We start from the raw sequence: 57,671 nt of genomic DNA on the forward strand, positions 1-57,671 counted from the left end.
AAAGTCCTCGCTGAAGCGCGAGGCAATGTCGGCCGCTTCATGCGCTGCCCATACCACGCCTGGACGTTCAAGACTGACGGCGAGCTGCTGAGCATTCCGGTAAAAAAGGAATACGACGACTGCGACCTCAGCAGTTGTTCCGCGCACAAAGGCATGCGCCCGGTGAACGCGGTGCACAACTATCGCGGCTTCGTGTTTGTCCGTTTGACAGAAGAAGGCATCGGCTTCGAGGCGTTTTTCGGCGAGTCGCTGTCGACACTCGACAACATGGTCATGCGCTCACCGCAGGGCCAGTTGAAAGTGATCGGCCAGCCACTGCTGCACCGGCATCGCTGCAACTGGAAAATGGTCGTCGACAACCAGACCGACACCTGCCACCCGATGATCGCCCACGAGTCTTCGGCCGGCGAAGCCATACGCCTGTGGCAGGAAACCGGCAATCAGGGCAAGCCACCGATGGCGGTCGAACTGTTCTCGCCGTTCATGGCCTCCTACGAGTTTTTCGCCGGCATGGGTATTCGGGTCTGGCCCAATGGCCACGGGCACACAGGGGTCAGCAATTCGATCCACAAGGCGTACACCGACATCCCCGGTTACTGGGAATTGATGGTCGAAAGCTACGGTGAAGAACAGGCCCGGGCGATCCTCGACGACACCCGCCACAACACCGTGTATTTCCCCAACCTGATGGTCAAGGGACCGATCCAGACCTTGCGTGTGATCAAACCGGTCAGCGCCCGCGAAACCATCGTCGAGTCGTGGATCTTCGAACTGCAAGGCGCGCCCGTGCAGTTGCTGGAAAGAACCGTGCAGTACAACAACCTGATCAACTCGCCGTGCTCGATGGTCGCCCACGACGACGTGGAAATGTACGAACGGGCCATGGAAGGCCTGGGCAGCGACGCCAACGAATGGGTCAACGTCGCCCGCTTGTTCAGCCCGAACGAATCTTATGCGCAGAGCCAAGTGGTGTCCGGCACCAGCGAAATGGCCATGCGTAATTTCTATAACAGTTGGCAGCACTTGATGCGGGACGACCATGCAACACGATCAATCTAATCACCATGCCATCGAGCAACTGATCGAAACCGAACTGAACTTGCTCGACCAGCAGGATTTCGACGCCTGGCAACAGCTGCTCAGCGATGACTACCACTACTGGATCCCGATGACCCGTGAGCAGGTCAGCCCGTTGCACGAATCATCGCTGGTGTACGAAGACCGTTTTCTGACCACGCTGCGGATCAACCGACTGGCCAATGCACGCAACTTTTCCCAGCAACCGAAGAGTCGCAGCCTGCACATCGCCCAGCGCCCGCGCATCAGCCTCGACGCAGCCTCGTTCAGCGCCTTCGCCAGCTCCAACATGCTTTATTGCGAAGCCCGCGGCGACAACGAATGGCACTACCCGGTGACCGTCGAACATCAACTGATCAACATCGATGGCACGTGGAAGATTCACGGCAAGAAGATCCTGTTGCTCAACCCCGCACGCGCCCTTGAAAGCCTGCAGCTCATTATCTGATCGATCGAGAAGTCCCCCTGTGAAAGCTATTTCCCATGATGTCAGTCAGGCGTCCGCGTGCCTGTCTTTTCCCTACGTCGATCTACTGTATGACTATGGCCAGTTTCTGCGCAGTGCCGAGGAAGCCATTGGTTACCTGCCGGCGGAAACTGCCGAGAAACACATCGGCATCGTCGGCGCCGGCCTCAGCGGGCTGGTCGCCGCTTACGAATTGCTGCGCGCCGGTGCGCGTCGCGTGACGTTGTTTGAAGCCGAACCTGAGCATGTCGGCGGGCGCCTGCTGACGCAGTGCTTTGACGAGGAACAGCCACAATTCATCGCGGAAATGGGCGCCATGCGCTTTCCGCCGAGTGAGGTCGGTCTGTTTCATTACCTCAACCGATTCGGCATCCAGACCACCGAAGCGTTTCCCGACCCGGGTGTTGTCGACACTGAAATCCACTACCGGGGCGAGGCCCATCACTGGGCGGCGATGCAACCACCGCCGGCATTGTTCAGCACCGTGCACCAGGGCTGGATCGCGTTTCTCAGCGAAGGTGTCACCCTTGATGACGGTACGTGCCTGGCACCGCCGCTGCTGATCACCGAATTGCTCAAGCAGCACAATTACTGCGAAGTACAGCCCGAGTGGCAACGCTATCTGGACTGCTTCGGTGACAGCTCCTTTTACTCGGCGATGGTGCGCATCTTCACCGGCAAAAAGCCGCCGGGCGGCAAGCCGTGGCGCAAGCCCGAAGACTTCCATCTGTTCGGCTCGCTGGGCATTGGCTCGGGCGGTTTCCAGTCGGTGTACCGCGCCTCGTTCACCGAGATCCTGCGTCTGGTGGTGAATGCGCTGGAGGTCAATCAGCGTCTGGTACCCAACGGCATTTCCTCGCTGGCCGAGCGGATTGCCGACACCGAATTCAACGGTATTCAGGTGCGCGACATGATCTGCCGCACACGCATCGAATCGATCAACAAGGGTGCGCACGGCGAAATTCTGCTGGCCGGCAGCAATGGCGAAACCTACGCCTGCGACCGCGTCATCACCACCACCACGACCCGCGCCCTGCAAGTGAACCTCAAGCTCACGCAGAACCAGGCCTTCGTCAATCGCGACGTCGCGCGGGCGATCAACGAAACGCATATGGTCGGCTCATCCAAGCTGTTCATCCTGACCAAGGACAAGTTCTGGCTCAAACATGGCTTGGCCCAGAACATCCAGACCGACACCCTGGTCAAGGGCGTGTATTGCCTCGACTACGCGCCTCACGATCCGGATTCCTGGGGCGTGGTGCTGATCAGTTACACCTGGGAAGACGACTCGCACAAGATGGTTTCGATGACCGACAAAGTGCAGCGTTGCCTGCGTCTGGTCGATGAACTGGCGATGAGCGCACCGGAATTTGCCAGCCATCTGCTCCCGCTGGACGGTGACTATCAGCGTTACGTTCTGGAATACGACTGGCTGACCGACAAGCACGCACTCGGCGCTTTCAAGCTGAATTTCCCCGGCGACGACATTTACTCCGAGCGCCTGTTTTATCAGTTCCGCACCGCACTCGATCCGAAACAGGACACCGGTTTGTATCTGGCCGGTTGCGGCGCCTCGTTCACCGGCGGCTGGGCCGAGGGCGCGATCCAGACCGCGCTGAATGGCGCGTGCGCGGTGATCAGCAGCCTGGGCGGCGACCTGATTGCCGGCAACCCGCTCGACGACTTGCACTCGCAGTACCGCTACTGCTGACCCAGTCCCTATCCACGCCGAGAACAATCCATGTACAGCCAGCTTTCAATTGAACAGCTCGTCAACGGTTTTCGCAGTGGCCAACACTGCCCGGACACCTGGCAGCACGCCTTGCGCGAGCGTCATGTGCAGATGCAACACCTGAACAGTTTCATCACCTTCGACCCGTCAGCGTTCAAGGCAAATGCCGCCGGGCCCGACAGCGCACTGTATGGACTGCCGGTGTCGTTCAAGGACAACATCAACGTCAGCGGCCTGCCGACCACCGCCGGCACGCCCGGGCTGGCCGACTATGTGCCGCAGAACGATGCCGACATCGTTCAGCGCTTTCGGCAATTGGGCGCGCAGGTTGTGGGCAAGAACAACATGCACGAATTGTCGTTCGGCGTGACCTCGGCCAACCACTCTCATGGCGCCGTGATCAACCCCGCCAACGAGCGCCACAGTGCCGGCGGCAGCAGCGGCGGTTGCGCGGCGGCAGTCGCCGCTGGGCTGGTGCCCTGCGCGGTCGGCACCGACACCGGCGGTTCGGTACGGATACCGGCGGCGTTCTGCGGCATCGTCGGGTTTCGTCCGACTACGGGCGTGTACCCCGCCGATGGCATCGTCCCGGTGTCACAAACCAAAGACACCCCGGGCCTGCTGACCCGCACGGTGGAAGATTGCCAGTTCGTTCACGCGCAACTGAGCGGCAGCCTGCATCAGGCTGAAACCCGACCGTTGCGCATTGGCATTCCCGAGCGTTTTCTCTGGACCGACCTCGCTGACAACGTGCAACGCGCTTGCCGCGCGGCCATCGATACCTTGGCCGAGCGCGGCGTGATCATCGTGCCGGTCGACGATGCCGTGATTGGCGAGATCAACGAGAGCATTCAGTTTCCCCTGCCGATCTATGAGTTCTTCATCGACTTTCCACGCTTCCTGATGAAAGCAGGGCGCGGCGAACAGTTCCTCGACATCCTCGCGCAGATTCGCGATCCGGCGATCAAGAAAATCCTCACCGCCCAACTGGAAAGCCCGGCGATTTCCTACACCGACTACGTGCAGGCGCTGATGAGCAAGCTGCGTCTGGAGAAGGAGTACCGCGCCCTGTTCAGCCGCCATCAACTGGATCTGCTGGCTTACCCGACCGTCACTTGCAGCGCGCCATTGCTCAGCGATTGTTCGGATGAAAGCAACTTTGAAACTTTCGTGCGCAATACCGATCCGGCGAGCAACCTGGCGGCGCCGAGCATCAGCGTTCCGGTGGCGGCGGCGGGTGAGCTGCCAGTGGGCCTGTCGTTTGATGCGCTGCCGGGGCAGGACAGCTTTTTGCTGGCGAATGTTCAACGGTTAGCTCGTTTGCTCAACATCGCCTAAACCACGATCCCTGTGGGAGCGAGCCTGCTCGCGAAGGCGTCGTGTCAGTCGACATCAACTTCGTCTGCCAGACCGCATTCGCGAGCAGGCTCGCTCCCACAGGGGGACCTTGCGTCGATGCACCTATAACAATTCAAATTGCGGGCCTTGCCATGCGCGTCACCTCAATATCCTCCGTTCCCGCTGTCGAACGCTCGCCGTCGATCCTTGGCGGCGCCATGATCATCGGCGGCACCATCGTCGGTGCCGGCATGTTCTCGCTGCCGGTGATCATGTCCGGCCTTTGGTTCTACGGCTCGGTCGCCGTGCTGCTGTTTGCCTGGTTCTGCACCTTGCACTCAGGCCTGATGATTCTCGAAGCTAACCTCAACTACCGCGAAGGCGCGAGTTTCTCCACGATCACCGGCGATCTGCTCGGCCGTAGCTGGAGCCGTTTGAACGGCTTGAGCATTGTGTTTGTCCTCTACACCCTGACGTACGCCTACATTTCCGCCAGCGGCTCAGTGATTCACCACACCGCGCAATCCTTCGGGCTTGAATTGTCATCGCGCGCGGGCGGTTTGGGGTTCACGCTGCTGGTGGCGTTCATTGTCTGGCTGAGTACCACGGCGGTGAGTCGCATGACTACGCTGGTGTTCGGCGCAAAAATCCTCGCATTCTTTCTGACCTTCGGCGGTTTGCTGGGCCATGTGCAAAGCACCACGCTGCTTGATCTGAACAGCGGCGACAGCCACTACTGGCCCTATTTGCTGGTGACCCTGCCCTTCTGCCTGACTTCGTTCGGTTTTCACGGCAACGTGCCGAGCCTGATGAAGCACTACGGCAAGGATCCACAGCGGATTCGCGCCTGTCTGGTCGGCGGCACCTTGATCGCACTGGCGCTGTATCTGGTGTGGATGCTGTGCAGCATGGGCAACATTCCCCGCGACGCGTTCAGGGACATTGCGCAGCGCGGCGGCAACATCGATGTGCTGATCAGCGCCCTGGGGGCACGGCTCAACAGCGCCAACGTCGATCTGCTGCTGACGTTTTTCTCCAATTTCGCCGTGGCCTGTTCGTTTCTCGGGGTAACCCTGGGTTTGTTCGATTACCTGGCCGATGTGCTCAAGTTCGACGACAGCCCCGTCGGTCGCCTGCAGACGGCGGCCGTGACGTTCGGGCCACCGATGCTCGGTGGTTTTCTCTGGCCGGAAGGCTTTCTGCATGCCATCGGTTTCGCCGGGTTGGCGGCAACGTTGTGGGCGGTGATCACCCCGGCGCTGCTGGCACGCGCGTCGCGCAAGCGCTTTGGCAGCCCGCGCTATCGCGTGTGGGGCGGCACGCCGATGATCGTTCTGGTGCTGTTTTTCGGGGCGATCTGTGCGACGTCCCATGTACTGTTCGTGTTTGATTGTCTGCCGGTATGGCGCTGAGGCGTCGCGTTCGGTTTTCCGAACGCGACTTCACGGTCGATTCGGTTAACCGGATCAGCCAAGCTGAAAAATACTGCCACAAAACTTTAATAACGTTATAAATCATCAGGTTAGCTATCTGCGACTGGTCTGGCACGACTCATGCTCTACACTCTCTCGACGAATGCCTGTTGCGCCAACACTTCAGGAGCCGTCAGGCATTCGAAGCACAAAAGGGCCGACAAACTGGCTCCATAAAAAAAACAATGTCGAGGAAAATTTGATGCGCATCGTTCCCCACATCCTGGGCGCAGCCATTGCGGCCGCTCTGATCAGCACGCCAGTTTTCGCCGCCGAACTCACCGGCACCCTGAAGAAAATCAACGATTCGGGCACCATCACGCTCGCTCACCGCGACAGCTCCATTCCGTTTTCCTACATCGCGGACGCTTCCGGCAAACCCGTGGGCTACTCCCACGACATTCAAGTGGCCATCGTCGAGGCCCTGAAAAAAGACCTGAACAAGCCAGACCTGCAGGTCAAATACAACCTGGTGACCTCGCAAACCCGTATCCCGCTGATCCAGAACGGCACCGCGGATATCGAGTGCGGCTCCACCACCAACAACGCCGAGCGCGCTCAACAAGTCGACTTCACCGTCAACATCTTCGAAATCGGCACCCGACTGCTGGTCAAGAAAGACAAGGATGGCAAGCCGTCCTACGCTGACTTCGCCGACCTGAAAGGCAAAAACGTCGTGACCACCGCCGGCACCACGTCCGAGCGCATCATCAAAGCGATGAACGCCGACAAGCAGATGGGCATGAACATCATCTCCGCCAAAGACCACGGCGAATCCTTCAACATGCTGGAAAGCGGCCGCGCCGTGGCCTTCATGATGGACGACGCGCTGCTGGCCGGCGAAGAAGCCAAGGCCAAGAAACCGGCTGACTGGATCATCACCGGTACTCCACAGTCCTTCGAAGCCTACGCGTGCATGGTTCGTAAAGACGACCCGGCCTTCAAGAAGGCTGTCGATGACGCCATCGTCGCCCTGTACAAGTCTGGCGAGATCAACAAGATCTACAGCAAGTGGTTCGAAAGCCCGGTCCCACCAAAAGGCCTGAACCTGAACTTCCCGATGAGCGACAAGGTTAAAGATCTGATCGCCAACCCGAGCGACAAGCCGGCGCCTGACGTAAAAATCTGATTCCTGACTAACCTTATTGCCTGAGGGGGCCACTCTCCCTCAGGCGTCTGTTACTACCTGCGGGCTTTACTGTGGAACACTCGACCTGGCGGTTTTCGAGCCGATCGCGTGTGCCTGACGTTCAACGTCAGGCGGGAAAGGATCTTCCCCAAGCGGGTGCTTGTACATCGATCGATCTCGAGGGGAGACCCTAATGAATTACAACTGGGACTGGGGCGTGTTCTTCAAGTCCACCGGCGTCGGCAGCGAGACTTATCTCGACTGGTACGTCACCGGTTTGGGCTGGACCATTGCCATCGCCATCGTGGCGTGGATCATCGCCTTGCTGCTGGGCTCCATTCTGGGGGTCATGCGCACGGTGCCGAACCGCATCGTATCGGGCATCGCCACCTGCTACGTGGAACTGTTTCGCAACGTGCCACTGCTGGTTCAGCTGTTCATCTGGTACTTCCTGGTACCCGACCTGCTGCCGCAAAACCTGCAGGACTGGTACAAACAGGACCTCAACCCGACCACCTCGGCTTACCTGAGCGTTGTCGTGTGCCTGGGCCTGTTCACCGCTGCCCGCGTTTGCGAACAAGTGCGCACCGGCATCCAGGCGCTGCCACGCGGCCAGGAATCCGCCGCCCGCGCCATGGGCTTCAAGCTGCCGCAGATCTACTGGAACGTGCTGCTGCCCCAGGCTTACCGCATCATCATTCCGCCGCTCACCTCGGAATTCCTCAACGTCTTCAAGAACTCCTGCGTGGCGTCCCTGCTCGGCCTGATGGAACTGCTGGCGCAAACCAAACAGACCGCCGAATTCTCGGCCAACCTGTTTGAAGCCTTCACCCTGGCCACGCTGATTTACTTCACCCTGAACATGAGCCTGATGTTGCTGATGCGCATGGTCGAGAAGAAAGTCGCGGTGCCCGGCCTGATCTCCGTGGGGGGTAAATAATGGACTTCGATTTCAGCGGCATCATCCCCGCCATCCCGGGCCTGTGGAACGGCATGGTCATGACCTTGCAGTTGATGGTCATGGGCGTGGTCGGCGGCATCGTGCTGGGGACGATCCTCGCGCTGATGCGCTTGTCATCCAGCAAACTGCTGTCGCGCGTTGCTGGCGCTTATGTGAACTACTTTCGTTCGATCCCGCTGCTGTTGGTGATCACCTGGTTCTACCTGGCGGTACCGTTCGTGCTGCGCTGGATCACTGGCGAAGACACGCCGATTGGCGCGTTCACTTCCTGCGTCGTGGCGTTCATGATGTTCGAAGCCGCGTACTTCTGCGAAATTGTCCGGGCCGGTGTGCAGTCGATCCCCAAAGGTCAGATGGCCGCCGCGCAGGCGATGGGCATGACCTATGGCCAGACCATGCGTCTGATCATCCTGCCCCAGGCGTTCCGCAAGATGACCCCGTTGTTGCTGCAACAGTCGATCATCCTGTTTCAGGACACCTCGCTGGTCTACACCGTGGGCCTGGTGGACTTCCTTAACTCCGCCCGCTCCAGCGGCGACATCATCGGTCGTTCCAACGAGTTTCTGATCTTCGCCGGTGTCGTCTACTTCATCATCAGCTTTTCCGCCTCGCTGCTGGTCAAGCGTCTGCAAAAAAGGTTTGCCGTATGATCTCTATCAAGAACATCAACAAGTGGTATGGCGACTTCCAGGTGCTGACTGATTGCAGCACCGAGGTCAAAAAAGGCGAAGTGATCGTGGTCTGCGGCCCGTCGGGGTCCGGCAAGTCGACCCTGATCAAATGCGTCAACGCGCTGGAGCCGTTCCAGAAAGGCGACATCGTCGTCGACGGCACCTCGATTGCCGACTCGAAGACCAACCTGCCGAAACTGCGTTCGCGCGTCGGCATGGTGTTCCAGCATTTCGAACTGTTCCCGCACCTGACCATCACCGAAAACCTGACCATCGCGCAGATCAAGGTGTTGGGCCGCAGCAAGGAAGAGGCGACAAAAAAAGGTCTGCAACTGCTCGAGCGCGTCGGTCTGTCGGCACATGCCCACAAGCATCCGGGACAACTGTCCGGCGGTCAGCAACAGCGTGTGGCGATTGCCCGTGCGCTGGCGATGGACCCGATCGTCATGCTGTTCGACGAACCGACCTCGGCGCTCGACCCGGAAATGGTCAACGAAGTGCTCGACGTGATGGTGCAACTGGCCCACGAAGGCATGACGATGATGTGCGTGACCCACGAAATGGGCTTTGCGCGCAAAGTGGCCGACCGAGTGATCTTCATGGACGCCGGCAAGATCATCGAAGACTGCCCGAAAGAGGAATTTTTCGGCGACATCAGCGCCCGTTCCGAACGTGCGCAGCACTTCCTCGAGAAAATCCTGCAGCACTAAAAGCAACACCGCCTCCCCCTGTAGGAGCTGCCGCAGGCTGCGATCTCTTGACTTTGTTTTTAAAGATCAAAAGATCGCAGCCTGCGGCAGCTCCTACAGGGGATTGGTGAAGTCTGTTGTGGTGGTTGACCCAAGGCAACTGTGATGAAATGCGACCCCAATCTCTATCGCGCCGCGCCGCCATCACTTGCCGTGAAACCCCGTCTGATTCGTCATTTGTTCCTGCCGCCGCTGATCATCGCCCTGATGATCGGCCTGGGTTTCATCGGCTTCTGGACCAGTGAACATTTCGGCATTCGCAGCCTCGGCGAAAATGGCCAGCGCCAGCTGGAACTGCACGCCCGTGCGGTCGAGAGCGAGATCAGTAAATACACCTACCTGCCCAGCCTGCTGGAACTCGAAACGAGTGTGTCGCAACTGCTCGCCGAGCCGACCCCGGAGCACCGGCAAAAGGTCAACGATTACCTCGAAGGCCTGAACCGACGCAGCCGCAGTCGGGCCATCTACGTCATGGACACCACCGGCCGTGTCATGGCCACCAGCAACTGGCGCGATGTCGACAGTTACCTCGGTGAAGACCTGTCCTTTCGTGCCTACTTCCAGAGAGCCATCCGTGGCGAACCCGGACGTTTCTACGGTATCGGCAGCACCAACGGCGAACCGGGTTACTACCTCGCCCACGGCCTCGAAGAACACGGCAAGATCATCGGCGTCGCCGTGGTCAAGGTGCGCCTTGAAGCCATGGAAGAACGCTGGCAACGCGCACGTCTGGAAGCCTTTGTCAGCGATGAAAACGGCATCATCATTCTCTCCAGTGATCCGGCCCGACGCCTCAAGTCAGTGATCCCGCTCACTGACGAAATCAAAGAGAAACTCGCCCGCAGCCTGCAGTACTACTGGTTCCCGCTCAACGAACTGCAACCGCTGGCCCGTGAAACCCTGTCCGAAGGCGTGGAAAAACTCACCTTTCCCGCCAACAGCGAAGTGCGCTCCGACGATGACGACATCAGCTATCTCGCGCAGACCCGGCCACTGACCGACACGCCGTGGAATTTCACCCTGCTCACACCGTTGCAGGACCTGCGCCGTGAAGCAATCAATCAAGGGATTCTGGTCGCGGTCGCCTTCGCGTTGGTCGCCTTCTTGCTGATCGCCTGGAACGAACGGCGCAAGGTCATCGCCACCCGCCTCGCCGCCCGCGAAGCCTTGCAGGAAGCCAACAATCAGCTTGAGCGTCGGATTACCGAACGCACCACCGACCTGCGCGCCAGCAACGAGCGTCTGAAGAGCCAGATCCGCGAACGCCGTCAGGCCGAAGAGACCCTGCGCCGTGCGCAGGATGAGCTGGTGCAGGCCGGAAAACTCGCTGCCATTGGCCAGATGTCGACCAGCATCGCCCACGAATTGAACCAGCCGCTGGCAGCGATGCGTACGCTGTCGGGCAACACCGTGCGCTTCCTCGAACGGGGTCAACTGGATGTCGCCAGCACCAATCTGAAAACCATCAACGAGCTGATCGACCGCATGGGCCGGATCACCGCCAGCCTGCGTTCGTTCGCCCGCCGCGGTGACAACCAAGGCCAGGCCAGCCTCGGCAAAGCCGTGGAGGCAGCGCTGCAATTGCTCGGTGCGCGCGTGGAGAATTCAACGCTGGACATACACCGGCAGTTCATCGATGTGCAGGTGCAGATCGACCAGACCCGCCTTGAACAGATTCTGGTCAACCTGATCGGCAATGCCCTCGACGCCATGCAGGCGCAACCACAGCCCGAACTGTGGCTGGAGGGTGAAGAGTTCAACGGTAAATATCGCCTGCGCGTGCGCGATAACGGCCACGGCGTCGACGCCGAAGCGCGCAAGCATCTGTTCGAACCGTTCTTCACCACCAAACCCGGCGAACAAGGCCTGGGTCTGGGACTGACGCTTTCCGCCAGCCTCGCGGCTGCCACCGGTGGTCACCTGGGTGTCGAACACCCGGCCAGCGGTGGCGCCACCTTCGTCCTCAGTTTACCGTTGGTAAGCCCAACTCCTGCCGAGCCAATATGAACCCCGAACTCAGTGTACTGATCGTCGAAGACGACCCCCATGTGCTGCTCGGTTGCCAGCAGGCGCTGACCCTGGAAGACATTCCCTGCGTGGGCGTCGGCAGTGCCGAGGAAGCGCTGGAGCGGGTCGGCGACAACTTTGCCGGCATCGTCATCAGCGACATTCGCCTGCCGGGCATCGATGGTCTGGAACTGCTGACCCGCCTCAAACAACGCGATCGCAGCCTGCCGGTGGTGTTGATCACCGGCCACGGCGATATTTCCATGGCCGTCGGCGCGATGCAGAAAGGCGCCTACGACTTCATGGAAAAACCGTTCTCGCCGGAACGTCTGGTGGATGTCGCGCGTCGGGCGCTGGAGCAACGCAGCCTCGCCCGCGAAGTGTCGTCGCTGCGCCGCCAACTGGCCGAACGAGATTCCCTCGAAGGACGGATCATCGGTCGCTCGCCGGCGATGCAGAACCTGCGAGAACTGATCGCCAACGTCGCCGATACCTCGGCCAACGTGTTGATCGAAGGCGAGACCGGCACCGGTAAAGAACTGGTCGCCCGTTGCCTGCACGACTTCAGTCGTCGTCACAGCAAGCAATTCGTCGCACTGAACTGCGGCGGCCTGCCGGAAAACCTCTTCGAAAGCGAAATCTTCGGTCACGAGGCGAACGCCTTCACCGGCGCTGGCAAACGGCGCATCGGCAAGATCGAACACGCGGATGGCGGCACGCTGTTCCTCGACGAAGTGGAAAGCATGCCCCTGCCCTTGCAGATCAAACTGCTGCGCGTGCTGCAGGAGCGGACCCTCGAACGCCTCGGTTCAAACCAGAGCGTGGCGGTCGATTGCCGGGTGATTGCGGCGACCAAGTCCGACCTCGATGAATCGAGCAAAGCCGGGGAATTTCGCAGCGACTTGTACTACCGCCTCAACGTGGTGACGCTGGAGCTGCCGCCATTGCGCGAGCGTCGCGAAGACATCCTGCAACTGTTCGAACACTTCACCCAACAGTCGGCCCTGCGCTTTGATCGCGCATTGCCGGAGCTGGATAACCAGACCCTGTCGAACCTGATGAGCCATGACTGGCCAGGCAACGTGCGTGAACTGCGCAACGTCGCCGAGCGCTTCGCCCTCGGCTTGCCGGCGTTCAAGAAGTCTGGCGCCAACAGTGGCGGACAAGGGCTGGCGTTTGCCGAAGCGGTGGAAGCGTTCGAGCGCAACCTGCTCAGCGATGCCCTGCAACGCAGCGGCGGCAACCTGACTCAGGCCAGTCTTGAGCTGGGCATGGCCAAGACCACGCTGTTCGATAAAGTGAAAAAATACGGCCTGAGCCATTAAGCGAGAACGACGTGGACCTGTTTTTCAAAGCCCTGTTGGGCGCCGCGGTGGTGCTGATCATCGCGGCGCTGTCGAAGACCAAAAACTACTACATCGCCGGGCTGGTGCCGCTGTTTCCGACGTTTGCGCTGATCGCGCATTACATCGTCGGCAAGGGGCGTTCGATTGAGGATCTGAAGACCACGATCGTGTTCGGGATGTGGTCGATCATTCCGTATTTTGTGTATCTGGCGACGTTGTATGTGATGGTGGACCGGATGCGACTGGAGGCGTCGCTGGCCGTCGCGGCAGTAGCATGGTTGATGGCCGCCACTGTGTTGGTGACTGTTTGGGTACGCCTGCACAGCTGACCCTCACCCCAGCCCTCTCCCGTAGGGAGAGGGGGCCGACCGAGGCGTCTTGCGTCTGACATCGACCTGAAAGATCCAGTCGACCATGGATTCGGTACATCACGTTCACGTCGGCGTATCACTCCAGCATCCCCCAATCAGTCCCCTCTCCCTCCGGGAGAGGGCTAGGGTGAGGGGCTTTTAGCTTTTCAGTTGACGGCACCACCCCGGGTGTCAGCCATAATCTGCCGAATCGCCCCGACAAACGTCTCCACCGGCTGCCCACCGGTGACCGCATACTGCCCGTTGAACACCACCGTCGGCACCGAACTCACCCCGCGTTGCAGCCACAGCTGTTCTTCTTCACGCACCTCATCGGCAAATTCGTCAGACGCCAGAATGGCCTCGGCCCGCTGACGATCCAGCCCGACACTTGCAGCAATCTGCACAAGCTGGCGATGATCCGACGGATTGCCGCCCTCACCGAAATAAGCCTTGAACAGCGCCTCTTTCAAAGCCAACTGCTCCCCTTCAAGCCCGGCCCAATACAACAAGCGGTGCGCATCGAAAGTGTTGTAGATACGGCTGTTGCCATCAGTGCGAAAGGCGAACCCGAGTTCAGCGCCACGGGCACGAATGGCTTCACGATTTTTCTGCGATTGCTCGGGAGTAGAGCCGTATTTTTCGTGGATGTGCTCGGCAATGTTCTGCCCTTCGGCACCCATTTTCGGATTCAGCTCGAACGGCTGGAAACGGATCTCGGCCTGCACTTCGTTGCGCAGGATTTCCAGCGCTTCAAGCAAGCCATACAAACCGACGACGCACCAGGGGCAGGAGACGTCGCTGACAAAGTCGATTTTCAGGGCGGAACTCATCACACACCTCGCGGGGGAATCGTGCGGGAAAGTTTGCACGATACACCTGCTCCGGATTATGTGGCGACCGTGATGTCCCCATCGCTGGCACGCCAGCTCCCACAGGTTCGGTGTGATCCTTGTGGGAGCTGGCTTGCCAGCGATGGGGACACAGCAGATTTCCCGGTTACAGCAGATTCGCGCCCACCACCGGCTCAATCTGCGCCCAGTGCGAAGTGTCTTCACGATGCGCCTGCAGATACGGCAGCACCGCCGCCAGCAACGGCTCCTTGAACGCCTCCTGAAACCGATGCGCCAGCCCCGGAATCAGCTTCAACTGACTGCCGCGAATGTGCGCCGCCAGATGCACGCCGTGCATCACCGGCAACAACGGGTCCGCCGTGCCATGCACCACCAGCGTCGGCACGCGCAATTGGTTGAGCAACGCCACCCGGCTCGGCTCGGCAAGAATCGCCATGATCTGCCGCTTCACGCCTTCGGGGTTGAACGCACGGTCGTAAGACAGCGCCGCCTGATGCAACAAGGCCTGGCGATCATCCGTCACCGCCGGGCTACCCAGTGCCGCCAGCAGATCAGCCTGTTGCTCCAGCGCCACCTGACGATTCGGTGCACCGCGTCGCGACAGCAACTGCACCAGCGCCGCACTCGGTGCCGGCAATCCTTCGGCGCCCGAAGTGGTCATGATCAACGTCAGACTCTCGACCCGCTGCGGCGCCATCGCGGCCATGTGCTGGGCGATCATCCCGCCCATACTCGCGCCCAGCACATGGAATTGCTCGACGTGCAACGCGTTCATCAAACCCAGCGCGTCATCAGCCATGTCGGTCAAGCTATACGGCGCCGCCACCGGCAGGCCGAGCTTGTAGCGCAACACTTCGAAGGTCAGGTTGGCTTCGGCCGGCGCCTGACGCCAGGTCGACAAGCCGACATCGCGGTTGTCATAGCGAATCACCCGAAAGCCCTGCTGACACAGCGCGACTACCACTTCATCCGGCCAGTGGATCAACTGTCCACCCAGGCCCATGACCAGCAGCAACGCCGGATCAGACGCACGGCCAATGCTCTGGTAAGCCAGGCTCACCTGCTGCAGATCGACGTGTTCAGTTGGCACATTCACATCGCAACGCGCTGCCGCCCATGCCGACGACCCGAAAAAAATCGCGGCCAACAAAGCCGCGACAGATAGAAAACCCTTAGCCATGAAAAACACCGAAACGCAGAACCCCAGTAGAGCGCGAGTCTGATGAAGTTTGTACAAGCGCGCTGCCACAGTTCCATGACAGTTTGATGAAGAGTGCCGAGCGGTCATGGTCGTTGGCTGCAAACAATATCTATGTACCGCCATCGCCTTGCGTGATTTGTCTTCAATGACGCGCTCAGGGACGGATTCCCCGCCCCGTCATGCGAGCCATGCCACCATGCCCGATCGCCTTGTTCTGGATGAACTCCCCGCACCCTCACCGTTGCCCGAGACCGTCGAGCACCTGCCGGAAACGATTGATGACAGCCTGTTGCAGCAGGCCAGCCACCGCTGGCGCGGCAGCCACGAGGGTTTACGCGAATTGTTTGCCGCCAGCCCGGCCCTGCGCGACAGCATTAATGAGTTGCTGCGACAACAACTGCAACTGGACGGTGAAACAAGCGGATTGCGTTTTGCTGCCACCGATGACGAACCGGCACACACCGTCAGCCTTACCGATGCCTGTGCCTTTGTCGCTCAACAGCCGACGCTGGAAAGCGATCTGGATCAACACTGTGATCTCAGCGGAATCAGCTCAGATCATGCGCTGTACGCTTTAAAGCCTGTGCAACTCCTTGAAAAGCTCAAATCGCTCGATCCGCGCAAAAGCCACGAGATTTGCTGGGCACAGTTCTGGGATGCGCGGGCGCCGCGCACGCCTGTGTCGCGACGTACCCGCGCCACGCAACTTTACCGCGCGCACTTCGAAGCCACCGCACACACGGCCCTCGCCAACCGGGTCATCACCGCCGCGCAACTCAAAACGCTGCAACAAATCATCGACTCAGGGCCGGACGCGCTGACAGTCGAGGGCCAAGCCATCCACACGGAAAAACTGGCACTGGTGCTGAGCAACGACAGCAAAGTCAAACTCCCCGGTGCTTGGGTCGTCAGCGTCGGCGATCTGGCCTCGGCGGCGCCACTGCTCTATCTGCCGTGCAACGCCACCTCGATCCAGGCCTTCAACACTCGCGCAGAAATGCAAACCTGGCTGGCCCGGCAGATACAGATCCCCACCGGACTGCCCAAGGAGATCCTGCGCGTTGACTACAGCGCAGCGCTCGACCCGATGGTCACCGGGGCCAGCGATCTGTTCGCCGACCGCCACCACGCGCAACTCGACGCCTTGAGCAATACCAACAAAGGCAAAACCGGGATCAGGGCGCACGGCGCGCGATCACTGGTACATGTCGATCTGATCGACCATCAGCGCAGCAGCGCGATCATCGTGGCCGCCCCGCCAAAACCGCTCACCGCCACCAGTGATATCGAAACGGTGGAGAAACCGCTGTTCGGCAGCCTGTCGGCCGGCATTCCACTGGCGCTACGACAAGCGACGCTCAAACGTCAACGCGATGCGCTCGAACGTTTGCAGGACAACGACGGTGACGGCTCTGGATATCGAGCGTGCAAGGAAGCGCTCAAAGCGCTGGAGGCAGCCGAACAAGCCGGCGAGACCGCCGCCACATCGCTGCTTTACCGCGACAGCGTGCTCGACGTGAGCACCTTCAACTCAGCGTTTTCGGCCCTTCGTAAGGCGCACCACGACGGCTTGTCTGCCGAAGGCAAGCTGCAAGCAACCTTGGGCCAACTCGACAGTGCCGAACACGATCTGCTCAAAGCCGTATTGGACACTCCCATTGCGGCTGACCGCGACACCCACATCACGGCGGCCAGCCTGACGTTGGTACTGACCGAGACCAAGGACGGCATCACTACGACGCAGAGCGAACCCCTCAAGGGCGCGCTGGTCATCGGAAGGCAAGCCGCCCTCTCGGACAGCACATCGACTTCCTGCCTGATGCTCTACTGGCCGGGCGCCGGCGGTGGCCTGCAGCGCTTTGCCGATCAGCGGACCATGGAGCGCGAGGTGTTCAGGATTCTGCACCAGGACAGCGATCTGACCCTGCAATTGAGCCCCCTTGCCACAGACCCGTTGCATCACTGCCTCAATGAGCTGATTGCCGACTTCGACGCGAAAGCCACAGGTCTGCGCGGTAAATCCGAACAGGCTGACGCGCTGGAAATTCTGCGCCAAAGCTGCCTCGCCAATCTGCAGGTGCCAGTACACGCCGCCAGAAGCCTGGCCTTCGCTCACCTGCTGGAGCAGGAACGCAGCGGCACCCTCGCCGGCCATCTGCCGGGCTGGCTGATCAAACTGAAGGAAAACGAGCGTAGCGGGCTGAAACAGAACATCGAGGCGTATATCGCGGCAATGCGCGAAAGCCACGCGCTCATGACCCTCGCGCTGGAACCCCGTGACGACTTCACCCGCCGCCACCTGCACGCCCGACTGCGCAAGGACTTTTCCCTTGAAGGCCACTTCTCCATCCAGGTCGAACTGCCCGACTCGACCAAGACCGAACAGGTACCCGTGTCGGGGCCTGGTGGAATCAGCAAGACCACGACCATTGTGCCGAGCAAAAACCGCAGCAAAATGTCGCTGGAGGACCTGGCCCAGCTCAATATCGACAACGTCCATTCAGTGCTCAATGACTCACTCTCGCAGCGTCTGATTTTCCTGAGGCTGGAGGTCACCGCGACGCTGAAAAAGGATCGCACTCGCCTGCTCAACGGCATCAACCTGACCTACCTGCGCAAAGTCCTGCCGGAACTCGACCTGCCCAAAGCCTATGAACAGAAAATCCACGATGCCTTCAGGGGCGCCACCAGCGAGTCGGAATTCGTCAAACAACACCGCCGGGAAAGCCTGATCGAGCCTTGGCGCCTGATGCTGAAAATCCAAAGCGAAAATGCGCGCCTGCAAAAACACCTCAGCCCTGATGAAGCCGCGCTGCTGAACATCGCCATCGATGCCAACACCACCGAGGCGTGGCAAGCCAACGGCAAGCACCTGGTTCTGTTGCCGGTGTCGCTGAAAGTCGGCGGCAAGGACACCCCCGGCGAAGGCCCGGTAACGCTGTCCGGCGTCAGCCTGATCGAAGAGCAGATCAGCGGCGTCACCCTGTTGTACCTGCCAGACAGCCACGACGGGCAGTTTTTCCGCCGTTACGACACGCTCGAAGCGGCGCGCAAAGGGCTGTTCACGTTGTGCGGGAGTGACAAGTGGATCGAGTACCTGGCGAACAGGGCTTTGCAGGGCAATGTCCGGGCCCATATCAACCGTATCGGTCAGGCCGTGGAAAAAAACTTCGATGCCATCATCGAAGTCGGGGTGAGCTGGCCCGCGACTACTTCGTTCGCCGCGCACCTGCTCGACGCACACATGGGACGCTTGATCGAAGCCCATCGCGGTACCTCGCGCTCCAACGATGAGCTGTTCTTCGAGCGCTACACCCTGAAAGGCCCGCGCGCCTTCAACTACATAAAAATGGCCTTGGGCATGGTGCCCTTCGTCGGCAGTGTGCTGGCGCTTTATCAGGCCTGGACGGCTGCGAATCAGGCCGTCGTCGCGTTCTTGCGTGGCGACGTGGCTGACGGTCTGGCGGAAATCGAGTCCATGCTGCTGTCGTTGATCGACGCCCTCATGGATCTGCTTCCGGGCGAAGCGGTGGCCTCGACCCTCTCACGGACGACACGTGCATTGACACAGGCCCGGCAGCTCCACGCGGTGCTCGGCAATGTGGCGGCGCTGCACGGCAAGTCGCAGCGTCAAGCCAGGCATGTGCTGACGCGCTTCAAGGATTACGAATATGAGAAGCCGATTTCTCTGACTGGCACAGAACCGGCCAGCCACGGCCTCTACCGCGGGATCTACCGGCATGCCGACGGCGACTTCATTGAGCGTCAGGGCCGCCTCTACCAAGTGGAACTGAGTCGGGATTCGCGCAGCTGGCGCCTGTCCGGCAACTCGCGAAAAACCTACAAGCAACCGATCGCCCTCGATGAAAGCGGGCACTGGGACACCTGGTTCGGCGTTTACGGGACCGCCCTGGAAGGCGGCGTGGTGGGTGGCGGCAATGTCGGCGGGCGCCTGGTCGAAACATTCGACCCTTACTGGCCGCCGGTGATTCGGCAACGCTTGCCGCGCTGGCTGGTGGATCGAAACTTCCGCCGTCACCATCAACTGACCGCCGCCGCTGATGACCTGGCCGATCGATTGCAGCGCAGGGGGAGAAAAAGCGACGAGGTGCTCAATGCCTACCGCGAAGCCCCGGAAGTGGAGCGCATGGCGATGTGGCCAACTGTCGAAGCCGCTTGTGTTGGCGATATCCAGGTGGCCAAACAGCGGTATGAGGTGTTGACCGATTTGACTGCGCTGACTCAGGGCAGAAAACGCAAGGCTGTCGCCCAAATGCAAAGCAAGACTGCATGGCTGTTGACTGACCGTTATCGGCGCCGCGCCATCCACCTGTCGCATAACATTCACGGCATGACACGCGCCATCAAACGATTGAAGCAGCTACATAATTCGCTGCCAGGCGATGCAGTAGTCGAGCGTTTGAAACACATTGAAGAGATACGCGCCTTTCGTGTCGAGATCGTCAACAAGCTCGAACAGTTGGCGGAACTCAAAGACCAGGTCAATCACTGGTATGAACGCATGCATGTCAAAGACCGGCCGAAAATTTCGGCATTGGTCAATAACACCAACACCCGCCACAGTGATGCTCTCTTGCTGTACCTGAAAACTTCCCAACGCATGGAAATCGTCAAAAAAATCGGCAGCCCTGACGATGCGTCGTGGCGCTATTTTGTAAAAGTGGCAGACCCCCTTCGCAATAAAATCGATGAGCGCCTGTACCGCCAGTACGACCTGCCAAACATTCAGAGCACGACCGCCGAACGTCATCGCATTCTTCAGGAAAGCATCGACGCCTGCGTCGAGTTTCGTCGCGAGATGGCCGTCTGGACCGCCAGCTATCCGCAATTCTTTCATCTGGACGTCGTCGAGCCCTTGCTGGAAGGCATTGATCGCTTGGCTGATCGGGCGCGTGCAGCGTTCAACAAGCCCCCCGAGCCCAGGGTCGCCGGGCAACCTCTGCAGCGCGTGTTCATCACTGATGACAACCAATTGCATCATGGTGTGGAGCAATGGGACAACGTCACCAATTCCCGTCGATATAAAAGCACCGGGGCGGGGGGCTATGAGGAAATCTATGAACAGGGCGCCGATGGCAAATTACGTCTGATCAACCCGCAACCCGCATCTGCCCGGCCGCCTGCGGGGTTGAATCTGACCACCCTGGTCAACGAGGCACAGCAACGTCTGGATGACGTGGCAACTTACCGTGCGAAAGTTCAGAGAAACGCCAACAAGGGCATGCTCCCCATCGACCTGGAACACATGATGAAAAGTCGGGCGGGGGAACTCACCACTCGCGCCGACGATATCGCTGCCAAGTCTGCCCAACACTCGATCATCCAGCGATTGCGCGATCAGGCGAGCGAACTGATCATCGAAGGTCGTGCCATCCGTACCCAACGCTCATTGACCAGCCGAAAGCCTACCGACGGCATGCTCGATGACCTCATCGGTCAGCATGCGGTCCAGATCCGCAAACCCCTTCCTGTGCAGCGCCTGGCTGACTACGAAGGCAAACCCAACTACCTGCAGGAATATGAGGTCTGGGATATCACCCTGGAGCCTGCGCAATTGCTCTGGTACGTGCATTTCCATTACCGCTCTGCCAGCCGCCCCCTGCGCAAATTCGAAAGAGCCCATTTGAAACTGCCAGAGAATCGCCTGTTGACTCACGCTGACGACCCGACCCTGCTCGATTCCAGAATCACCGAACAGTCGATTGTTCTGAAGCATTTCGAAGAACTCTGAAGAGAAGGCGTGCCAGTCGCCTGGAGAACTGCAGAGCCACCCTCCGGCAGTTCTCCAGGAAAACCAGGCAGCGTTATCGACAGCCCGGCAAACATGAGACAGACTCAACGTTTCCGTATTGATCACAAGTTTTCCTCATGGAGCCATCGGTGCTTGAAATCCGCCACCTGAAAACCCTGCATGCCCTGCGCGAAGCCGATAGCCTCGTCGATGCCGCCGACCGTTTGCACCTGACACAGTCAGCGCTGTCCCACCAGTTCAAGGAGCTGGAAGAACGGCTGGGCATGGCGCTTTTTGTGCGCAAGACCAAGCCAGTGCGATTCACCAGCGCCGGTTTGCGCCTGTTGCAACTGGCGGATGCGACCCTGCCGCTGCTGCGCGCCGCCGAACGGGATATCGGCCGTCTGGCCGGTGGCACCGCCGGGCGTTTGCACATGGCCATCGAATGCCACAGCTGCTTTCAGTGGCTGATGCCGACCATCGACCAATTCCGCGATGCCTGGCCGGAAGTCGAACTCGACCTTGCTTCGGGTTTCGCCTTCGCACCATTGCCAGCGCTGGCGCGGGGTGATCTGGATCTGGTGGTGACCTCCGATCCACTGGAGATCGCCGGCATCACCTATGTCCCCCTGTTCACTTACGAAGCCATGCTCGCGGTGGCCAATCAGCACGCGCTGGCGAGCAAGCCGTACATCGTCCCCGAGGACCTGCTGACGGAAACCCTGATCACTTATCCGGTGGAGCGCGATCGCCTCGATATCTTCACGCGTTTTCTGGAACCGGCCGACATCGAGCCGGCGCAAGTGCGCACCTCAGAGCTGACAGTGATGATGATGCAACTGGTTGCCAGCGGCCGTGGCGTCTGCGGCATGCCGCACTGGGCATTGCATGAATACAGCTCACGCGGTTACGTGAAGGGTAAACGGCTGGGGGAAAAAGGCTTGTTCGCGACGTTGTACGCGGCGATCCGCACCGACATGCTCGATGCACCGTACATGCGCGATTTTCTGCTGACGGCGAAAGACACGTCGTTCTCGACCCTGGACGGTGTCAGCGCCGTTCGCTGAACCCTGTGGGAGCGAGCTTGCTCGCGAATGCAATGGGTCAGTTGCCAACGTTGCTGACTGACACACCGCATTCGCGAGCAAGCTCGCTCCCACAAGGGCGGGGTGATATCAGATCTCGCGCCACATGTGGATCTTGTCGAAATAGTCTTCGCCCACTCGCACCGCCAGCGGTTCGAGGCCGTACTGGATGAAGCCGCAGCGCTGGTAGAGGTTGAACGCGGCTTTATTACCGGCGGTGACGGTCAATTGGATGAGTTTCAGGAAGGGATGGCTTTGCGCTTCGGCGATGGCCGCCTGTACCAGTTCAAAACCCAAACCGTGCTGACGAAAATCCGCCGACACATACATGCCAAATAACGTGGCTTTGTGTCGGGCCTTCTCGCGCGGCTCCAACGCCAGGCCCACGATCCCGGCCAACGTGCCGGCTTCGAACGCGCCGAGAACGACGTCGAGCTTGTTGGTCAGGCGCCCTTCCCACCAGCTCAACGGCATCACCGCACGCTCACGTACGCTGGAAGTGAACGCCTGCGGATGACGGTCGTAGGCTTCGAGCATCAGCTCGCGGTAAGCCAGGGCGTGGCTGGCGTCCAGCCGTTCGATCCACATGCTCAAGCCGTCCTGCGTTGTTCAAGCATCAATCGCACCGCGAGAGCACCCAAGACGAATCCCATGAAGTAACGCTGCAGCACCAGCCATGTCGGGTTACGCACAAACCACGAAGCAATGCCCGCCGCGAACAGTGCGATCAGCAAATTGACGCAAAAACTGACGCTGATCTGGGTCAGGCCAAGAATGATGCTTTGGGTGAACACAGAGCCGTGTTCTGGCGTGATGAATTGCGGAAACACCGAGAGGTAGAACACGGCAATTTTCGGGTTCAGCGCGCTGGTGAGAAAGCCCATGGTGATCAGCTTGCGCGACGAATCCGCCGGCAATTGCTGCGCTTCGAACGGCGAGCGCGCACCGGGTTTCAGCGCTTGCCAGGCCAGCCACAGCAAGTAGAGCGCGCCGGCCCATTTCAGCACTTCGTAAGCCATCGGCACGGCAAGAAACACAGCGGTCAGACCGGCCGCCGCCGCGAACAGATGCACAAAGAACCCCGCCACCACGCCAAGCAACGACGTCACCCCGGCCTTGCGTCCCTGACAGATCGAACGCGAGATCAGGTAGATCATGTTCGGCCCCGGCGTCAGCACCATCAGCAAGGCAGCAGCGGCGAAAATCAGCAGGTCTTGCAGCGGGATCATGGCAAAGTCCTTTGCGAGAATGATCAGGCGATGGCCGTCAATGATTGGCGATAAAACGGCAGGATCAGGTCGCGTGTCAATGGCGCCAGCTCGACTGCTGGATCAGTGGTCGGATCGACCCAGATCACCTCTTCGATTTCCGCCGCCGGAGTGACTTCACCATCGATCGTCAGTTGAAAGATTTCGGCTCGTACAACAAATCCAGGCTCGTTGGCCGCGGGGGCGGAAAACTGCCCCAGAAATGCAGCCTGCGTCAGGTCGATTTGCAAGCCCAACTCCTCTTCCAGCTCACGCGCCAGCGCGTGCACCGGCAACTCATGCGCTTCGATCTTGCCGCCCGGCTGCATGAACGCCGTGGTCCCGCGTTTGCGCACCAGCAAAGTCTGCCCTTGAGGGTTAAGCAACAGCGCAGCGGCAATATCAATAGTGGAAGAAGTCGACATACGAAAAATCCTTGGCGCAAAAGCGCCAAGGATCACATGTCGGTCAACGGTGTGCCAAGCCGCAAGGCTCACGTCGCTTCCTGGAAATCCATCTCCGGCGGCTGCCGGCGGAAACCACCGGTGAGCACCGCCAGATACACCACGCCGATCGCCAGCCAGCTCAGGCCCAGATAAACCGCCAAGTGATCGAGGCTGACCATCAGCCACAAATCCGCGACCAGCCCAATGAACGGGAAGAGCAAAAACAGCACCAGCTCACGCGGGCCTTTTTTCTCGCCGCCGATCCAGTAATGGAAGATCACCGAGAGGTTGACCAGGCTGAACGCCAGAAACGCGCCGAAGTTGATGAACGAAGTCGAGGTGGTCACGTCGAGCTTCAGCGCCAACAACGCCACCACGGCGCAGAGCAGGATGCTGTTGACCGGCGTACCGAAGCGCACGTGCAGCGTACCGAAGAACGACTTCGGCAGGACGCCGTCGCGGCCCATGGCAAACAGCAACCGCGAGCCGCTGGCCTGCGCCGACAGCCCCGAGGCGAATTGGCCGACAATCAAGCCAATCAGAAAGATCGAGACGAACAGATCGCCACCGATGTTGCGCGCGATTTCATAGGCCGCCGAATCGACGCTGTCGAACTGGAACGACGGATGCGCAATCTGCACGAAGTATGAAACGCCGACGAAGATCAGCCCGCCGATCAAGGTGATCAGCATGATCGCGCGTGGGATGGTGCGGCGTGGGTCGTGGGTTTCTTCGGTCAAGGTGCTGACCGCATCGAAACCGAGGAACGAATAGCAGGCAATCGCCGCGCCGCTCATGATCAGCGGCATGTGCATGTCGCCGTTGAAGAACGGTTTGATCGACCACAACGGTGTAGTCGCATCGCCACCGATGTAGTGCACGCACAGCGCGACGAAAGCGATCAGCACAAGGAATTGCACCAGCATCAGCAAGGCGTTGATGCCGTTGGCCAGTTTCAGGCCAATGATATTGATTGCGCTGGTGATGCCGATGAACGCCAGCACCCAGATCCATTGCGGGATCGACGGGAACGCCGATGCCAGATACGCCGCACCGATCAGCCAGATCGCCATGGGCAGAAACAGGTAATCGAGCAACACCGCCCAACCGGCGATGAAGCCGAGTTTCGGGCTGATCGCCTTGCGCACATAACTGTAGGCGGAACCGGCGACGGGGAATGCGGCGGCCATGCGCCCGTAGCTCATGGCGGTGAAGAACATCGCCACCAGCGCCGCCAGATACGCGGCGGGCACCATGCCGGCGGTGGATTGGGCGAGGATGCCGAAGGTGCCGAGGACAATGATCGGCGTCATGTAGGCGATGCCGAACAGCACCACCGACCCTAATGAAAGGGTGCGTTGCAAACGAGCCATGGGCGACTTACTCCGAATGTTATTGGATTTATGGCAGAGCCGGGTTCGGCGAATGTTTTCGGGTGTGGCTTTGTTGTTCTGGTGTTGTTTGAGTTTTTTGTTCGGCTTGAAATCTTTTCCCCCTCACCCCAGCCCTCTCCCCCAAGGGGGCGAGGGGAAAGGGAGCCGATCTCCGTGGGTTTCAAATGCTGAGTTCGACTCGAATTTGCAGGTTCAAACCCGGAATACGACTCGGTATTTCAGGTCGGCGTACCTCGAACAATCAACTCGGTCAGTCCCCTCTCCCCCCGGGAGAGGGCTAGGGTGAGGGCAGCGATCAACGGCGTGGAATCAACAACTCACGAACACCATCGCCGCGCTCCACCACCTCCCCCGGCAACTTCAAGCGCTGATCATCCAGATAGCGGTAATCCCTGCGCGCAATCTCCAGTTGAGCGAAATCCAGCTCGACGCTGAACGTCCCTGCTTCACGCCCCGCTTCGAACAGCAACGTCCCCAGCGGATCGACCAGCGCGCTGCCACCGGCAAACATCAAACCGTCATCCCCCGCTTCCACACGATTGACCATCAGCGCAAACGCTTGATTCTCCTGCGCGCGGGCCATGATCGCGGTGCGGTGAGTCGGCGCGTACGGGTCCATGTTGCCGTTGGTCACGATCAGCAGCTCGGCACCCAGTTGCGCCAAGGCACGTGCCGACTCCGGAAACTCGATGTCGTAGCAAATCAGCAAGCCAACGCGCACACCGTTCCACTCACAGGTGGCGTAGCGGTCGCCGGCCTCGAACACGCCGCGATCCGACGCCCACAGGTGGGTCTTGCGGTATTTCAGGGCAATACCTTCAGGGGTGATCAACAACGTGGTGTTGTAGAAGCGACCGTTGTCGTTCTCGGCCATGCCGATCACCACCGCGATGCTGCGTTCGCGCGCGGCCGCCAGCACGGCGCTGACAGTCGGACCGTCGAGCGATTCGGCGGTTTGCGCCACGGTTTCGGCCGTAGGGAAACCCATCAGGTGGGTTTCCGGGAACACGATCAAATGCGTGTCGGCCGCGCACGCGGCAATCGCGGCCAAGGCGCGTTCGAGGTTGTAAGCCGTGGCATTGTCACGGCCCGCCAGTTGGGCGAGTTCGACTTTCATGGGCGTTCCTTGTGATGAGCGTCGGGCGCTGAAAGATTGCCCGGTGGCTGTCTGTGGGCCAGTATGCGCAGCAAGCAGCCGGCCAGGGAATTACGCGGCCGGGGTAACCCGATAGGGGTAGATCGATGGCACTATCGTTTGACGACATCACTTGGCACCGCGCCGTCGGGCAACTCATCGATGCGCTCGACAAGCCGAACTTCTGGGCACAACTGGTGCGTCTGCTCGACCAGTACGTGCCGTTTGATAGCTGGGTGGCACTGCTGTTCAGCGCCGATCAACACCCACAGGTCTTCGCCGAATGCCCCGGCGAAGACGGCAGCCCCGATCAGTTGTTTCAGGATTATCTGCGCGGCTTGTATCTGCTCGACCCGTTCTACATCGCCTGCCGCGAGCAATCGCGCACCGGCCTGTATCGCCTGTCAGAGGTGGCGCCCGAGCATTTCGAACTGACCGAGTATTACCAGCGATACTTTCGTCTGAATGTCGTGGCCGACGAAATCCAGTTCAATTGTCAGCTCGAAGGCGATCGCACGTTATGTCTGTCGCTGGGCAGTGAAAAACGTTTCACTGGCGAACATATCGCCTTGCTGTCATTGATCCAGCCTTGGGTGCTGGGCCTGCTGCGCCAACGGCTTCCGTATGAAATCAACGAAACCGTGGCGCTTGCCGCCGCCCCTGTCCGGGCAGACTGGCGGGTGCAACTGGAAGCGTCGGTGCAACAACTCAAGGGCGCGCAGTTGACTGCCCGCGAGCTGGATGTCGGGCGTTTGATGCTCAGCGGTTGCTCCAGTAAAGAAATCGCCCGTAAGCTGGAAATCTCCGTAGAAACCGTGAAAGTCCATAAGAAACACATGTACAGCAAGCTGGGGATCAAATCCCAGTCCGAGCTGTTTTCGATTTTTCTTCAGGCGCAAAACGCCTGACACAGCGCGATTTACGCTTTTTTGTGGGAGCGAGCTTGCTCGCGAAGGGGCCATCACATCCAACATTCATGTTGGCTGATCCACTGTATTCGCGAGCAAGCTCGCTCCCACAAAGAACTGCAGCGCTGATTATTCCGAGTCCGAACCAAGGAAACCGTATGAGCCTGTCACTCCTGAGCCGCTACGCCTTCTTTGCCGTCTGCGTGATTTTCACCCTCGCCAGCCTGCCTTTCCTCGAACACGACTGGCTGTGGCCGATCACCGCCGTTACCGGAGTCCTGAGCCTGATCGGTCTGTTCGACCTGCTGCAAAGCCCGCACGCGGTGCGCCGCAATTACCCGATCCTCGGCAACATCCGCTATCTGGTCGAAGGCATCCGCCCGGAGATCCGCCAGTACCTGCTGGAGTCCGACAGCGACGCCCTGCCCTTCTCCCGTGCGCAACGTTCGCTGGTCTATTCGCGAGCGAAAAACGAAACCGCCGACAAACCGTTCGGCACGCTGATCGATGTCTATCAATCGGGCTTCGAGTTCATCGGCCACTCGATGCGCCCGGCGCCGTTGAGCGACCCGAGCAGTTTCCGCGTCACCGTCGGCGGCCCGCAGTGCAGTCAGCCGTACTCGGCGTCGGTGTTCAACATCTCGGCGATGAGCTTCGGCTCGCTCAGCGCCAACGCGATTCGCGCGTTGAACCAGGGCGCAAAACTCGGCAACTTCGCCCACGACACCGGCGAAGGCAGCATCAGCCCGTATCACCGAGAACACGGTGGCGACCTGACCTGGGAGCTGGGCAGTGGCTATTTCGGTTGCCGCACCAGTGACGGCCGCTTCGACCCGGAACGCTTCGCTGCCCAGGCGCAGAATCCGCAAGTGCGGATGATCGAAATCAAGATGAGCCAGGGCGCCAAACCCGGCCACGGCGGCATTCTGCCCAAACACAAAGTCACCAAGGAAATCGCCGAAACCCGCGGGATCATGATGGGCGAAGACTGCGTGTCGCCGTCCCGTCACAGCGCGTTTTCCACGCCGCTGGAAATGATGCAGTTCATCCAGCAACTGCGTGAACTGTCCGGCGGCAAACCGGTGGGTTTCAAGTTCTGCCTCGGCCATCCGTGGGAGTTCATGGGCATCGCCAAAGCCATGCTGGAAACCGGCATCCTTCCCGACTTCATCGTCGTCGACGGCAAGGAAGGTGGCACCGGCGCCGCACCGGTCGAGTTCACCGACCATATCGGTGTGCCGATGCGCGAAGGTCTGTTGTTTGTCCACAACACCCTGGTCGGCCTCAACTTGCGTGACAAGATCAAACTCGGCGCCAGCGGCAAGATCGTCAGCGCCTTCGACATCGCCAGCGTGCTGGCCATCGGTGCCGACTGGGCCAACTCCGCGCGCGGCTTCATGTTCGCCATCGGCTGCATTCAGTCGCAGAGCTGCCACACCAACAAATGCCCGACCGGCGTGGCGACTCAGGACGCCTTGCGCCAACGTGCGCTGGTGGTGCCGGACAAGGCGCAGCGGGTGTTCAACTTCCATCGCAATACCTTGAAAGCGCTGGCGGAAATGCTCGCGGCGGCCGGGCTTGAACATCCGTCGCAACTGTCGGCCAAGCACTTGGTGCGACGCATGTCGGCGACTGAGATCAAACTGTTCTCGCAGTTGCACGTGTTCTTGAAACCGGGGGAATTGCTCACCGGGGAAGTCAACGGCGAGTTCTATTCGCGGATGTGGCAGATGGCGCGGGCGGACAGTTTCGAGCCGCAGGAAGTCGCGGCCGCGTAACGGCCAATGCGCCGGTCTGCACAGTGGGCTGGCGCGTTACTCCTGATGCTCGCGCAACAAGACAAACCGGAAAAACAGGTAGCCTGCCAACAGATTGAGCAGCGTGAAAGACGCCACGGTGACCCATCCATGCCAATGCTGTGCATCGGCAATCGAGCCGATGGCAACACTCACCCCGCCCATCCCGCCGATAAATAACAGATAGCCGAGCAGCGACGTATTGCGCTCGAAGGTATACAGCACATTCACGTAAAACGAGAACGCAGCGGCCACGCAAAACGCTGCGAAATTACTCGCGGCTTGAGTCAGCCCCGCTGCGGTGCACAGGACAAAAAATATCTGCCAGTGAATCAGTCCATCGGCGAGGCGGATCACAGTCAATGCAGAGAATCCTTTCATCTCGGTTCCTTGCCAAAGCCGTTTTTGGCGAACAGCCAACCTAGGTCATCACGCGCTGGCGGTCTACTGTCAGAAATTACAGGTACAGGGCTGATTGCGACGAACGGTCAGCGCTTCACCACTGCAACAACCGTCCGTGCGGCGGCTCTTTCATCACGATAAAGCCATAATCGCCAAGCAGATAAATGCGGTAATACAGACTTTCCACCAGCGCTGGATAACCCCGGTAGCCAACGTGGGTGGCGTTGCGTCGCTCACGTTCGGCCACCACATTGGTGATGCCCACCGAGGGCAGGTTTTCCGCGAGCATGTAGTAATCGACATTCAGCAGATAACGCAAAACCGGCAGTTGCCTGAACGATCCCTCGGCACTGGCCAGCCAGCGCTCGGAGTAGTTGATCGACAGGTAAATGCGCTTCGCTTCCCGTAGCTCGCGATGAGCGGCGATGTCGTGACCGAGGCTGTACAGCGCAGCCGCGGCGAAGGTTTTCTGCATCGTCAGCACGCGGCCGTAGGCAAAGGACAGCGACAACGTCGCCAGCAGCGGGATGATCAGCAGCAAGGGCAACAAGCGGTGATGTGGCGCCAGCGCCAGACGGGCGAGATAGAACAGAAATACCAGCAGCACACCGAAGCCTATCAATGTTCGCGCGCCCTCATTGAAGTCGCGAAACAGCAACGTGATGCCCGGCACCAGCAATACCAGCACCGCGAAAGTGGCCAGGCCGAGGATCGCATAGCTCGCGCGCCGCTCCATCCCTGCGAGACGCGTCAGTCCCCAGAGTGCAAAAAGCACCAGAGCAGCAAATACCCAAAGATATCCACCGTGAAATAACAGCGCGATTTTTTCCAGCACGCGGCCGATGTTGGTGATGATTTGCAGTAATGGATGCCCTGCCCTGTCGAGCAGCTGCGCTTGCCGCGAGGCCGCCATGAACGGGTACGCGGTGACGCCATAGATTGCGACGCCAAGACCGAGCTGCGCAAGCTTGCTGCCAAGCAAATGCAGGCCCTCCGTCCTCGAGACTCGCCGGTGCAGCGCCCTGAGCAGTTCCACACAACACAAGCCCAGAAAGACGTTGACGCTGATCTGGTACAACCCGATGCCCACTGCAATCAGTGCCGACGGTACCAGCCAGCGTTGCACCCGCGTCGAACCGTGAAAGGTGATCGCGCAGACCATCGCCACCAGACTCAAGGCCATGCTCGGCCCGTCATACTGATAGGAGAAATTCTGTAGCAGGAACGGGTTGTACCAGAGCGGCAACGGCACCAGACAACAGGCCAATGTCGGTTCGGCAAAGTAGTGAAACGTCAGACGGGTCAGCGCCAGACTCATCGCCACCGTGGCGAGCAGCAACGGCAAAGGGAAGATATCCGGCGCAGCGCCGGTGAACGTCAATACTTGATACAGCCAGTCGGCAAACAGCCGCCCGTACCCGGCCCACGCATTGCCCGCGGCCAGCGCACGCCAGTTGTCGTCGATGTAGGGAAAGTCGGCGAGGATCAACGGCAGAACATACAACCCGGTCGCCAGCACAAAGAACAGCAGGACCTGGCGCGGGCCGAGTTCGCGAACGACAAAATCGCTGATCCTCATCGCTGCGCCTCTATTCACTACCGCGCCAAGTGATACAGGTACAGGTTTGAACCTCAGCGTCGGGTTTGTATCGCTCTTTCTGACCGGCGGTAAAACGGCAAAAGATCGCAGCCTGCGGCAGCTCCTATAGGGTGAGATTCTCTGTAGGAGCTGCCGCTGACTGCGATCTTTTGCTTTTTCGCTGGCGTGATTTACAACTTACGACGCCGAACGCACCGCACCTTGCGCTACGTTGGTCGGTTGCAGCTTGAACACGTAAAACAACACCGTCAGCAGCACCAGGAACGCCGGGCCCACATACAGCGCCACGCGGGTGTCCGGAAAGTACGCCATCAGGCCCACCACCAGCACCAGAAATGCCAGCGCGAAGTACGAGCTGACCGGGTACAGCCACATCTTGTACTTGAGGCCGGCACGTTCGCTGGCACTCAGGCCTTTGCGGAATTTCAGCTGGGCGAGCAGGATCATCACCCAGGTCCAGATCGCGCCGAAGGTGGCAATCGAGGTCACCCAGACAAAGACTTTTTCCGGCACCAGATAGTTGAGCAGAACGCCCACCAACAAGGCAGCGATCGACAACAACAATGCACGACGCGGCACACCATTATTCGACGTCTTGGCAAAACCGGCCGGCGCCTGACCATTTTGCGCCAGGCTGTAGAGCATGCGCCCGGTGCTGAAGATGCCGCCGTTGCACGACGACAGCGCCGCCGTGATCACCACGAAGTTGATGATGCCGGCGGCAGTCTTGATGCCCAGACGTTCGAAGGTCATCACGAACGGACTGCCCTGAGTGCCGATTTCATTCCACGGGTAGATCGACAGGATCACGAACAGTGCGCCGACGTAGAACAGCAGAATCCGCCAGAACACCGAGCCGATCGCGTCAGGAATGGTCTTTTGCGGGTTCTTCGCTTCACCGGCGGTCAGACCGATCATCTCGACGCCGAGGTAGGCGAACATCACCATTTGCAGGGACATCAGCACGCCGGTCACGCCGTTGGGCATGAAGCCACCGTGGGCCCACAGGTTGGAAATCCCCAGCGCCACGCCATCATTGCCGAAACCAAAGGCGATGATGCCGACGCCGCCGATGACCATGGCGATGATGGTGACGATCTTGATCAGGGCGAACCAGAACTCGAATTCACCGAAGGCCTTCACCGCGATCAGGTTGACCGAGCCCATGCTGATCAGCGCCGCGAGGGCCCAGATCCAGCGTGGCACATCGGGGAACCAGATGCCCATGTACACGGCCACCGCCGTGATTTCCGCGACGCAGGTCACCAGCCACAGGAACCAGTAATTCCAGCCAGTGAGGAAGCCTGCCAACGGGCCGAGATAGTCTTGCGCGTAGCGGCTGAAGGAGCCGGCGACCGGGTTGTGCACGGCCATTTCGCCGAGGGCACGCATGATCACCAGGATCGCCAGACCACCGAGAATGTAGGACAGCATGATCGCCGGGCCGGCCATTTCGATGGCCTTGGCGGAACCCAGGAACAGCCCGACGCCGATACAGGCACCGAGCGCCATCAGGCGAATATGCCGTTCGCCGAGTTCGCGTTTGAGCGGACCGCCCTGAGCGGTGTCGCCGTGAGGCAGGTGATTGCCAACTGGCATAGGGGTGCAACCTCGTCTTGTTATTGGATATGACCACCGAGTGTCGAAGCGTCGGCCGATAAGCCTTGGCTGGATATGAAACCGCGCCTGCTTTGTGGGCAGACGCGTCTTGCAGGGCAACCTGAAAGATCAGCGGGGCGTGCAGTATAAAAAGCCTTGGGCAGGAGTTTTCACTCTATAAGTCACAACATTCAGCGACAACTCTCGGTAAAAGCCCGGTATGCCGAGAGGCATTCCCTGCTTTACGTAGGATTATTCGCCGCCGAAAAAGCCGCCGAGTATTGCACAGCATTGGTGCATCGTCATGTGTCCGCTTGGTCAACTTTATTGCTGAACGGTTCTATTGCGGCCGCTCAGATCTCCCTCGCCAAAAAGTTTGCTCCAGGCTCATTTTCCCTCCGGCACCCGCCTTCCAGATTTATTCAGCAACTCCCCTCCCCCATCCCGCACATTTTTTTCACCAGCCCCAACCACCGTCTAAGCTTCAGACAAGTCCGATCAATCTGCGTGAATGGATCAATCGACTATGGGCGCTTTGTGGCAAACCGATTCGAGTAAAGCCGTGGTTCCGACTGACCGTGTGGATGAAGCGCCTGTCCCTGAAAAACCCCGCCGCAACCGGCATGGGTGGAAGGCTTTCTGGTTGTTGCTGGTGATTATCGCGATTGTCGTGGGACTGGCCGCGTCCAAGGAAATGCGCACCTCGCGCTTCCAGTCTCGCGAGCTCAGCCAGTACGCAGCTTCACTGACGTACACCCTCGAACCCGGCCCCAGCGAAGCGATTCGCTATCCGGGCAATGGGCCGTTCGACCTGCGTCTGGGTTACAGCTCGCTGGATGAATTCCTGCCACGCCTGCTTAAACGCAATTACGTCATCACCGAGCAGACGCGCTTTTCCCCGGCGCTGCTCAGCTACACCGACAAAGGCCTGTTCGTGCCGTATTCGGAGAAGATCCAGGCCGGGCTGTCGATCACCGATTGCCGCGCCGCGCCGCTGTACAAGTACAACTATCCGCAACAACTGTATGCCGACTTCGCAGCGATCCCGCCCGTGGTGGTCAGCAGCCTGCTGTTCATCGAAAACCGTTTTCTGCTCGACCCGAAGCAGCCGCTGGCCAACCCCGCCGTGGACTGGCCGCGCTTCGGCATGGCGGCGTGGTCGCAAGTGGCGAAACTGCTGCACCTGCCCGGCCAGTCGGCGGGCGGCAGTACATTGGCGACGCAGTTGGAAAAGTATCGGCACTCCCCTGACGGCCTGACGGTGTCGGGCGCGGAAAAACTGCGGCAGATGATGTCCGCCAGCGTGCGCGCCTATCAGCCCGGCCCGCAGACGCTAGGGGCACGGCAGAACATCGTGCGTGACTATCTCAACAGCGTGCCGTTGTCGGCGGTGCCGGGGCATGGCGAAGTGCATGGCATGGCGGAAGGGTTGCGCGTCTGGTACGGCAGTGACTTCAACCAGGCCAATGAACAGCTGAACAGTCCGGCCACCGATCCAAAAACCATGGCCGCCAAAGGCCTGGCACTGCGCGAGATGTTGTCGCTGATGATCGCCCAGCGCCGCCCTTCGCATTATCTGACCAAGGGCCGCGAAGAACTTGCCGACCTCACCGACAGCCATTTGCGTCTGCTCAAACAGAACGGTGTGATCGACAACGCCCTGGCCGATGCCGCCCTCACCAGCAAGGTCACTTATCGCGATTGGCAGACCCAGCCGACCCTCCAGCCGATCGAAACCAACAAAGGCATCAGCGCCGCCCGCAGTCGTCTGGCGAGCATGCTCAACCGGCCGCTGTACGATCTCGACCGCCTCGACCTCTCGGCCACCAGCACCCTGCAGGGCGACCTGCAAACCCAGGCCACTGCGTACCTGAAGAAACTCGCCGACCCGGCCTATGCCGCCGAAATCGGCCTGCTCGGTGAACGCTTGCTGACGCCGACCAGCACCACGCAAGTGCGCTACAGCTTCACCCTCTTCGAGCTGACCCCGGACGGTTCCCGTGTGCGGGTGCAGACCGACAGCACCGACCAGCCGTTCGACATCAACGAAGGCAGCAAGCTCGAACTTGGCTCCACTGCGAAAATGCGTGTGCTCACCACGTACCTGCAAATCATCGCCGAACTGCACGACAAGTACGGCGCCATGAGCGTGCCCGAACTGAAAAAAGTCGACGTCCCCGATCAGGATCGCCTGAGCCAGTGGGTCATCGACTACCTGATCCAGAACAAGGATCACGACCTGTCGAAGATGCTTGGCGCAGCCCTCGACCGCAAATACTCGGCCAGCCCTGGCGAGGCATTTTTCACCGGCGGCGGTTTGCATGTGTTCCACAACTTTCGCAAGGAAGACAACGGCCGCATGCCGACTTTGCGCGATGCACTGCGGGAATCGATCAACCTGCCGTTCATTCGCCTGATGCGCGATCTGGTGCGCTACACCACCTACTCCGGCCCCAATAGCAGTGCCGAATTGCTCAAGGATGATCGTGACCCGCGCCGGCAGGAATACCTGGCAAATTTCGCCGATCGCGAAGGCACAGCGTTTCAGCTCAAGTTCTGGAAAAAGTACAAAAACAAAGACACTCAGGCACGTCTCGATACCTTCCTCGACAGCATGCGCCCGACGCCGATTCGCATGGCCGCCGTGCATCGCTACCTGCTACCGGATGCCAGTCAGGAAGACTTCAACACCTTCGTGCGCTCACACCTCAAAGGCGCCAAGCTCACGGAAAAACTCACCGATGATCGCCTGATCCGTCTCTACGATTCCTACGGTCCCGGCAGTTACGATTTGCCCGATCAAGGCTTCATCGCCAAGGTGCACCCGCTGGACTTGTGGATGATGGGCTACCTGCTGAACCACCCGGACGCGACCTTCAGCGAGATCGTCAAGGCCAGCCATTTCGAGCGTCAGGAAGTCTACAGCTGGCTGTTCAAAAGCAAGCACAAAGGCGCCCGCGACAGCCGTATTCGCACCATGCTCGAGATCGAAGCGTTCCTTGAGATTCACCAGCGCTGGCAGAAAGTCGGCTACCCGTTCGATCATCTGGTGCCGTCGCTGGCCACCGCCATTGGCAGCTCCGGTGACCGCCCTGCCGCCCTGGCCGAGTTGATCGGCACCATCCTCAATGATGGCGTGCGCATGCCGACGCTACGCATCGACAGCCTGCATTTTGCTGCCGGTACGCCGTACGAAACGCAACTGGTCAACGACCCGCATGTCGGCAAACGGGTGATGCCATCCGAAGTCGCCACGGCCATGCGTGAAGCGCTGTCGCAAGTGGTCGACGCCGGTACGGCAAAACGTGTTTCCGGCAGTTTCAAACTGCCTGATGGCAGCCCACTGGCCATGGGTGGCAAAACGGGTACCGGTGACAACCGCATCGAAGCCATCGGTTCGGGCGGACGCATCCTCAGTTCGAAGTCGATCAACCGTACCGCGACCTTCGTGTTCTACATCGGCGACCACCATTTCGGCACCCTCACCGCGTTCGTTCCGGGGCGCTCGGCGGAGAACTTCAAGTTCACCTCGGCCCTGCCAGTGCAGGTGCTCAAGGGTATGGCACCGATTCTGACGCCGTATCTGCAACCGGGCAGCGCCTCACAATGCACACCAGCGCCAACCGCCAGCGTGGCGATGCTGGAGGCGCCGCGCCCTACAGCGAGGTAACAAATCGTGTCGGGCCTTTCTGCATCAGGGTGACGAATTTTCGCTTCGGCAGGTGGTATTCATATATTTTTCAGATTCGAATTTTCGTCGGGTTGCTGACCCGTAGCGCTGTTTGCCTCCCGATCTTTGAACTTTTGTTTTGCCCTGCCCTGAGTAGGCTGATCACTCCTCAACAATCAAGGATGATTGGCCATGTCTCTCTCTCCCCAGCCTGCGGAAAACGCGGATAAAGGACGGCACTACGAATTCATCAAATCCGCCGTCAACGACAATTTCAAGACCGCCACCGTCAGCCGGGGCGAAGCGTTAGCGGCCACACCGCTGAAGATTGAATCCTGGTACACCAGCGCACCCGCCGCCTATCTGGACGGGCTGACCGACGCCAATCTCAAGGCCTGGAGTTCGCAGAATCAGGTTGACGATCTGTTGGCCAAAACCGATCTCTACACCTTCGCCGAACCGCTGCTCAAGGCAAAAATCAAGGAGCGTCACGGCATTGAGCCGGACGTCAAAAGCACTTTTCTGCGCCTGTACCTGCCGAAGGACAAACCGTGGTACGTCATCGATGTTTCCAAGGGCGTCGTTACCCGCACGGTCTCGCTTCTGGATGCCGCCCTGCACAACTTCGCCAGCAGTGAAACGGTGGAGCATGGGTCGGACTACATCAGCCAGCCCGATGAGCGCGGTCTGTTCGATATGGTGCCGATCAAAGGTGCAATGCCCATCAGTCAGTTTCAGACGCTGTGCCGTGATCTGGACATCGGCGCGCAGTACAAGAAACATCTGCAAAGCTACCTGCTGCCCGGCGAACCGCTGGCCGAAAGCGTGCTGCAATACAAAGTGAATGAAAGTCAGAAAGACGCCCTCGCCGTCGCGGCGCACCTGGCGTTGATCCTGGACGATATCCAGTACGACGCCTACAAAATGTTGCTGAACCTGGCGGAGGACAAGCCGCTACTGCTCAATGGCCGAACGATGCTGTGCTGCGACCTGTCAATGCTCGAAACCCGGCTGACGGGGGTGCTCCTGCTGATGCACAGAACACGAGACAATCGCGGTGTGCGACGGCTGATTGTCTACGTCCCTCATGATCCGGATCACCCGCTGAAGGAATACAACTCTCTCAAAGCCTTCAAAACCGAACTGGCGCGGCAACTGCGGGAGGACGCGCTGTGCGCCTCCACCCAACAGACCTTTCGCCAGTTTTTCAGCCAGTTTGTCGACCAGCAACAGCGCGGTCATTTTTTCGCCTCCCTTGAACAACGGCTCTTCATCGTCAGGTACCACCCGCGAGAGGACCGCACCGATCAGTTGCCGCCCTGGCGCAAGGACCCCGTGGAGAACCCGAACCTGCAGATGCAACAATTGCCAGTGCAAGGCAATTACTGGCAACACGCTTACCAGCAAAAGCTCAACAAGATTCTCAACGACGCCCGGGAAATCGCCGTGTCCACCGCCGACACCGACAGCAAGGCGCGCTGGGCGTGGTGGGACAACTTCAAGAAAATCGTCTCGGACATTTTCAATGTCGCGCTGTTGATCGCCACCCCGTTTGTGCCGGGGCTGGGCGAACTGATGATGGCCTACACCGCCTACCAACTGACCAGCGATGTCATCGAAGGCATCGTCGATATGGCCGAAGGGCTATGGCAGGAAGCCGCCGGGCATGTCATCAGCGTGGTCACTGACTTCATTCAGTTGGCGGCCTTCGCGGCGGGTGCACAGATCGGCGAAGCCTTTGGCGTCAAGCTGTCATCGCTGGTCGATGGCATGAAACCGGTCAAGTTGCCTGATGGCAAAAACAGTTTATGGCACCCGGACCTGAGCCCTTACGAACGCAACGATCTACTGCTCTCGCCGGACGCCAAACCCGATCGACATGGCCTGCACCAGTACGGCAACGAAAACCTCCTGCCGCTCGAAGGCAAGCTGTACGTCGTCGAAAAAGCCTCGAATGACGCGACGTCCAACACCCACCGCATCAAACACCCGAGCCGCGCCAATGCCTATCGACCGCAAATCGAACACAACGGCCACGGCGCCTGGGTGCATGAAGTGGAAACCCCGCACGACTGGTCGAATGAAGATCTGATGCGGCGACTGGGGCACAGCGTCGAACGATTTTCCCCTACCGAGCTTGAGCAAATCCGCATCAGCAGCGGCACCGATCACCAGGCGCTACGCCAGATGCATCTCGACAACAGCCCGCCGCCGCCGCTGCTGGCCGATACGGTCAAACGCTTCAACGCTTACGACGATGTGCTCACGGCGAGTGCCGACATTCGCGGCGGGCGTCCGATCGATCCACAGGCGGTCTGGCTGGAGCCGATGATGACGGCATTGCCGGGCTGGCCCGGCGGCAAAGCGCTGGAGGTGTTTGCCGATGCCAGTCTGAGCGGTTATTCGCGCAAATACGGCAACCCGCAGGCTTCGCCGGCCGACACCTTGAGCATCAGCCTCGCCGATCTGAACATGGGCCGCTTGCCAGATCGGGTGGCGGACTTTCTCACCGACGAAGAAATGAACAACCTCCTGGGGCGCAACGTTGCCCATGACGAACGCGTCGCAGCCTTGCGCAATCAGCTCGCCGATGCCGTCGATGAGCGCCGTGGCGCCATATCCCGTCATACCTATCAAGCCCTGGAAAGATCAGACAAAGCCGACATCACCATCGTCAAAAAGACCTTTCCGGATCTACCGCTGCCGCTCGCCGAAAACCTCCTGGCCCAGGCCAGGGCCGCCGAATTGCAAAGAATCACCGACGAAAATCGCCTGCCGTTGCGCCTCAAGACCCAGGCCCGAGAACTGGATTTCGAAGCCTCTGCCAGCCGCGCTTACGAGGGTTTCTATCACGACGAACTGATGACCGCAGAGAGTGAACGCCTGGCGCTCAACACCCTCAGGCTCAATACCGACACCTTCGCCGACCTGCGCCTGGAAGTACGCGATGGCACCTATGACGGGCCGCTGCGCTGTAGCGTCGGGCCAGATGAAGCAACGACCGTCCGGCGCCTGATCCGCGACGAACAAGGTCGCTATGAAGTGCTCGACATCAACAATACCCAGCTGCATGACGCGGATGATTTCTACGAGTCGATCCTGCATGCAGTGCCTGCCGAAACATTGCCTGCCGTGGGTTACCAACGCGGTCAGGGTCGCCCGCTGAAACGCTGGATCATGGATGAGGCCGCCGCCCCTGCGCAGCGCCGCACCGCGCTGGCAGAACCGCCGATTCGACCGGTGGCAACGATTGAGACCGAAACCCTGGTGCGCGGCTGGCCATGGTTTTGGGCTGAGCCGACTCTGGAACAACGCGTCAGTGAGCTCTACCCGAAGATGAGTACCAGAGAGGTCAACACGTTCATTGAAATATTGAAGCGCAAAGGTGACGGTAATGCGGTGGACGCCATCGTCAAACTGGAGACCGAACGCCAGGAACTACGCAGGGCTTTAACGAAATGGCGAGAAAGGCATCCCTCCGGAGACGATGACGTGGGACAACCAATTCTCAGAGCCTCCTACGATTACATTCATAATGGCGGACAGCTCATCGAGAGAAAGTTGATTGCGTGTTTCGAGCGCAAAAGCGAGCGCTTCAATGAGCAAAGTGTCCATTCCGAGCAAGGCTACACGCTGGATCTGACCACCGAGTTCGGCGGCAAGGATCTCGAGCGCTGGTGGAAAGACATGCGCGAGCAACCCGGCATGAAGCAGCACATTGATCAGATCACTACACTGAAGCTCAACAAGACATCGCTCTCGGCAGATCCCGACGGACTGCTCGGCAGCTTCCCCCATCTGCGGCAATTGAGCGTCCGCCAGTGCGGCCTGAAGGAGATACCTTCCAGCGTTGGCCAGATGCGTCAACTCGAAGGCCTGGACCTGACCGATAACCGCGTCCGCATGACCTACAGATCCAGCAAACAACTCGATGGCCTGGTGCGTCTGCGCACCCTGAACCTGAACGGCAATCCCTTGCGCATACCACCGGATGTCGGGCGAATGTACCGGCTGGAGGAGCTGAGCCTGGCTAATACCGGTATCCAGAGCTGGCCCGAAGGACTATTCAAGGTCGGCAACATCGATCGGCACCGACCACGCTGTTTCATGCTCGACATGAGGGATACGCCGATCAACACCCTGCCCGAAGTCACGCCGGGCTCTGATCAGGCGTTCGTCCTAAGTCGCGCACGTTTTAAAACAGAAAAGCTGACCAATGAGCAACGGGTACGCTATGACGAATATCGCAAGTCTTCAGGCTTGGGATCTGTGCTGGATTATGCGGAGGCGGACAAAACCGAGCTCAGCCATTGGCAAGCACCTTACGATGAAGGGGCCGGTTTCAGCCCGTCCATAGCGTACCGAAAGTATCGCGAAGAGTCCTGGCACGACCTGATGGCCGAACCCGACTCCGCCGGTTTTTTCAGCGTGATTGCCAAGCAGAGGGAAAGCGCGGATTACCGGACGGATCCCGCTCGCCGAAAACTGACCCAGCGTGTCTGGGAAATGGTCGAAGCCGCAACGCTCGACTCGGAGCTGCGCGAAAAACTGTTCAGACAGATCGTGTCCCCGGAGGACTGTGGCGATCTGGGGGCGCAACTGTTCAACTCACTGGGAGTGAAAGTGCTGGTGTCCAAAGCCTACGCCGAGCCGACTTCCGCCCGGGTGCTGGATGACAGACTCGTGCGCCTGGCGCGCAGCGCGGCACGGCTGGACCTGGTGAGCGACGAGGCCCGCGTGGAATACAGCCGTCAGGAACAACAGAACCTGATCTACCCGGACAAGCCGGCACCGGATGAGGTCGAAATCCATCTGGCATTCGAGACCGGGCTGGCTGAACGGCTGGAACTGCCCTGGCAGTCTGACGGCATGCGCTACCAGCCTCGTTCCGGCGTCACAAAAGAGGCGATCGAATTGGCTCACCGAATGATCATGCGGCGGGAACAGAACGACGGGCTGATAGACCGAATGATCAACCTCACGTCGGACAACTTCTGGGAGCGCCATTTGCGCAAGACTCATCCGATGCAATACGAGCGCAATGACCGCCTCTTCGAGAACAAACTCGAGTGGCTTGAAGAATTGAAGGAGGCGAAGGCGCAATGGGCAGGCCTCAAGGACAAGAGTCTGCTCAAACCACTGTCGGAGAAACTGATACGCCTCGGAAATCTATTGGGCATTTCCGCAGAGGATGTACTCGTCGATGCGCCATTGGAAGAGCGACGTTACGCAGACCTGCTGACCGATATCGGTCAGCATCGCAATGATCTGTCCCGACAACTGACTCGCGAGGCCATGAGAAACGCGGGGCTCTGACAGCAGGCTTGCAACCCGGCCAGCCCCGACAAGGACGGCCGGACTGCCGCGCTCAGCCGACTTCCGAATCCCAGATCACCGTGATATTGCCCCGGTAGGGTCGCCCCTGGGCTTTGTCGATCATCCAGTGGGTCTGCTGTTCATCCACTTCGAAATGCAAGGTGCCCGGCTTGCGATCGATATAAAAACCGGGTTGAAACGGCGCGGTCGCTTCGACGCCCAAGCGCATTCGTTTGACCGCCTGCCCGGCGCTGTCGGTCAAGCCGTTGGGCAGGCTGACACTGACGTCAACCCCACCGGCGCCCTGCAGGCCGTCAACAATGGCGCAGCCCGACGCCGACGCCAGGCGGTGCTCGCATTCAAGTTTCATGGTGAATTTCGATGATGCCGAGATATGGAAGATCTGATCGCGGAAAAGACGCGAAGGCTTGCGTCCGCTGTCCAGCCAGCGCTGCCAGCCGCCCTGCGGTTCCAGCACGACCTTGTCGCCGCCGGGCGGAATGTCCACTTTCAAGGTGTGCTGAACGTCGAGCACAAAATCCAGGGTCAGGGTGCTTACGTCCGGCTCGAACAGTTTGCCCATGTCGAAATCAGCGCCCGGCCCCAGGCTGTAAGTCAATGAACCGGTGTAACGGCCGGTGGACATCTTGAACGGGTCGGGAGTGCGCAGCTCGTAGGCGAAGTCCAGTTTGTCGAAATACATCCACTTGATGTGGTGGCCCGGCACCTTGAAACAGTGGGCCTCCGAGGGTGTTTTCCAGAAGAACCGGAACCAGTCCGGGCCGTGATCCCCGGCGCCGCTGTACTGGCAAGGTGCGGGCACGCCATGCGCCCAACTGTCCGAGGTCCACAGTCTGCGGTGGCCTTCGAGAGCATTAGCCCCGCCTGCAATCTCGACCGCCGGACGGTTGAGCACATATTTCGAGCCCATACCGATGACGCGCACTTCCAGTTGTTGCGTTTCCTGGGTCTGTTGGTTGATCACGCTCAACCGCCGCCAGTTGGCCGGCGCTTTCACTGCGGCCCAGTCAAAGAGGTCGAGGTAGCGCGAAGAAGTGAAGCGAACAGGCAATTCAATGCTGAACATATTGTGGCTGGCGCATTGATTCGGAAAGCTGGCGCAGTAACCGGTGTTCGGCGTCTGGTTGATGAAGGTTCTCTTGTCCGGCTTGGAAGGATCCGGCTGAAACAGCGCCCGAATCTCCTGATTGAGCGCCTGCGCCTGAGGGATGTTCAACACCGCCAGCAACCCCAGCCAAATGAGTCTTTTCATTATTAGTCCTGCCTCTGATGAGCCTGATCTGTTTTGCCTCATTCCGCACCCGGCGCCCGGGCCGTGAACATCAGCACCACATTGCCGTGGTAATCCCCGGGGCGATAACCACCCGCCGGTTCGATCGGGTCGATTTTCAATGCCACGCGTTTGCCTCTGGCGGCTTCTTCCTCGGACAAGACCTGACGCGGGGTGATGTGCGAACTCAACTCGACATCATTGAACGCAACACGCAGTTCGATCACTTCGCCGGGCCGGCCATTCTCCAGAAAGGGATCAGAGGCCAGACGCGCTTCAATCGCGCTGCTGTCATGGTGCACATCGAAATTCCTCTGCAACCCGCTGAGGTTCGAACGCTGGTAATCCCACTCAAGCCGCTGCGGCCGGTGAATCCAGTCCGGCTCCGATGGAATGATGTAAAACGGCCGGCTGGGAATGGTCAGGGAGACTTCGAAGGTATGCTCTTCGCGCGCGCCCCACGCCCCGGTGCTGGCCAGCGCAGTAGCGGCCAGCAGCGCGGCGGCAGTGCATTGCTTGATCATGTTGGTTACCCGATGCGTCAATTGAAAACAAACCTAGCGACTGGCGATCTTCATGGCTTTCTTCTCACTGCCTTCAATCAGGAAGAAGCTGTACTGGCGGCCCTTTTCCTTGTCGAAGGCAAAGCTCTTGCCCGCCAGCACATGGTGTTTGGTGGTCGCGCCGCAGTCGCTTTCCTTGCTCAGAGAACAGCTCTTGAACTCATCGACGATCAGCACGGTGTTGCCGTTGTTGCGCAGCTCATAGCGGCTGTCGGTGTCATTGACGACGGTGGCAAACCGCGCGTCCTTGGGCCGCACGAAGAAGATCGTGCCGAACCCGGTCATCACGTTGACCCCGGCCGACAGCGAGTTTTTGTAGTCTTCGCGCTCTTCGTTGCTGACCACGAACTCGTCTTCCTTTTCCGGCACCACCGGAACGAAACGCACGCGAAAATAGCGCTCGCGATCACGCTGGCCCATGTACAGCAAACGCGTACCCTGCATGCCCTGCGCCGGCACGATCAACCGCGCCGGGCTGGCCATCACGCCGTTGCGTGAGGCGCCGTCGGCGGCATTCGTCACGGGCACTTCCTGCGGCACACCATCGGCGCCGTAAATGATTTCCAGCACGTTGATCTTGACGAACGCAGTCGCATCGCCGCTGTTGAACACCCGCTTGAGGTAGGTACTTTTATCGGCGTCGAGATAGTCGTAGACGGTGCCGACATTGATTTGCGGACCGGCCTGCGCCATCAGGCAAAACACACTGAGCACACCCAGCAAAAAACCACGTTTCATCGCGTTCAGCTCCATGAAAATCGAAAGGGGTCTGACGGGCGCGCTCACGCATCCGAGTCCCAGATAATGGTGATGTTGCCGCGCAGCCGGTCGTTCAGGCCGGGGCGCAGGAGGAAATCGATCGCCCCCGGTTCCAGCTCGAAATGCAGCGCGCCGGGCTTGCGCTCGACGTAGAAGCTGGGCTGGAACGAGGTGGACCAGTTATTGACGTTCAATGGAATCCTGTTGACGGGACCACCAGTGCCTTCGATTCCCGCCGGTAAACTCATCGAGACCTTGACCTGAACGGAGTTGCCCAAGGGACTGCCGAGGTTGCAGTAGGGTCCGCCCTGGGAATTGCACAGCATCATCACCTTGAAGCGCGACGACGCCGAGATGTAGAACGGTTGATCGCGGAAGATCCGCTTCGGCTTGCGCCCGCTGTCGATCCACGGCGCCCATCCGCCTTCCGGCTCCAGCGAGACTTTATTACCACCCGGTGGCAGATCGACTTTGAGGGTGTGCTGCACGTCCAGCACAAAATCGAGGGTCAGGCTGTCGTCGTCCGGGTACATCATGTAGCCCATGTGGAAATCGCGCCCTGGACCCATGGTGTAAGTAATCGACCCGGTGTACAGACCGCTCGACATGCTCAACGGATTGGGGGTCTTCAGCTCATAGGAAAAGTCGACCTTCTCGAACGACATCATCCGGATGCGGTAAGGGGTGGTCTTGACGCAGCTCGCTTCCGCAGGCGTGAGCCAGAAAAAACGGTAGTTGAGCGGTCCGTACCCAGCCAGACCGCTACCAAGGCAAGGAGAAGGTGCATAAAGCCAACCGCTGGAAGTCCAGAGTTTGTCATGGCCTTCAGGATCACTTGTCGCTCCAGTTATTTTCTGCACTGGATCGCTCAGAATATAGTTGGAGCCTATGCCGGTAATGCGTACCTCGACGACTTCCGACTCCTGGGTATCCTGGTTAGTGATCGTCAAGCGGCGCCAGTCCGCGGGGACTTTCAGCGATACACCGTCACCGGGTATCAGCGCGCGGTGAGAGGTATAACGAACAGGCAACTCGATGCTGAACATGTTTCTTCCGGCACATTGCACAGGATAATTTGCGCAATAGCCGCTATTGGGTGTCTGGTTGACGAACAGGTTCTTGCCCGGCTGAGAAGGATCCGGTTGAAACAGCGCGCGGACTTCCTGATTGATCGCGTGTGCCGCCGGCATGGCCAGCGCCAGCGCCAATGCACACCCGCCTGTGATTATCTTCATGGAATCAACCTGCCTTCTGTTCGGTGGAATTGACGTCGGCCAGGGTGTCCGGCGTGCAACGCAGGTCGCCGATCATCAACACATTGTTTTCACTGCGATGGCTGCCGGCATCGAGACGGAACTGGCAGAGCAACTGGTTGCCCTGACGCACCTCAAGGGTCGGCGAACCGGCGTTCATTTCCATCGAAAAGAAGCCGTCGACTTCGGTCACCCCACGGCTGGCATGATTGATCACGTGGTGGCCCTTGAGCGGCCGCCCCTGGCCATCCACCAGGCGGCCGAGCACGGTCAGGGTTCGCATCACGCGGACCTTGCGGTACTCCACGCCGCCCTTGTTCAGGTGATATCGGGCGCGCGCCGGTTCGATGGTGGCAGCCGGCACGTGGTTGCCTTCGAAGTCGAAACTCACCGAGCTGTTCTGGTACGCGGTGATCGGGATGAAATTGCGCCCCGGCTTCAACGCCGCCCCGCCACCGCTGTAATCGTCGGCGCGCAGAACGATGTCCTCGATGTCCGACTCGACATCGACGATCATCCCGGCGCCACGCACTTCGCTCTGGCTGGTCATGAGCATCTGCTGCCCGCCGACCACCAGCGTGCTGTCGACGTTGAGGCCGCCGGTGAAGTTGCCGTTGTAGGAGGAACGCTGGATAAAGCCGTCGCCACTGACCGAATCGGTGCGGAAGTTGGCCAGACTGGATACACCCACCCCGTAAGTGTCGGTGAGTGCCGTGAGCGAGACGTTCTGCAGGACGTGATCCTTGAAATCCTTGCGCCAGCCGAGTGAGGCGTTGTTGTCACGCGTGCCGTCGCGGGCCGTACGTGAACCGATGCTGCCGGTGATCTGCTGGCCGGGTGCGCCGAGCGCCATGTTGATACTCAGGTCGACCCCGCGATTGCGCGCATCGCCGCTGCTGAAACTGCCCGGCCGATCGAAAATCGACAAACGCCAACTGGCATCGCTGCCCAGCACCATCGTGCGCTGGGTCCAGCCGAGATCCACGCCCATGCCTTCGACATTGCCCTCGCTGTGCGAGACCCGCGCGTTGACCGAGCTCTTGCTACTGATGCGATGGTTAAGCGCCAGCGACGAATTGCTGGTCTGGCCGATGAACACATTGCGCGGTCGCACCCGGGTGCCATCGGGCAGGGTGTCGTAGGTGTTGGTGGTGTCGAGCCAACTGCGGTTGTGGCTGACAACGATGCTTCCGGCGCCATAGTTGTAGAGGCTTTGCAGATCGAGACCGGTGCCGTAATCCTCGGTCTTGTAGACGTTGGCATACAGGCTGAGGTGATTGGCCAGCGTCCAGTCGATGGACGTGCCGTATTGCAGTTTTTCGCGAATCTGCCGCGCCGACAGACCGAGAATCACCCGTGGATGCACCAGGTAATTCACCGAGGCGCCTGCCGTCGGACTGCCGCTGGCCTGGGTGTCCCAGTTGCTCAGCAGTTTCTGTTCTTCGCCGGCGAACACGTTGTAGCGCCAGCGCTCGTCGAGGTTGCGCCAGTTGTTGGGCTTGTACACCAGCTCCTGGGTGGTGGAAGTGATCTGGCCGTCTTCGATCAGGCGCACTTCCACTTCATAAATGCCGCCGGGCAGTGGTCGGGTATCGAGGGTCTGCAAACCGGCCGGCACCGACTGGGTATTGATCAGCAGGCCATCGCGCCAGATCTCCACGGAACCCTGGCGGTTGGCGGTGACGTAGATCGGATAGACGCTGGGCATCGGGCTGTTGATGGCCAGGCTGTCGGAGCTGCCGTACATCACACCAACGGCGGTGTCGGGGCTGGTGCCGAACGTGCGCGGTTGGCGCGTCAGCCCTTCGGAATTGGGGGTGAAATAACCCAGACGGAAAAAACTGCCTTGCAGTTCGCGCTGGGTGTGCAGCTCTTGAATGGCGTGATACAGCTTGTCGTCCGGACCGCCGAGACGGGCCAGTTGCAGATTCAGCGTCTGGCTCCAGCTGCCCAGACTCGAACTGGCTTCGAGACCGAAACGTCCACCAAGATCCTGATCCTGACCGCCATTGAGGTTGAGCTGGTTACGCACCATCAAGCCATGACTGCCACCCACAGGCTGATCGTAGTAACGCTTGGCTTCAACATCACGCTCGGCATTTTCGGTGAGGATCGAGACCAGCGAGTTTTCCAGGTTGTAGTGCACCGCCAGAAACTGTTCCGGGCAGGAACCGCTGCACGCGCCCAGTGGCACGCCGGGTTTGAGAAAGCTCGCCCACTTTTCGCGCTCGGCGGGGCCTAAACGGTTTTCGCTGGTGTCAGTGAATTCGAGCAGGGTGATGCGATCATCGCGGGACAACACCACCATGGCCTCACCCAGCGGTTGTTGGTCGACTTCGACCCGTACCGCCAGAGGCACATCAAAGAAATGCTCTTCAAAATCCGCCGGCAAACCCTTGGCCTGCGCCAGCAGACTGCGCGGTGTGGTACCGGTGGAGTTGGAAGCCACGGCTGCGCTGGCACAAAACAACAGCGCAAGCGCAGCCGCGATGGGTGTCATCGGGAACATGAACTCGTACTCTGATTTACAAACAAGGAAAGTCCGGCGGGGCAAACATTGCTGCCTGCCCCGTCGGTTAGCGCCACGGGTAAAAGTGCACGCTTAGTGCCTGATCAATGATCAGTTGCCAGCAACCGGTGGCACGGCATCGAAGATCATGGCCACCGAACCGGTGTAATCGCCCGGCTCGAAGTTGCTGCCACGCGCGGTGATTTTCAGCGGAGCGCGGTAGTTGACGTCAGACTCCGATTCGCCGACGACCATTTGCGGAGTCAGGGTCAGTTCCTTGTTGTTAAGCAATACTTGCAAGTCGATGGTGGTGTTGCCGGCCACCAGTTTCGGCTGGCTTTCCAGACTGGCGTGTACCGAGCCGTTGTTGTTGCGCACATCGAAGAAACCATTGACGTCGCGCATCTTGCCGGTGGTTGGCTGGTAGCTCATGTCCTGGTCCTTGTTGACCAGATCCGGGTCGGTTGGCACAACATAGAAACCGTTGGTCGGCACATGAGCGACAAGGCTGATCGAGTGCGACGCTTCACCAGCGGCGAATGCGCCAGTGGAGCCCAGTGCCAGAAGAGCCAGTGGAGCGGCGATTGCGAATTTCTTGAACATCGTTATGTACCTGTTTTCTTGATAGGGGGATGAACATTGAAAGTTCAAGACAATCACTGCCCGAGTCGCTGCCCGAGTTGAGCCAGGTCAACTTGAACTTTCAATGCCGGGGCATCATCGGCTGTTGCCTCTGGAAAGTAAGCAAGTAACTTCCGATAACCGCGTAGTTAAACAACCCTATGACCCGCAAGAAAAAAGAACAAAAAAACGATATTCGAAACAGTAACTGTAAGTTATCCCCTACAGACAGTTTAAGTTAAAAAACCATACAGCAAATCAACCCTGTAAATACGGCAGCCCGGAGTTATTTAGAACATATACTCTACAGCGATTAGAGTGATGACTTTAACTTTAAAGTTATCGCCGCCGAAATCCGCCTGAAAAAGCACCGCTTGCATTCGTGGGGCGGTTGCCGCTCGTCAGCCGAGGTCACGGCTCAGGGAAAAACGTCTTGCACCCGTCATAAGATATATCTTAAGTTGTATCTAAACATGACGAGAGAAGACTGAAATGAGAGACCATCATTCCCCCCACCGCGAGCACGGCGACGGTCGTGACGGCTTCGAGAAACGCCCCGGCCGTGAACGTGGCGGCCGTGGCCCACGGGTGTTTGCCCCCGGTGATTTGAAATTGCTGTTGTTGGCGCTGGTCGCCGAACAGCCGTGCCACGGCTACGACCTGATCCGCCAGATCGAAGGCATGTTCGACGGCGCGTACAGCCCCAGCCCCGGCGTGATCTACCCGACCCTGACCTTTCTCGAAGAGAGCGAACTGATCACCGGCGACGCTGAGGGCGGCAAGAAACGCTACAGCGTCACCGAGGCCGGTCGTTTATCTCTCAGTGAGCAAGCGGTAGCGCTGGATGGCGTGCGCATGCGCATTGATGTGAGCAAACGCTCGTTGCGCGGCCATGATCGTCCGCCGGAAATCCACGAAGCGGTACACAACCTGCGTCACGCCCTGCAAATGCACCACGGCCGCTGGAGCGCCGAAGAAATCCTGCGCGTGCGTGACCTGCTCAACGACACCGCCAAAGCCATCGTCGACGGCCCCGCCGTTCAACCTGTTTCGGAGAAAAGCGAATGACTGCAGTCGATACCCAAACCATTCACCGCGTGATGCACGAAATCAAACGCCGCAAGCTCGAAGTGTTGCGCGTGGTCGACCTGACCCCGCGCATGCGCCGCATCACCCTCGGCGGCCCGGAACTCGCCGGGTTCATCAGCCTCGGCACCGATGATCACGTCAAACTGTTGTTCCCGCAGAACGCCGAACAAGCCGCCGCACTGGAGACCATGGTGCTTGGCGCCGGCAAGGACGACGGACCGAAACCGGAAATGCGCGACTACACCCCGCGTCGCTACGACCTCGATGCGCTGGAACTGGACATCGATTTTGTTCTGCACGGTGACGGCCCTGCGTCGACCTGGGCTGAACAAGCCAAACCCGGGCAATTCCTGCACATCGGCGGCCCGCGCGGCTCGATGATCGTCCCGGATATTTTCGACAGCTACTTGCTGATCGGCGACGAAACCGCCCTGCCCGCCATCGCCCGCCGCCTCGAAGGCCTCGCGGCGAATCGCAAGGCGCTGGTGGTGATCGAAGTGGAGAACGGCGCGGAGCAGCAAGTGCTGGAAAGCGCGGCTCAGGTGAATGTGATCTGGGTGTTGCGTGAGGGTGGCAAGGACAACCTGCTGAGTACGGTGAAGCAGTTGCAGGTGCCCACGGGCAATCTGTATGCCTGGGTCGCGACCGAAACGAAAGTTTCACGGCAGATCCGCCGGGTGCTGATCGATGAGCACGGGCTGGATGAGCAACTGATCAAAGCCGTCGGCTACTGGCGCGCCGAAGGCTCCGAAGAGGAATGAGATCCCTTGTAGGAGCTGCCGCAGGCTGCGATCTTTTGATCTTGTTTTTGAAAAAGCAAAGTCAAAAGATCGCAGCCTGCGGCAGCTCCTGCAGGTGCTTTAACTTCGTAGAGCTTGCCAGCGGTCCAGGCCGATGACCAACAACCCAATCAGCACAAACCCCACCAGTATCCCCCCGGCATTGATCAGCACCTGTGGATAACCCAATACCGCCACATCAATGAACGGGTACGCATACGCGCCGAGCCAATGCCCGCGCAGCAAGGCGTAGATGAAATACACCAGCGGATAGATCAGCCACAACGGCAGATGCCATAGGCGCAAAGAGCCTTTCGGAACGCACACCCACCAATAGCCAAGAAACAGCAATGGCATCACATCGTGCAGCAGTTCATCAGCGATAAATTGCCAACCCTGCGGATGCCACAAATGCCGCAGCAAAAGGCTGTAGGCGAGGCCGACCACAGCAATGCTCACGGCAATCCCGCTACTCACCCACGGCTGCAAAAACCAGCGGCGCGCAGCGGATTCACGCGAGGTCACGGCACAGGTCAGCACCGTCGCCACCAGCGTATTGGTCAGGATCGTGAAGTAGCTGAAAAAACTCACCAGCCCGCCCAACAGGCTGGCGCCGACGCTCAAGCGTGCGAAGAAAATCAGGTACAGCTGAATACCCAACCCCGCCCAGCCTAATACGGCAGCACAGGTGATCAGGCGTCGCCGCCACACGGCGTCCACTTCAGAGCGGTCGCTTGGTGCGCATCAACTTCACGTACAGACGTTCGACCTTCTCCCGCGCCCACGGGGTTTTGCGCAGAAACGTCAGGCTCGACTTGATGCTCGGATCGCTCTTGAAGCAGCGAATATCAATGCGCTCGGCCAGGCCCGACCATTCGTAATGAGTGACCAGGGCGTTGAGGATCTGTTCAAGGGTCACGCCGTGCAGCGGATCGGGGGTTTGTTCGTTCATGCCAGACCTTTGGGCGAAGTGAAAATGCAGAAGCCGCGCACCTTAGCCGAGGGGCTGGTTGGGTGGAAGGCCTACCTTCAAATGTAGGCCAACCCGGAAAGATCGCAGGCTACGACCCCACCCACAATGCGCCCGTTTGCCGCACTGTTACCGAATCCGAAATGCTGCATGTTCACAAAAGGCCTTTGTCTTTTTGTAACAGATCATTATCCTGCCGCCCTTCCGCTGAATCGCTTCACTGCCTGCGACTTATTGAAGCACTCAGCCCGCACCCCGAAAACACCAAAAAAAGACTTAGCCATGCCCGATTTTTCCTTCTCCCGAGACAGCGCTATCTCAGCCCTGCGCACCCTTGGCGGCTGTACCGCCCTTGGCCTCGCCACCTGCGCACAAGCGGCGCCCGCGTTCGACAGTGAATCACCGTACATGCTCGGTGACTGGAATGGCACGCGTACAGAACTCTCGGAAAAAGGCTACGACTTCAAACTCGATTACACCGGTGAAATGGGCAGCAACCTGCACGGTGGCTACGATCACGACCGCACTGCGCGTTACAGCGATCAGTTCGGCCTGGGCACACACCTGGACCTGCAAAAGATCCTCGGCTGGGACGACGCCGAGTTTCAACTGACCATCACCAAGCGCAGCGGCAACAACATCAGCAACGATCGCATCAACGATCCGCGCGTTGGCGGTTTCACCTCGGCCCAGGAAGTCTGGGGCCGTGGTCAGACCACGCGCCTGACGCAGATGTGGTATCAGCAAAAATTCTTCGACCAGAAACTCGACATCAAAGTCGGCCGTTTCGGCGAAGGCGAAGACTTCAACAGCTTCCCGTGCGACTTCCAGAACCTCGCGTTCTGCGGTTCGCAGGTCGGCAACTGGGTCGGCGGCATCTGGTACAACTGGCCGGTCAGCCAGTGGGCGCTGCGCGTCAAATATCACCTGACCCCTGAGTTGTACGCACAGGTTGGCGCCTACGAGCAGAACCCGTCGAACCTCGATCGCGGCAACGGCTTCAAACTCAGCGGCAGCGGCACCCAGGGCGCGATTCTGCCGGTCGAACTGGTGTGGACACCGAAGCTCAACGGCCTGCCCGGCGAATACCGTGCCGGTTACTACTACAGCAACGCCAAGGCCAGCGACGTCTATAAGGACAGCCAAGGCCAGCCGGCAGCGCTGAGCGGTGAAGCCTATCGCAGCGCCTCAAGCAAACACGGCGTGTGGCTGGGTATTCAGCAGCAGATCACCAGCGTCGCCAGCGACAACTCGCGCGGCCTGAGCGTGTTCGCCAACGGCACGATGCACGACAAGAAAACCAACGCCATCGACAACTACGTGCAGGCCGGCATTACTTACAAAGGCCCGTTCGACGCGCGCGCCAAGGATGACATCGGTTTCGCCCTCGCCCGCGTCCACGTCAACCCGGCCTTCCGCAAAAACGCCGAAGCGAGCAACCGTGCCAACGCGGTCTACGACTACGACGATCCGTCGTTCCTGCCGCCGCAAGACACCGAATACAGCGCCGAGCTGTATTACGGCGTGCACGTGACCAACTGGCTGACCGTACGCCCGAACCTGCAATACATCCGCCACCCCGGTGGCGTGAACAACGTCGACGACGCCCTGATCGGCGGGATCAAGATCCAGTCCTCGTTCTAACCGACACCGCAAAAACCTGTGGGAGCTGGCTTGCCAGCGATGCGATTTCACAGTCGACATCTTCGTCGGCTGACACGCCGCCATCGCTGGCAAGTCGAATCGTCGCACCGCAGCTCCCACAGGGATCGGGAAAATTTCGTTAGCTAGACAAGTTTTTATCTGAACCATGCCCACGCCAAATCGTCATCTACAGTGACTACAGCGCGGGACTACATAAAACGTCACGGAGAATCACACTATGAGCACCGAAAGTGCTTCGAGTCGGGGCCGTCTGCTACCGAGCCTGCTCGGCATTCTGCTTCTACTGATGGGCCTGGCCATGTTGGCCGGTGGGGTCAAGCTGAGCATGCTCGGCGGCTCGCTGTACTACCTGCTGGCCGGTATCGGCATTGCGCTGAGCGGCATCCTGATGCTGATGCGCCGTCGCGCGGCGCTGGGCCTGTACGCCATCGTTCTGTTTGCCAGCACCGTTTGGGCGCTGTGGGAAGTCGGTCTGGACTGGTGGCAACTGGTGCCACGTCTGGCCCTGTGGTTTGTCCTCGGCTTCGTGATGCTGCTGCCGTGGTTCCGTCGTCCACTGCTGCTTGACGGCCCGGCGCCGATGGGCACTCGCGGCCTGACCGTGGCCGTGGTGCTGGCCGGCCTCACTGCGCTGATCAGCCTGTTCACCCATCCGGGCGAAACCTTCGGCGAACTGGGTCGCGACACCGCCGACACCACCAGCACCGCACCAGCGATGCCGGATGGCGACTGGCAAGCTTACGGCCGCACCGAATTCGGTGACCGTTACTCGCCGCTGAAGCAGATCACCCCGGCCAACGTCGGCAAGCTGCAAGAAGCCTGGCGCATCCAGACCGGCGACCTGCCGACCGCAGATGACCCGGTTGAGCTGACCAACGAAAACACCCCGCTGAAAGCCAACGGCATGATCTACGCCTGCACCGCGCACAGCAAAGTGTTGGCCCTGGACCCGGACACCGGCAAAGAACTGTGGCGCTTCGACCCACAGATCAAGAGCCCGGTCGGCTTCAAAGGCTTCGCCCACATGACTTGCCGTGGCGTGTCGTATTACGACGAAGCCGCGTACGCCAAGTCCGAAAACGCAGCCTCGGCGGTGATTTCCGAAGCCGGCAAAGCCGTTGCTCAGGCTTGCCCGCGTCGTCTGTACCTGCCAACCGCTGATGCCCGCCTGATCGCCCTGAACGCCGACACCGGCAAGATCTGCGAAGGCTTCGGCAAAAACGGTGTGGTTGACCTGACCCAAGGCATCGGCCCGTTCACCGCTGGTGGCTACTACTCCACCTCGCCAGCGGCGATTACCCGTGATCTGGTGATCATGGGCGGTCACGTCACCGACAACGAATCGACCAACGAGCCCTCGGGCGTGATCCGCGCTTTCGACGTGCGCGACGGTCACCTTGTGTGGAACTGGGACAGCGACAAGCCAGACGCCACCGAGCCGTTGGCACCGGGCGAAACCTACAGCCGCAACTCGGCGAACATGTGGTCGTTGGCCAGCGTCGACGAAAAACTCGGCATGGTGTACCTGCCACTGGGCAACCAGACCCCAGACCAGTGGGGCGCTGACCGCACCCCGGGCGCCGAGAAATTCAGCGCCGGCGTCGTCGCCCTGGACCTGGCCACCGGTAAAGTGCGCTGGAACTACCAGTTCACCCACCACGACCTGTGGGACATGGACGTTGGCAGCCAGCCAACCCTGCTCGACATGAAAACCGCCGACGGCGTGAAACCGGCACTGATCGCTCCGACCAAACAGGGCAGCCTGTACGTCCTCGACCGTCGTGACGGCACGCCGATCATCCCGATCAAGGAAATCCCGGTACCGCAAGGCGCCGTGAAAGGCGACCACACCGCACCGACCCAGGCCCGTTCGGACCTCAACCTGCTGGCCCCGGAACTGACCGAAAAAGCCATGTGGGGCGCGAGCCCGTTCGACCAGATGCTGTGCCGCATCCAGTTCAAGGAACTGCGTTACGAAGGCCAGTACACCCCGCCGTCGGAACAGGGCAGCCTGATCTACCCGGGTAACGTGGGTGTGTTCAACTGGGGCGGCGTCTCGGTCGATCCGGTTCGTCAGATCCTGTTCACCAGCCCGAACTACATGGCCTTCGTGTCGAAAATGGTGCCACGCGAGCAAGTCGCCGCCGGCAGCAAACGCGAAAGCGAAACCGCTGGCGTGCAACCGAACACCGGCGCGCCATACGCCGTGATCATGCACCCGTTCATGTCGCCACTGGGCGTACCGTGCCAGGCCCCGGCCTGGGGCTACGTCGCCGGTATCGACCTGACCACCGGCAAAGTCGTGTGGAAACGCAAAAACGGCACCAGCCGCGACAGCTCGCCAATCCCGATCGGCTTCACTCTCGGTGTGCCTAGCATGGGCGGCTCGATGGTGACCGCTGGCGGCGTCGGCTTCCTCAGCGGCACCCTCGACCAGTACCTGCGCGCGTACGACGTGAACAGCGGTAAAGAGCTGTGGAAATCGCGTCTGCCGGCTGGCGGTCAAGCGACCCCAATGACTTACACCGGCAAGGACGGCAAGCAATACGTTCTGTTGGTTGTAGGTGGTCACGGCTCGCTGGGCACCAAGATGGGTGACTATGTGATTGCGTACAAACTGCCGGAGTAAGTTTTAGCGGCGGAGAAAATGAAGGCGATGTCCCGCAAGGGACATCGCCTTTTTTGTGCACGCAACTTCTGAGTCCACCAAAGAAACCTGTGGGAGCTGGCTTGCCAGCGATAGCGGTGGGTCAGTCAGCAAATAGGCCGGCTGATAGACCGCAATCGATGGCAAGCCAGCTCCCACAGTTTGATCAGCGTGGGTAGTAGGAATATTGCTCGTCCTACAGACGCCGCTAATTGCGCGGAGTTTTCCGACAAGTCGCGTCGGTTGTGCCTCGGAAATCAGCTGGATAGGCTCGGGGGGTCGCTGCAAATTCAGCGAACGGGCGTCGCGGCCCGACTTCTGGGGCATAATTGCCGCCGCTTAACAGCAGCACCCCGAGTGCTTGTTTTATGGTGGCTGTACGCGGGATACCTTCGGGTATGCCGAATGCCTCAGGTCGGTCCGCGAACCCGCGTACAGCTGCCACCCCTCTTTTTGCGTCGCGGCAATTAGAGGAATGGCCCAATTCCTGAGGAGCAATAAATGAAAAAGCCAACACCCAATCCACCAGAAACCGACGACACCTCGCCCTACGAATCCCCCGATTCCAAGAAATTCCACGAAGCCGCCGAACGCGCCCTCGACCACTACCTCAAACCCAATGCCTTAACCCTGCGCTTCCACAAACCCAGCACCATGTTCCAGGTCGCCCCCGAGCAGGACAGCGAAAGCCTGCTGGTCCACGCCTGCGAATCACTGGCCCAGGCCAGCGTGATGAGCAGCGACATCGCCGCCTACATCGACCTGCCACAGCGGCGGACGATTCTGGCGATCCAGCAAATCATCATGCTCGCCGAACTGGCCGTGAACCGCGTGCTGGATAACCACGAAATCCCCCAACCTCCCCCACACAGCTAAAAGCCCCTCACCCTAGCCCTCTCCCGGAGGGAGAGGGGACTGACCGAGGTGTTTGGGAGAGATATGCAGACGTGCAATTGCCGCGTTGAACTCAGATTCTGAAACAGATCAAAAGCCCCTCACCCTAGCCCTCTCCCGGAGGGAGAGGGGACTGATCGAGGTGTCTGGGGGAGGTACGCCGACGTGCAATACCGAGTCGAATTCACATTCTGAATCAGATCAAAAGCCCCTCACCCTAGCCCTCTCCCGGAGGGAGAGGGCTAGGGTGAGGTGTTTGGGAGAGATACGCCGACGTGAAAGACCGAGTTGAACTCTGATTCTGAAAAGCACACAAATCGGCCCCCTCTCCCTCGGGAGAGGGCTGGGGTGAGGGGCAAAAGCACCACAAAAACCAAAGCCGTGCGCGCCCCGCTCTTCACCACTCAATAGGCCGAGTGTCAGCTCGCCTGCTTTTGATCTTGATCTTGATCCACGGGCGACGTCGGAAGGCTGAGTGGAGGGATTGATCCGGGCGTGGGAGCGCAGCGACCGTTTGGCGAAGCCAAACACAGCGAGAGGAGGTGCAGCGAAGCAAACCGGAGACGCTGCGCCCGGATCAATCCCGCAGCGAAGGAACCCCGAGCCCCAGCGAGCGGGCCGCACGCATGAGCAAGCGTTTTTTTGCTTACTTTTTTGAGGCGTTTGTCAAAAAAGTGAGTCGCCGTCAGGGCGAAACCCTAAGCCGCCGTTACCTAAATAACGGATATACACACCGAACACCCCCAACATGGTCGGCCCAAAGGCCGCCAAGCCCAAAGCGTGAACCCTGTCAAAACCCTGAACACACAAGCAGAAACATCCCCCGCCATTGAAACCACCCCAACCCTGCCCCATCTAAGACCCATACCCCATTGCGCAGGTGCCCCATGAGCGACCAGCAAGAATTCCCGGAAAACCCCGACGACTA

Annotated in this window: 42 protein-coding genes (2 of these 42 only partly in view); 24 read left to right on the top strand and 18 right to left on the bottom strand. The window is 59.7% G+C overall.

From position 1 onward, the window contains the following. The 12 genes from ACIF4X_RS08980 to ACIF4X_RS09035 all read left to right on the top strand — a co-directional run. A protein-coding gene (locus ACIF4X_RS08980; RefSeq protein ID WP_397481833.1) for a Rieske 2Fe-2S domain-containing protein crosses the window boundary here: on the top strand, window positions 1–1,059 show its 3' portion. The gene continues 240 nt to the left of window position 1, outside the view; the window shows 1,059 of its 1,299 coding nt (coding positions 241–1,299); its start codon lies off the left edge, out of view; the stop codon is at window positions 1,057–1,059. Then, window positions 1,040–1,525 (top strand): aromatic-ring-hydroxylating dioxygenase subunit beta, encoded by a 486-nt coding sequence (locus tag ACIF4X_RS08985; protein ID WP_397481834.1) that lies wholly within the window; start codon window positions 1,040–1,042, stop codon window positions 1,523–1,525. The genes ACIF4X_RS08980 and ACIF4X_RS08985 overlap by 20 nt, the downstream gene beginning before the upstream one ends. 19 nt (window positions 1,526–1,544) lie before the next feature. Next, window positions 1,545–3,254 carry an FAD-dependent oxidoreductase gene (locus ACIF4X_RS08990; protein WP_397481835.1) on the top strand — a complete coding sequence of 570 codons (1,710 nt, stop codon included), beginning with the start codon at window positions 1,545–1,547 and terminating at the stop codon, window positions 3,252–3,254. 30 nt (window positions 3,255–3,284) lie between these two features. Beyond that, window positions 3,285–4,613: an amidase family protein gene (locus tag ACIF4X_RS08995; protein WP_397481836.1), complete on the top strand. Its 1,329-nt coding sequence runs from the start codon at window positions 3,285–3,287 to the stop codon at window positions 4,611–4,613. Between the two features lie 152 nt (window positions 4,614–4,765). Beyond that, entirely contained in the window at window positions 4,766–6,025 is a 1,260-nt protein-coding gene (gene mtr, locus ACIF4X_RS09000; RefSeq protein ID WP_397481837.1) for a tryptophan permease, read from the top strand. 262 nt (window positions 6,026–6,287) lie between these two features. Next, a complete protein-coding gene (locus ACIF4X_RS09005; RefSeq protein ID WP_077574373.1) occupies window positions 6,288–7,214 on the top strand; it encodes a glutamate/aspartate ABC transporter substrate-binding protein in 927 nt (308 codons plus the stop codon). A 193-nt stretch (window positions 7,215–7,407) separates the two neighbouring features. Beyond that, window positions 7,408–8,154 (top strand): amino acid ABC transporter permease, encoded by a 747-nt coding sequence (locus ACIF4X_RS09010; protein ID WP_397481838.1) that lies wholly within the window; start codon window positions 7,408–7,410, stop codon window positions 8,152–8,154. Continuing rightward, window positions 8,154–8,825, top strand: coding sequence for an amino acid ABC transporter permease (locus ACIF4X_RS09015; RefSeq protein ID WP_003227756.1), 672 nt, complete (start codon window positions 8,154–8,156; stop codon window positions 8,823–8,825). Before ACIF4X_RS09010 ends, ACIF4X_RS09015 begins: the two co-directional genes overlap by 1 nt. Continuing rightward, entirely contained in the window at window positions 8,822–9,556 is a 735-nt protein-coding gene (locus ACIF4X_RS09020) for an amino acid ABC transporter ATP-binding protein (RefSeq protein WP_007963947.1), read from the top strand. Before ACIF4X_RS09015 ends, ACIF4X_RS09020 begins: the two co-directional genes overlap by 4 nt. Before the next feature lie 144 nt (window positions 9,557–9,700). Further along, window positions 9,701–11,602 (top strand): ATP-binding protein, encoded by a 1,902-nt coding sequence (locus ACIF4X_RS09025; RefSeq protein ID WP_397481839.1) that lies wholly within the window; start codon window positions 9,701–9,703, stop codon window positions 11,600–11,602. Continuing rightward, window positions 11,599–12,927: a sigma-54-dependent transcriptional regulator gene (locus tag ACIF4X_RS09030; protein ID WP_397481840.1), complete on the top strand. Its 1,329-nt coding sequence runs from the start codon at window positions 11,599–11,601 to the stop codon at window positions 12,925–12,927. The genes ACIF4X_RS09025 and ACIF4X_RS09030 overlap by 4 nt, the downstream gene beginning before the upstream one ends. 11 nt (window positions 12,928–12,938) lie before the next feature. Further along, window positions 12,939–13,277, top strand: coding sequence for a GlpM family protein (locus ACIF4X_RS09035; protein WP_008079444.1), 339 nt, complete (start codon window positions 12,939–12,941; stop codon window positions 13,275–13,277). A gap of 188 nt (window positions 13,278–13,465) precedes the next feature. Here the strand turns inward: ACIF4X_RS09035 and ACIF4X_RS09040 are convergent, their stop codons facing one another. Together ACIF4X_RS09040 and ACIF4X_RS09045 are read right to left on the bottom strand one after the other, a co-directional pair. Continuing rightward, window positions 13,466–14,131, bottom strand: coding sequence for a DsbA family oxidoreductase (locus tag ACIF4X_RS09040; protein ID WP_397481841.1), 666 nt, complete (start codon window positions 14,129–14,131; stop codon window positions 13,466–13,468). Between the two features lie 166 nt (window positions 14,132–14,297). Then, entirely contained in the window at window positions 14,298–15,332 is a 1,035-nt protein-coding gene (locus ACIF4X_RS09045; RefSeq protein ID WP_397481842.1) for an alpha/beta fold hydrolase, read from the bottom strand. Window positions 15,333–15,549: 217 nt separating this feature from the next. On the opposite strand from ACIF4X_RS09045, the gene ACIF4X_RS09050 reads away from it, so the two are divergent. Together ACIF4X_RS09050 and metR are read left to right on the top strand one after the other, a co-directional pair. Further along, a complete protein-coding gene (locus ACIF4X_RS09050) occupies window positions 15,550–21,105 on the top strand; it encodes a dermonecrotic toxin domain-containing protein (protein ID WP_397481843.1) in 5,556 nt (1,851 codons plus the stop codon). A gap of 149 nt (window positions 21,106–21,254) precedes the next feature. Next, entirely contained in the window at window positions 21,255–22,172 is a 918-nt protein-coding gene (metR, locus tag ACIF4X_RS09055) for a transcriptional regulator MetR (RefSeq protein WP_007916739.1), read from the top strand. 108 nt (window positions 22,173–22,280) lie between these two features. Here metR and ACIF4X_RS09060 read toward each other — a convergent pair whose 3' ends face one another. The 5 genes from ACIF4X_RS09060 to ACIF4X_RS09080 form a co-directional block, all read right to left on the bottom strand. Further along, entirely contained in the window at window positions 22,281–22,778 is a 498-nt protein-coding gene (locus ACIF4X_RS09060; protein WP_397481844.1) for a GNAT family N-acetyltransferase, read from the bottom strand. A 2-nt stretch (window positions 22,779–22,780) separates the two neighbouring features. Then, window positions 22,781–23,419, bottom strand: a complete 639-nt coding sequence (locus ACIF4X_RS09065; protein ID WP_397481845.1) for a LysE family translocator — start codon at window positions 23,417–23,419, stop codon at window positions 22,781–22,783. A 23-nt stretch (window positions 23,420–23,442) separates the two neighbouring features. Further along, entirely contained in the window at window positions 23,443–23,862 is a 420-nt protein-coding gene (locus ACIF4X_RS09070) for an NUDIX domain-containing protein (protein WP_141128428.1), read from the bottom strand. A 68-nt stretch (window positions 23,863–23,930) separates the two neighbouring features. Further along, the gene (locus ACIF4X_RS09075; RefSeq protein WP_397481846.1) at window positions 23,931–25,256 is read right to left on the bottom strand and encodes an APC family permease; all 1,326 of its coding nucleotides are present in this window, start codon (window positions 25,254–25,256) and stop codon (window positions 23,931–23,933) included. 316 nt (window positions 25,257–25,572) lie between these two features. After that, window positions 25,573–26,394 carry a carbon-nitrogen hydrolase family protein gene (locus ACIF4X_RS09080; protein ID WP_397481847.1) on the bottom strand — a complete coding sequence of 274 codons (822 nt, stop codon included), beginning with the start codon at window positions 26,392–26,394 and terminating at the stop codon, window positions 25,573–25,575. 125 nt (window positions 26,395–26,519) lie between these two features. Between ACIF4X_RS09080 and ACIF4X_RS09085 the strand changes: the two genes are divergently transcribed. Together ACIF4X_RS09085 and ACIF4X_RS09090 are read left to right on the top strand one after the other, a co-directional pair. Then, window positions 26,520–27,320 (top strand): response regulator transcription factor, encoded by an 801-nt coding sequence (locus tag ACIF4X_RS09085; RefSeq protein WP_397481848.1) that lies wholly within the window; start codon window positions 26,520–26,522, stop codon window positions 27,318–27,320. A gap of 158 nt (window positions 27,321–27,478) precedes the next feature. After that, the gene (locus ACIF4X_RS09090) at window positions 27,479–29,098 is read left to right on the top strand and encodes an FMN-binding glutamate synthase family protein (protein ID WP_397481849.1); all 1,620 of its coding nucleotides are present in this window, start codon (window positions 27,479–27,481) and stop codon (window positions 29,096–29,098) included. Between the two features lie 36 nt (window positions 29,099–29,134). Here the strand turns inward: ACIF4X_RS09090 and ACIF4X_RS09095 are convergent, their stop codons facing one another. The 3 genes from ACIF4X_RS09095 to ACIF4X_RS09105 form a co-directional block, all read right to left on the bottom strand. Further along, window positions 29,135–29,497 carry a polysaccharide synthesis protein GtrA gene (locus tag ACIF4X_RS09095; RefSeq protein ID WP_397481850.1) on the bottom strand — a complete coding sequence of 121 codons (363 nt, stop codon included), beginning with the start codon at window positions 29,495–29,497 and terminating at the stop codon, window positions 29,135–29,137. Window positions 29,498–29,612: 115 nt separating this feature from the next. Continuing rightward, window positions 29,613–31,097 (bottom strand): glucosyltransferase domain-containing protein, encoded by a 1,485-nt coding sequence (locus tag ACIF4X_RS09100; RefSeq protein ID WP_397481851.1) that lies wholly within the window; start codon window positions 31,095–31,097, stop codon window positions 29,613–29,615. A 198-nt stretch (window positions 31,098–31,295) separates the two neighbouring features. Next, the gene (locus ACIF4X_RS09105; RefSeq protein ID WP_397481852.1) at window positions 31,296–32,717 is read right to left on the bottom strand and encodes an amino acid permease; all 1,422 of its coding nucleotides are present in this window, start codon (window positions 32,715–32,717) and stop codon (window positions 31,296–31,298) included. A 526-nt stretch (window positions 32,718–33,243) separates the two neighbouring features. On the opposite strand from ACIF4X_RS09105, the gene ACIF4X_RS09110 reads away from it, so the two are divergent. Next, window positions 33,244–36,387 carry a transglycosylase domain-containing protein gene (locus ACIF4X_RS09110; RefSeq protein WP_397481853.1) on the top strand — a complete coding sequence of 1,048 codons (3,144 nt, stop codon included), beginning with the start codon at window positions 33,244–33,246 and terminating at the stop codon, window positions 36,385–36,387. Window positions 36,388–36,579: 192 nt separating this feature from the next. After that, entirely contained in the window at window positions 36,580–41,703 is a 5,124-nt protein-coding gene (locus ACIF4X_RS09115) for an NEL-type E3 ubiquitin ligase domain-containing protein (RefSeq protein ID WP_397481854.1), read from the top strand. Between the two features lie 52 nt (window positions 41,704–41,755). Here the strand turns inward: ACIF4X_RS09115 and ACIF4X_RS09120 are convergent, their stop codons facing one another. From ACIF4X_RS09120 to ACIF4X_RS09145, 6 genes are all read right to left on the bottom strand, one after another. Next, entirely contained in the window at window positions 41,756–42,976 is a 1,221-nt protein-coding gene (locus ACIF4X_RS09120) for a hypothetical protein (protein WP_397481855.1), read from the bottom strand. A 38-nt stretch (window positions 42,977–43,014) separates the two neighbouring features. After that, complete coding sequence (locus ACIF4X_RS09125; RefSeq protein WP_397481856.1) at window positions 43,015–43,518, bottom strand: CS1 type fimbrial major subunit; 504 nt, start codon at window positions 43,516–43,518, stop codon at window positions 43,015–43,017. A gap of 33 nt (window positions 43,519–43,551) precedes the next feature. Next, complete coding sequence (locus ACIF4X_RS09130; RefSeq protein WP_397481857.1) at window positions 43,552–44,295, bottom strand: molecular chaperone; 744 nt, start codon at window positions 44,293–44,295, stop codon at window positions 43,552–43,554. Between the two features lie 44 nt (window positions 44,296–44,339). After that, the gene (locus ACIF4X_RS09135) at window positions 44,340–45,551 is read right to left on the bottom strand and encodes a hypothetical protein (protein ID WP_397481858.1); all 1,212 of its coding nucleotides are present in this window, start codon (window positions 45,549–45,551) and stop codon (window positions 44,340–44,342) included. Between the two features lie 4 nt (window positions 45,552–45,555). Next, a complete protein-coding gene (locus tag ACIF4X_RS09140; RefSeq protein WP_397481859.1) occupies window positions 45,556–48,078 on the bottom strand; it encodes a TcfC E-set like domain-containing protein in 2,523 nt (840 codons plus the stop codon). 111 nt (window positions 48,079–48,189) lie between these two features. Beyond that, window positions 48,190–48,681: a CS1 type fimbrial major subunit gene (locus tag ACIF4X_RS09145; RefSeq protein WP_397481860.1), complete on the bottom strand. Its 492-nt coding sequence runs from the start codon at window positions 48,679–48,681 to the stop codon at window positions 48,190–48,192. 510 nt (window positions 48,682–49,191) lie between these two features. Between ACIF4X_RS09145 and ACIF4X_RS09150 the strand changes: the two genes are divergently transcribed. Further along, window positions 49,192–49,767, top strand: coding sequence for a PadR family transcriptional regulator (locus ACIF4X_RS09150; RefSeq protein ID WP_311882988.1), 576 nt, complete (start codon window positions 49,192–49,194; stop codon window positions 49,765–49,767). Beyond that, window positions 49,764–50,549: a siderophore-interacting protein gene (locus ACIF4X_RS09155; protein ID WP_397481861.1), complete on the top strand. Its 786-nt coding sequence runs from the start codon at window positions 49,764–49,766 to the stop codon at window positions 50,547–50,549. The genes ACIF4X_RS09150 and ACIF4X_RS09155 overlap by 4 nt, the downstream gene beginning before the upstream one ends. Before the next feature lie 99 nt (window positions 50,550–50,648). Here the strand turns inward: ACIF4X_RS09155 and ACIF4X_RS09160 are convergent, their stop codons facing one another. Beyond that, complete coding sequence (locus tag ACIF4X_RS09160; protein ID WP_397481862.1) at window positions 50,649–51,287, bottom strand: Pr6Pr family membrane protein; 639 nt, start codon at window positions 51,285–51,287, stop codon at window positions 50,649–50,651. Window position 51,288: 1 nt separating this feature from the next. Then, entirely contained in the window at window positions 51,289–51,519 is a 231-nt protein-coding gene (locus ACIF4X_RS09165) for a VF530 family DNA-binding protein (RefSeq protein ID WP_016987543.1), read from the bottom strand. 300 nt (window positions 51,520–51,819) lie between these two features. Here ACIF4X_RS09165 and ACIF4X_RS09170 point away from each other — a divergent pair, with 300 nt between their 5' ends. The 4 genes from ACIF4X_RS09170 to lon all read left to right on the top strand — a co-directional run. Further along, the gene (locus tag ACIF4X_RS09170; protein ID WP_134177604.1) at window positions 51,820–53,181 is read left to right on the top strand and encodes a carbohydrate porin; all 1,362 of its coding nucleotides are present in this window, start codon (window positions 51,820–51,822) and stop codon (window positions 53,179–53,181) included. 238 nt (window positions 53,182–53,419) lie between these two features. Next, window positions 53,420–55,831 carry a glucose/quinate/shikimate family membrane-bound PQQ-dependent dehydrogenase gene (locus ACIF4X_RS09175; RefSeq protein ID WP_397481863.1) on the top strand — a complete coding sequence of 804 codons (2,412 nt, stop codon included), beginning with the start codon at window positions 53,420–53,422 and terminating at the stop codon, window positions 55,829–55,831. A gap of 519 nt (window positions 55,832–56,350) precedes the next feature. Continuing rightward, window positions 56,351–56,725, top strand: coding sequence for a DUF6124 family protein (locus ACIF4X_RS09180; RefSeq protein WP_397481864.1), 375 nt, complete (start codon window positions 56,351–56,353; stop codon window positions 56,723–56,725). Window positions 56,726–57,630: 905 nt separating this feature from the next. Continuing rightward, a protein-coding gene (gene lon, locus ACIF4X_RS09185; RefSeq protein WP_397481865.1) for an endopeptidase La crosses the window boundary here: on the top strand, window positions 57,631–57,671 show its 5' portion. It continues 2,377 nt past the right edge of the window; only the first 41 of its 2,418 coding nucleotides appear in the window; the start codon lies at window positions 57,631–57,633; its stop codon lies off the right edge, out of view.

The sequence above is a fragment of the Pseudomonas sp. NPDC085632 genome, assembly GCF_044541255.1.
Taxonomy (GTDB): Bacteria; Pseudomonadota; Gammaproteobacteria; order Pseudomonadales; family Pseudomonadaceae; genus Aquipseudomonas.

What these genes read in the sequence shown, in the direction of transcription:
- ACIF4X_RS08985 (WP_397481834.1), top strand. Translation starts at nt 1,040, where the DNA reads ATGCAACACGATCAATCTAATCACCATGCCATCGAGCAACTGATCGAA.
- ACIF4X_RS08995 (WP_397481836.1), top strand. Translation starts at nt 3,285, where the DNA reads ATGTACAGCCAGCTTTCAATTGAACAGCTCGTCAACGGTTTTCGCAGT.
- mtr (WP_397481837.1), top strand. Translation starts at nt 4,766, where the DNA reads ATGCGCGTCACCTCAATATCCTCCGTTCCCGCTGTCGAACGCTCGCCG.
- ACIF4X_RS09005 (WP_077574373.1), top strand. Translation starts at nt 6,288, where the DNA reads ATGCGCATCGTTCCCCACATCCTGGGCGCAGCCATTGCGGCCGCTCTG.
- ACIF4X_RS09010 (WP_397481838.1), top strand. Translation starts at nt 7,408, where the DNA reads ATGAATTACAACTGGGACTGGGGCGTGTTCTTCAAGTCCACCGGCGTC.
- ACIF4X_RS09015 (WP_003227756.1), top strand. Translation starts at nt 8,154, where the DNA reads ATGGACTTCGATTTCAGCGGCATCATCCCCGCCATCCCGGGCCTGTGG.
- ACIF4X_RS09020 (WP_007963947.1), top strand. Translation starts at nt 8,822, where the DNA reads ATGATCTCTATCAAGAACATCAACAAGTGGTATGGCGACTTCCAGGTG.
- ACIF4X_RS09025 (WP_397481839.1), top strand. Translation starts at nt 9,701, where the DNA reads ATGAAATGCGACCCCAATCTCTATCGCGCCGCGCCGCCATCACTTGCC.
- ACIF4X_RS09030 (WP_397481840.1), top strand. Translation starts at nt 11,599, where the DNA reads ATGAACCCCGAACTCAGTGTACTGATCGTCGAAGACGACCCCCATGTG.
- ACIF4X_RS09040 (WP_397481841.1), bottom strand. Translation starts at nt 14,131, where the DNA reads ATGAGTTCCGCCCTGAAAATCGACTTTGTCAGCGACGTCTCCTGCCCC.
- ACIF4X_RS09045 (WP_397481842.1), bottom strand. Translation starts at nt 15,332, where the DNA reads ATGGCTAAGGGTTTTCTATCTGTCGCGGCTTTGTTGGCCGCGATTTTT.
- ACIF4X_RS09050 (WP_397481843.1), top strand. Translation starts at nt 15,550, where the DNA reads ATGCCCGATCGCCTTGTTCTGGATGAACTCCCCGCACCCTCACCGTTG.
- ACIF4X_RS09060 (WP_397481844.1), bottom strand. Translation starts at nt 22,778, where the DNA reads ATGTGGATCGAACGGCTGGACGCCAGCCACGCCCTGGCTTACCGCGAG.
- ACIF4X_RS09065 (WP_397481845.1), bottom strand. Translation starts at nt 23,419, where the DNA reads ATGATCCCGCTGCAAGACCTGCTGATTTTCGCCGCTGCTGCCTTGCTG.
- ACIF4X_RS09070 (WP_141128428.1), bottom strand. Translation starts at nt 23,862, where the DNA reads ATGTCGACTTCTTCCACTATTGATATTGCCGCTGCGCTGTTGCTTAAC.
- ACIF4X_RS09075 (WP_397481846.1), bottom strand. Translation starts at nt 25,256, where the DNA reads ATGGCTCGTTTGCAACGCACCCTTTCATTAGGGTCGGTGGTGCTGTTC.
- ACIF4X_RS09080 (WP_397481847.1), bottom strand. Translation starts at nt 26,394, where the DNA reads ATGAAAGTCGAACTCGCCCAACTGGCGGGCCGTGACAATGCCACGGCT.
- ACIF4X_RS09085 (WP_397481848.1), top strand. Translation starts at nt 26,520, where the DNA reads ATGGCACTATCGTTTGACGACATCACTTGGCACCGCGCCGTCGGGCAA.
- ACIF4X_RS09090 (WP_397481849.1), top strand. Translation starts at nt 27,479, where the DNA reads ATGAGCCTGTCACTCCTGAGCCGCTACGCCTTCTTTGCCGTCTGCGTG.
- ACIF4X_RS09095 (WP_397481850.1), bottom strand. Translation starts at nt 29,497, where the DNA reads ATGAAAGGATTCTCTGCATTGACTGTGATCCGCCTCGCCGATGGACTG.
- ACIF4X_RS09100 (WP_397481851.1), bottom strand. Translation starts at nt 31,097, where the DNA reads ATGAGGATCAGCGATTTTGTCGTTCGCGAACTCGGCCCGCGCCAGGTC.
- ACIF4X_RS09105 (WP_397481852.1), bottom strand. Translation starts at nt 32,717, where the DNA reads ATGCCAGTTGGCAATCACCTGCCTCACGGCGACACCGCTCAGGGCGGT.
- ACIF4X_RS09110 (WP_397481853.1), top strand. Translation starts at nt 33,244, where the DNA reads ATGGGCGCTTTGTGGCAAACCGATTCGAGTAAAGCCGTGGTTCCGACT.
- ACIF4X_RS09115 (WP_397481854.1), top strand. Translation starts at nt 36,580, where the DNA reads ATGTCTCTCTCTCCCCAGCCTGCGGAAAACGCGGATAAAGGACGGCAC.
- ACIF4X_RS09120 (WP_397481855.1), bottom strand. Translation starts at nt 42,976, where the DNA reads ATGAAAAGACTCATTTGGCTGGGGTTGCTGGCGGTGTTGAACATCCCT.
- ACIF4X_RS09125 (WP_397481856.1), bottom strand. Translation starts at nt 43,518, where the DNA reads ATGATCAAGCAATGCACTGCCGCCGCGCTGCTGGCCGCTACTGCGCTG.
- ACIF4X_RS09130 (WP_397481857.1), bottom strand. Translation starts at nt 44,295, where the DNA reads ATGAAACGTGGTTTTTTGCTGGGTGTGCTCAGTGTGTTTTGCCTGATG.
- ACIF4X_RS09135 (WP_397481858.1), bottom strand. Translation starts at nt 45,551, where the DNA reads ATGAAGATAATCACAGGCGGGTGTGCATTGGCGCTGGCGCTGGCCATG.
- ACIF4X_RS09140 (WP_397481859.1), bottom strand. Translation starts at nt 48,078, where the DNA reads ATGTTCCCGATGACACCCATCGCGGCTGCGCTTGCGCTGTTGTTTTGT.
- ACIF4X_RS09145 (WP_397481860.1), bottom strand. Translation starts at nt 48,681, where the DNA reads ATGTTCAAGAAATTCGCAATCGCCGCTCCACTGGCTCTTCTGGCACTG.
- ACIF4X_RS09150 (WP_311882988.1), top strand. Translation starts at nt 49,192, where the DNA reads ATGAGAGACCATCATTCCCCCCACCGCGAGCACGGCGACGGTCGTGAC.
- ACIF4X_RS09155 (WP_397481861.1), top strand. Translation starts at nt 49,764, where the DNA reads ATGACTGCAGTCGATACCCAAACCATTCACCGCGTGATGCACGAAATC.
- ACIF4X_RS09165 (WP_016987543.1), bottom strand. Translation starts at nt 51,519, where the DNA reads ATGAACGAACAAACCCCCGATCCGCTGCACGGCGTGACCCTTGAACAG.
- ACIF4X_RS09170 (WP_134177604.1), top strand. Translation starts at nt 51,820, where the DNA reads ATGCCCGATTTTTCCTTCTCCCGAGACAGCGCTATCTCAGCCCTGCGC.
- ACIF4X_RS09175 (WP_397481863.1), top strand. Translation starts at nt 53,420, where the DNA reads ATGAGCACCGAAAGTGCTTCGAGTCGGGGCCGTCTGCTACCGAGCCTG.
- ACIF4X_RS09180 (WP_397481864.1), top strand. Translation starts at nt 56,351, where the DNA reads ATGAAAAAGCCAACACCCAATCCACCAGAAACCGACGACACCTCGCCC.